This is a genomic window from Chromobacterium sphagni (assembly GCF_001855575.1).
GTDB lineage: Bacteria > Pseudomonadota > Gammaproteobacteria > Burkholderiales > Chromobacteriaceae > Chromobacterium > Chromobacterium sphagni.
This window is the reverse complement of sequence record NZ_MKCS01000004.1, coordinates 1-55,710: the sequence shown is the minus strand read 5'-3', so window position 1 is coordinate 55,710 and position 55,710 is coordinate 1. Positions and strand designations below refer to the sequence as shown.

The window sequence follows — 55,710 nt, the reverse complement described above, 5'->3', positions numbered from 1 at the left end:
TTTTTACCAGCGCATGTTGCTGGCAGCGGAAGTATCCAGCTGGGCGATTTCCATCAAATCGTTTCATGACAACTACACCATGGAAACCTTTCATTGCGGATTCGACTTGAAGGGTCACACTGTAATCGTAGCAATTCAGTACGTCACCATCTGAAAATGAAAAATTTGGCACCTCAGTTTGTGTCCAATATGGAACGGCCACAGAGGGGGATTTTAGGTCAAGTGCCGAATAAAACCACCGACCGAGCAGAAAAGCCCATCCGTTTAAGTATCCGTCTGAATTTTCGAAGGGTGCGGTAACTTCGATGCGTCTCGACTTCCAATAAGGTTCTAGAACTGGCAAGAAACCAGTCTTCAGAAAGTCAATAAATGCGTCTGTGCTTTGTACAATAACAGAACAATCTTCACCTGCCTGATTCTTGTCCTCATGCTTCCGCGCTTTTAGAGCGTTGATTTTTGAGCGATCTGGAGAAATCGAAGGGTGGCAAAAATAATAGCTTAGATTTTTTGTCACCCCTGTGCGCAGTAGAAAACCTGGTTCGCAGTTCTTGCTACTTGGCTTATCTTGGGCTGTATAAACGGCGAATCCTTCATCTCGTACTTTGGCAAGCAATGCATGATATGCCTCAGGATTCTTGTCCTCTGCCAGGCCATCAATCTGAATCTCTATCAAACGCTGCTGCACTGAAGGTAAAGGCGGTGCTGCTACAAAGGGGCTAGACAGCAATTGCTCGCAGCCTCCGAGGAATGTAGCAGCATCCTTGCGGAAGAACAGCTCCTCGCCATCATGTACGCCGGAAAGGTAGTAACCAAACTCATGCCATTGAAGAAGCGAGAAGCGCATCTGGATGTCAGGTGCGATGGGGTAGAGAAATTCGAGGACGTTGCGGGATCGATTCATGGAGCATCACCAGAAAATTTCTGGCAATTTTATGCCCCACTTAGTGAGTCACAAACGAAAATGCATCGCAAAGAGTGGAAAAAATGGCGATACCTGTACTTTATAACAGGTCACTCGACGTGTAGCTTTCAACGAACGCGGCCGCACTCGCCAGCCAAGCACGGCGAGCTTTGTCATCAAGCTGATTGAGGCGAGCCAGTAAGCTACTGTCTTCGTTGGAAAGCGTGGACTCATCCTTGATTCCTGTCACAACGTACAGAATGTCGAATCCAACGGAATGAAGCCTGGCAAGGGCCTCAGCATTGGGGGATCGGTCCTTCTCCCAAGTCTGATATGTGGAAAACCCTACATCGGCGGCCTTTGCAGCATCCGATTGAGTTAGGCCAAGTCTCATGCGCTCATCACGCAAGCGTATCCCGATATTCACAATAGTAGGCTTTTTAGTTGACATTCCTAGAATAGTAGCTATCATGACGCCATGACTCACTATGGTAGGCATAGTAACTCAAATGACACACATTCCGAAGCGTAAACGACGTTCCTCTGGCCCCGCCAGAGTTGCCAGGGGTTCCGCAACGGTGCGAGTGCAGATGTACCTGACCGAAGAAGAAGACCGGGAGCTGAATGACATATGTCGAGAGTTCAACGTTTCCAGAAGCAATCAATCAGGGGCTTTCTTTCGTGTCGGTTTAGACAGTTTCAGATCGCAATTCAATAACCAAACAAAAGATAACCCAAGCGGATTGGGCGCATAACCACCGGAACCACCACTAGCCGGTGGCCGGAAGGAGCAGCAGATGGACAGACTGAGAACCGCATACCAGACGATGTGCAAGGCCATGCCGGGCGGTTGGCCGGCAATGGCCGCTGCCTTGGGCTTTAGCAAGGATGGTCTGGAAAACCGCGTGTACGAACGCAAGGGCCAATCCGTCAGCGTCCATGAAGCCTTGCAGATGCAAGCTTTCAGCGCCAGCAGCAGCTTTGCCGAAGCGGTGGCCGCCGAGTCTCACGGCGTGTTCATCCCGCTGCCGGAAATTGACGTGGTGGACGACAAGGAAATCCAGCGCGTGTACATGGAACTGGTGGACGAGGTAGGCAAGCTGGCCCGCGAGTGGCGCGAAGCCACCCGCGACGGCGAGGTGGACAGGAAAGAGCGCCAGCGCCTGGAAGGCATCCGCGATGCCATCTGCACCAAGGTGACGCAGATGAACCACCTGACCTTTCAAGTGTTCTGCCGGAGCTGATCATGGAAGACACCATCGTTTGCCATCACTGCGGCGGCCCCGTCTGCGAAACGCCTTACCGCCCTGTGCGCGTGGTTCATGGGTTTAGCACCAGCAAAGTCATTATTCGCTGCCAAAGGCAGGAATGCGGCGCGGGGGCAATTTTGACCAAGGTTGTGAGGCCAAGGCTTTTTGTGCGGGAAACCCTGTATCTAGTCCATCTGCCGGAGGGAAAAATGGCCTTCACCTGCCCACACTGCGAACAAGTTTCTTATACCCGGACTAGTCGCTATCTCAGCAATTTGACCCAGGAAGAATACTTCCAGTGTTCCAACCTCACCTGCGGCCACACCTTCACCACCTATCGCTATGTACGCGAAACGCTTTGCCCGCCGGCGCTACCCAAGGCAGGCGTCAGCATACCGATGGCGACCAAGCAGCGGCTGTCGGAATTGCAGCATGAGCTTCGCCGCAAGAAGCTGGAAAACCAGCTTGAGCTGCCCGGCCTGACCGCCTAAGTCTTACCCCCTCCCCCTCTCTCTGAAAATCGCACTTGCGCAGTGCGAGGGGGATTTTTACGCCCAAAAAACGCAGCGCCACCCTGGAGAACGCCATGCATCAGCCCGCTACCGCCCCGCAACAGAACGCCGCGCCACGCATCCGCAAGATGCGCTACGTGCGTTTCGCCAACGGCACCGCCTGCTATTCCACCGCGGGCCGCCGGCCTACCGGCTACCGTCGCGCCGTGGTGGATCTGCTGGCCGGGGGCGTGCTGCTGCTGGTCATCGTCTTGCAATTCATCCCGCTGCACTGATCGAGGTTTCAGCCATGAACGCCATCAACGAACACTTCGCCCGCAACGTCATGCCATTTTTGGGCGAACTCTGCCGATCACCCAGGCCGGAAACCCCGCGCGAGCAAGCCATACGCCTGGTGGGCGCCGCCCTTGATCGTCGCCATGCGGAGCGGCGCGCAAGCGCGGGGTCGGTAGCTCTGTTGCAGGAGCAGTTGCTGAACTTGGCGCAATTGGAGGCGATGAAGGACATTCAAGACGCGCTCAAGACCATGGCGGTGGCGGAGCGCGCCATCAATCAGCTAATCGCCATGCATCGCCTGCCATTGCGGGCCATGGTGCTGACGCAGCCGGGCTGGATGATGCATGAAATGGATATCGCGCTCAGCCACAGCGACCTGGCTGAAGCCAAGCTACTGCGCGGCGGCCTGCCGCTGCATGCCGAGCCGCTGTCCGTTGCGGCTACTGGCCGCGAGGAGCAAGCCGCGTGACAGCCGTTTCCCTCCTCCCGGTACTGGAGCGTTTCCCGCGCCACCTGGGCCGCGCCATTGGCCGCGAGTGGCGCAAGCGCCGCAGCCAGCCGCTGGAGCTGGCGCAGGGTCAAGCCGACCCGCGCCAGGTCGACGCCGACGCTTGGCTGCGCGAGTTGACCCGCTTCATGCCGCGCAACGCGCTGCCGCTGGGCGCCTGCGAGATGGAGCTGGTGGAGTTTGCCAAGCAACGCGCTTTCGAGGCTGACCAGCTGATTGGCCGCGGCGCGGATGTGATCCAGCTTGAACGCTACTGCCGCAGCTTTGGCGTGGAGCCGCCGCGCGGCAAGTCCGACACCGGCCGCGCCGCGCGGGTGGCGTGCAGCCTGTGGTGGCGCCGGGCCTTGCGCCGGACCAATGCGCGCCGCAGCGAGCAACTGGCCATCCAGTTTGGCCTGGTGCATAAGCGCCATGGCCTGTACGCCAGCCATGACGCCATCGCCCGCCGCAGCGAGCAGAAGCGCCGCAACCGCGGCTTGCTGGAGGCGCTGACCGCCATCAACGAGCTGGGCCAGGAATACACGCTGGCGCAGCTGGCCGAACTCAGCACCAGCAACCCCATCATCCGCCGCGCCGAACTGATGGTGCGCATCGCCGGTTTCGAGTACATCGCCGTCGGCCTGGAGATGGCCGGCGAGTTCATCACCATCACCGCGCCCAGCAAGTACCACCCGCGCCATGCCAAGAGCGGCAAGCGCAACGCCAAGTACGCCGGCTTCACCCCTATTGACACCCGCGACTACCTGGGCGGCGTGTGGTCACGCATCAACGCCGCGCTGGCCCGCGCCGGCATCAAGATTTTTGGCTTCCGCGTGGCGGAGCCGCACCACGACGGCACGCCGCACATGCACGGCCTGTTTTTCATGCCGCCGGAGGAGGTGAAGCCCTTCCGCGCCATCGTCGCCCGCTACGCCGTGCGCGAAGACCGCGACGAGCTGGGCCTGCGCTATATGCAGACCAAATCGGAAGCCATGGCCGCCGCCCGCGCGCTACGCGCCGAAGGCGCCAAGGGCAAGCTGGCCGATATCGCCGCCCGCGTCGGCATCGAGGCGGATTTCTGGAGTCAGCCGCCGCGCTGGGTGTGGAAAGGCATCACGGCACGGGTGAAGTTCGAAGCTATCGACTGGAACAAGGGTTCCGCCGCCGGCTACATCGCCAAGTACATCGCCAAGAACGTGGACGGTGCCAAGCATGACGGCAGCAGCATTGGCGAGGACTTCGAAGCGCAGGATTTCACCGGCCTGGCCGGCCAGGACGATGGCGACAGCCGCGACCAGTCCGCCGCCACGGACGCCACCGTAACCGCGCGCCGGGTGGACGCCTGGGCCAGCCATTGGGGTATCCGCCAATTCCAGCAAGTGGGCGGCCCGCCGGTGGGGGTGTGGCGCGAGCTGCGCCGCTGGGAGTGGGCCGGCGCCGAGGATGTGCTGATGCATGCCGCCATTGCCGCCGACACTGGCAATTGGGGCCGCTTCGTCCACCTGATGGGCGGCCATGAAGCCAAGCGCCGAGACATGCCGCTGCAAGTGGCGCGGGATTCGGAACCCGCCATCAACCGCTACGGCGAAGCAGGGCAAAAGCGCGTGTTCGGCGTGGTGGAACAGGCTTCCGGCCAGCTCGCCATGACACGGCCGCACGAATGGCAGATCAGCCGCAAGGCGCCGGGTTTGGATGTTGAGGGAAGCGCAGCTTCCCCTTGGACTCGTGTCAATAACTCTACGGAAATCGCAGTTGCCCCGCTGGGGCCGATTGCCGACGAACACCGCTTCACCCTGGCCGATGCGATGCGAGAGGCCCAGCAGGCCGATGGCGACGACGAGTGGCTAACCGCCGAGCAACTGGCCGCGCGCCAGGAATTCGAGGCTCAGCAGCGCCACCTGGCGGCCTTCCCGGAGTTTGCCCGCCAATGGGCGATGGACGATGTGGAGCGCCACCGCCTGGCCGCCAAGCGCCAGCGCGAAGAAAGCCGCGAGCGCGTGCGCCTGCAACGCGTCAACCGCCGGCTGGCCGCCAGCCTGGGCATACCGGCGGGCCGCGGCCTGGAAGTCATCGCCCAGGTTCGGGCCCAGGCCGACGCCGACCGGCGCCAGGCTGAGCGCCCTGCCCGCCCAGGCCCGCAGCCCTGGAGCGCGTACGGCCCCGGCATCCCCGTTTCCCAGCAGCTCGCCCAGGCCACCGCCCGCGCGCGGCAATGGATCAATCAAACCCAAGCAGGCCGCCTGTGAGCGGCAAAAACCAAAAGGAGCAACCGCGATGAACGCAACCACGACCCATGAGCAAACCAGCCTCTACACCCAGCTGCTGCTGGACGCGCAAAGCGAGTTCCGCGCCACGGTGGACAGGATCAACAGCCAGATGCGGAACATCAACCGCGCCGAGCGCATGGCCCGCCGGCTGCGTGACATCGAGCTGGACGCCAGCACCCAGGCCGGCGCGGGCTTCGTGCCCTACCTCGTGCTGCGCCTGCCCATCGACCTGCTGCCGCTGCAGCGCTACGTGGTGACGCTGGCCGGCAACGCCCTAGAACGCCGGCTTGTCGCCAACGGCCGCGACAGCCAAGGCCGGGACCATTTCCAGATCCTGGCCACCGGCGAAGAACGCACCAGCCTGGAACTGGTGGTGGAAGGCATCTGATCAATCGGCCGCACAGCGGCCATAGGCGAGCGGCCGGCCCATCCCATCAACCTGGGCGCCGTCCTCTTAAAACCGGCAAGGCCGCTCCCCTATGGCCGCCAATCAACAACCGCGAGAATCAACATGACAACAAAGATCGAAATTGCACCGGACGACGAAAAACCCGCTCGCCCCTGGCACGGACAAGGCCCAATCAAAGGCGACCGCTACCTGCGCCGCGATGTGGTGCTGGAGCGCGTAGGCATCACCAAGACCACGCTCTATGACTGGATTGCGGCCGGCAACTTCCCGCCGTCCATTCCCCTGGGCGGTGGGTCCGTGGGTTTCCTGGAGTCGCACCTCGAAATCTGGATAAAGTGGCGCTTCGAGTGCGCGGGTTTAATAAGAGCTGCATGACGGCCCTGCATGGAGACTAGTGAAGAAACCACAACTACCATAAGAATCAAAGCCATCCTGAGGATGGCTTTTTTCATGTGCAACCACCGCGATTTCGTCCCTCGTTACGTGACCAAACTTAGGGGGTATGCTAGGGGGTATAATTAATTTTTTAAAAAATAAACCAATAAATATCAATCAATTAAACAATAAATCACCAAGCTGCTGACGCGCGAAGATTTGGTATCAGCTAAAATCTAAACAGACCGAAAAGCCGCCAAACTAAGACCCGCTAACAAAACCTGTCGATAAATCGCAGACAGATCACTGAGATAGCCAGTTTGAGCAAGGCGTAATGCGTATCCAGCCGCCGTTCAAAGCGGATGCGCAACTTGCCGAAGCCCGCTAGCCAAGAATGGGTACGTTCTACCACCCAGCGGTGGCGACCTAGTCTCTCGCTGCTTTCCACCCCGCGCCGAGCAATTCGCACCAAGATTCCGCGTCGGCTCAGGTGTGCACGGCAACGGCGGTAGTCATAGCCTTTGTCAGCATGCCGCTTGTAAGGCTTTTGTCTGGGCCGTCCTGGCAAGCCAGGAACGGCAGGAATCGCATCGACCAAAGTTTCGAAGACCATGGAGTCGTGCCGATTGGCGCCGGTCATGCTCAGCGCCAGTGGCAAACCTCGGCGATCTACGATGATGTGCCGTTTGCTGCCGCATTTACCTCGATCAGTGGGGTTGGGGCCGGTCTCTTGGCCCCCCGGGGGCTGGCAACGCTAGCCCCATCAATGCTGGCCCGGCTCCAATCAATTTGATGGTGTTGGCGCAGTTGTGTCAGCAGGGCTAGATGTAGGCGATCCCAAATGCCTAGCGCTTGCCAATCCCGCAGCCTTCCCCAGCAGGTCATCCCGCTGCCAAAACCGAGTTCCTGTGGGAGGTCCTCCCAAGGAATACCGGTGGCGAGAACAAACAAGATGCCGTTGAGGGCTGCAAAATCATCGAACCGTGGCCGCCCACCCCGGCGGGAGCGAGGTGGCGGAGGGAGTAGCGGCTGCAATGACTTCCAGAGCTTCTGACTGACGACTTTCCGTTTCATCTTCACTAGATGCGGGCATACGTATCCGGCATCAAGAGGTTTTGTTAGCGGGTCTAAGCAGCGCGAAAGCCAGCAGAAAAAAACGGCTGTATTTAGCAATCATTCAATATCTCCTTGAAGAATTCATTCATACGATAAATATCAAATATTCACTTACCTATTTTCTCGTCTCTGCCTGCATGATTTCCCAAACTGGCTGCAACCAAACCATCAGTCAGTGGCGAGCTATAATTACAATAGCATAATTAATGGATAGCATTATTAACTTTGCACGTTAGCGCTGACTTCAATACTGGTCCATCTTATTTCTTACATAAAATATTGAATGGTTTTGTGCACACAGTGACATTCAATGCAAATACGCTTTGCAAGCTCAGCAAAAAAATCAAACCAAATTGTATTGACATTGATATATAGAAGCATTGAATTACGATGAGCCTTACATTTAGACTCGCCAACAAAACCTATCGATAAATCGCAGACAGATCAATGAGAAAGCCAGCTTGAGCAAAGCGTAATTGTCGCATCCCAGACGATCATTTGAGCAAACGTATCTGGAAACTTACCCTCGCCCGTGAAGGTATGGGTATGCTTCTGCAAGCCCTACAACCGCAACAACGATGATCGTCAAACTGCACAAACAAGCCCGCACGGCGCCGGCTATCCGTGAGGAAATCCGCAACGCCACCGGTAGCCTGGCTGAACTGGCGGCGCGTTTCAACGTCAGCATCCCCACCATCATGAAGTGGAAGAACCGCGACTCCGTTGAAGACCGCTCGCATACCGCCCATCGCCTACAAACCACCCTGACGGCGGCTCAGGAACGTATCGCTGTCGAGTTGTGCAAGGTGCTCAAGCTCGGCCTGGATGACCTGTTGGTCGTCGTTGGCGAGTTTCTGAACCCCAAGGTTTCGCGTTCCGGGCTAGACCGCTGCTTACGCCGTCATGGCGTCGGCAGCCTGCGCGACCTGGAAGCTACACCGGCTAAACGCCCCAGCAAGCCGTGCAAGGCCTACGATCCGGGTGACTTCCATATCGACGTGAAATACTGGCCGCAGTTGCCTGATGAGACATCCCGACGCTATCTCTTTGTCGCCATCGACCGCGCGACGCGCTGGGTCTTTGTACGGATCAAGTCGAACAAGACCGCTGGTGCCGAGCGGGCGTTTCTGACCGCCTTACAGAAGGCAGCACCATGCCATGTGCGGACGATCCTGACCGATAACGGCAGTGAGTTCACCGACCCGCTGTTCAATAAGCAGAAGCAAGCGAGCGGGAACACGAATTCGATCTGCTGTGCGACGCGCTTGGCATCGAGCATCGGTTGACCAAGCCTCGCAGTCCGCAGACAAACGGGATGGTCGAACACTTCAACGGCCGGATCAGTGATGTGCTGGCCACGCACCGCTTCGAGTCAGGCCAGGATTTGGCCGACACGCTGGAGCGCTATGTATTGCTCTATAACCAGCATCTGCCGCAACTGGCGCTCCAACATCGGACGCCGACTCAGGCCATGAAGGACTGGCAAAAACAGCGTCCCGATTTATTCAAAAAGCGCGTGAGCAATCGTACGGGACTGGACACGTAATGCGTATCCAGCCGTCGCTCAAAGCGAATGCGCAACTTGTCGAGGCCCGCTAGCCAAGAATGGGTACGTTCCACCACCCAACGGTGGCGACCTGGGGTAGCCTGATTCCAGCAGACAGTTCTGATTGTTACCATTAACAGTCGGGATTTTGTAATGAAGACCAGAAAGAAATATCCAGTAGAGTTCCGCGCTGAAGCGGTGAAGCTAGTCCTGGAGCAGGGCCTGAAAGAGGCAGCCCAAAGGTTGGTGATCCCCAAAGGCACGCTGTCCAAGGCCAATTGGGTACCGGCGGCGAAGGCCGGTGGCGATAAACCGGCGCCGGGAGCGCGCAGCGTTACCGAGTTGGAGGCAGAGAATGCCAGGCTGCGTAAGGAACTGGCCGAGGCTCGCCTGGACCGCGATTTGATAAAAAAAGCTGCAGCGTACTTTGCTCAGGCGTCACTGCCCGGTACGCGTGGATAGAAGAGCATCGAAACCTATTTCCGGTGGCAGTCGTGTGCCGGATACTGGCTGTGTCTCGCGCCGGGCATTACGACTGGCGTGGACGCTCTCCCTTCGAGCGAGAACAAGAGGATGAGCGGTTGAAAGTGGCGATTCGGGCGGCGCATGCCAAGACGCGGGAGACCTACGGAGCGCATCGCTTGCAGCCGGAACTGGCCGCGATGGGCTTTGAGGCCGGGCGCGACCGCATCGACCGGTTACGACGCGAGATGGGGCTCCGGTGTCGGCAAAAGCGCAAGTTCAAGGCGACGACCCACTCGGCGCATAGTCTGCCGATTGCAGAGAACGTGCTGGGCCAAGTGTTCGAACCGACCCGCCCGAATCAGGTCTGGACGGGTGATATCACGTATATCCCGACGGACGAGGGCTGATTGTACCTGGCAGGGCTGAAGGATGTGTTCAGCTGCGAGATCGTTGGCTATGCGATGGGCGCGCGGATGACGGCTGAACTGGTCAGCAAGGCGCTGTTTCGGGCCGCTCAGCACCATCGACCGCCGGCCGGCTTGATCCAGGCAGCCAATACTGCGCCAGGGCTTATGGCGATTTGCTGACGCAGTTTCATATGCAGAGCTCGATGTCACGCAAGGACAATTGCTTCGACAACGCGCCGATAGAAAGCTTCTGGGGATCGCTGAAAAATGAGCTAGTTCATCATCGCCGTTACGCGACGCGGGCGGAAGCAGAGGCGTCGATCAGGGAGTACATCGAAATCTTCTATAACTGCCAGCGCCGTCACTCGCGGCTTGGCTACTTGGCCGCGGCTGAATTTTCCCGGAGATACTGGAGTGCAGCCAAGGCCGCTTGAAACGAAGCTGTCCGCTCTTGCCAGGACACCCCAAACATAGAGTACACCTCCACGTCACATAAACCCAAGCCGAAGCAAATCCCCCCGCACGCCCCATCTTGCGCTACCCTAAGCGCCGTGAACCAAAACGCGCGGGCCGAGGCACTTGGACCGCACACTGACAGCAACCGTATCCAGAACAACGCATGCGCATCCAGGAACTCCACCAATCCCTTGCCGACATCGGCGCCCGCCCCTGCCATATCGGCCGCATCAACCGCGCCTGGCTGCAGGGCCTGCCGCTGGATGCCGGCACTCGCCACCAGAAGAGTGAAGATTATTTCCCGCTGTCGGTGCGCAACGGTTTGCCGCCTATCGCGGCCAGGCTGGATAGCCTGGCGCGGATTCATTCGCGGCACCCGGCGGCGGATGGCTCGCTGCGGCTGCTGGTGGAGCTGGCCGATGGCCAGATGGTGGAGAGCGTGCTGCTGCCTAGCGACGGGCTATGCGTGTCCAGCCAGGTGGGGTGCGCGGTGGGCTGTACTTTCTGCATGACAGGCAAGACTGGCCTGCTGCGCCAAGTGAGCAGCGCCGAAATCGCAGCTCAGGTCGTGCTGGCGCGGCGGATCCGCCAAGTGAAGAAGGTGGTGTTCATGGGCATGGGCGAGCCGGCGCACAATCTGGACAATGTGCTGGAGGCGATCAACTGGCTGGGCACCGATGGCGGCATCGGCCACAAGAATCTGGTGTTTTCCACGGTGGGAGATCCGCGCGTGTTCGAACGGCTGCCGCAGCAACGCGTCAAGCCGGCGCTGGCCCTGTCGCTGCACACCACCCGCGCCGACCTGCGCGAGCAACTGCTGCCACGCGCGCCACGCATGAGCCCGGCCGAGCTGGTGGAGCTGGGAGAAGCATACGCTCGCGGCATCGGCTATCCAATCCAGTACCAATGGACGCTGCTGGCCGGCATCAACGACGGCCAGGATGAAATGGACGCCATCGTGCGCCTGCTCAAGGGCAAGCTCGGTGTGCTCAACCTGATTCCCTACAACAGCCTGGAGGCGGACAGCTTCCAGCGCCCCGCCGGCGAACGAATCGACGCGATGAAGCGCTATCTGCACAACAACGGCGTGCTGACCAAGGTGCGCGACTCGGCGGGACAGGACATTGAAGGCGGCTGCGGCCAACTGCGCGCGCGGGCGGCGCACATGATAGACGCCAGCCGCTTGCAAAAACGGAACAATGGAAGATTGCCGGGTTCGCAAGCCTGAAAGTTTCGTCGACTGCCCGCCAACCGCCACCCTGCGTGCGTTTCCGCTTGAACGACTGTGTCATGCGATGACTCGGTCGTGTCGCCTGCTCTAATTGAACGCAAGCAGCCAAGGCGGCTTTGCCCATCGCTTGGCTCCCCCTGCGCGTGCCCACCGCCCTGGCATGGCAAATGATGCAAGTACGGCACATCAAATTTAAACAACCATCCAAAAGGCCAGTAAAACATTGTCATCAATCGACTAAGCTGCAAGCGCTGGAGCCAATCCAGTTAATTCACTCTTAACAAGGAAATATGACATGCCTTACGTAGTGAATATCACCGCAGCTGCGATCGACAACGACGACTGGCGTTCCAAGCTTCCTCCGGGCGAGGGCTGGACCGTGGTGACCAACAAGAATGGCAGCGCTCAGGACTTCAATCAGGGTGCCAAGGGAAAGTTCATCTACATCTACTACCAAACTGCCCAGACCGGCAAAGGCGTCTCGGCCATCCGTTTCATTACCGGCAAAGACGCCACTCCGCCTGCCGGTTGGCAAAAGGTCAACGTAGACCTGAATGATGGCGCGGGCGGCCTTTTCATTTACCTGTGCTTCCAGAACAGCGCCGAAACCAACTACATCGGCCGGATACAATCCGGCTACGGCGATACGGTTCAAAGCGCATTTGGCGACTTTGACGAGTATGCGGTTGTGATGGCGCAAGACATCAATCAGGGCGCGGGCGGGAAGTTCATCTATCTGGGCTACAACTTCAACGGTTAAGCCCCGCATCGGCCGGACGCGCGCCGCGCCCGGCCGACGCTTCATCGGGACCGGCGCCCTGCAAGTAAAATCTGCCTGCTGGCACTCCGGCGGACCACCAACAGCCTCCTCCCCTAACGGCAAGAAACCGCGCGACCGCAGCCTGCATGCAGCTCGCCCGCCTGAGATCGCAGCGCTAAGTCAGGAAACCATTGTCGAAAAACGGCGTGTCGTCAAAGCGCAAACGGCCGTCGGAAAAAATCAGGTCCAGATGATGGCTGCCCAGCACGCCGCCGCCCAAGCCCAGGTGCAGGCCCGGATGGCGCTCTTCGAAACCAGCGTTCAATCCATACAAGCCCTTCACCCCGCAGTTGGTGCCGATGCCGAACTCCTCCACCACGCGGTTGCCGGCATTGGCCGCCAGGTATTTGTCGAAATCCGCGGCAAAACGCGCGTTGTCGCAGGAGAAATCCACCACCCGGCTCTCACGTATCCTGATCGACACGAAATCGCGCACCACGCCGTACTTGACGGCAAATGGTATCGTGCTGAGAAAAGCGCCGCTGAAACGCACCTCGCCGTTAAGATCGCGGATCGTGGTGGCGATCTCGCCGGGAGTCAGGTCGACATTGCCGTCGCCGTCTATCGAGGTCCAGACCTGTCCGGGGCCGATGGAGCCGCTCAGCCAGCCGCCGCCTGGCTGTTCGAACACCACCTGCCGCGCCTCTCCCGCCAAGGCCATCAGGCGGAGGTTGTGCGCCGCGATACTCTCGCGCGGCTCGGCAAACGCCTCGTAAAAGTGCTGGCCGTAGTCCTTGAACAAAATGGATTTTTTCCAGTGTTCCTGCATCACCTTCTTGATGGGCTGCAAAAACACCGGCCCCAGGTGGCCGACAGTTTGCAGCGTGGATGAACGGTACAGAAAGATGAACACATCACAGCGCGCGATCGCGTCGGCGATGTCGTCGGACGGCTCGGTCTCCAACGATAGCAGTTGCGCATCGCCCGGAAACTCCGCAGCGGCGCCGGCGGCTATGGCGCTGGCGATGCCTTGGTGAAATCCGTCGAATCCCAGCAGCAAACGCACATCGGCGCCGGCAACCGTCTTTTCCCTGACCGCCGGATGCAAGGCCAGACATGCATACATGTTTCGAATGCTTTGCGCATGATCATCGCTAACGTACATGAAACCCTCCCAAAAAACGGGGCCACACAGGCCCCGTTCGACAATCGGCAAAGAGACAACCCGGTATCAGACCGGCCACAGCGCGGTGCCAAACGGCACCACCGCCTTGTCCTGCATCATTTCAACCGCCTCCGCGAAGGTTTCTTCCTGGAACCAGGCATCCAGCTCAATATCCGCGTTTTGGATGTGTTCGATCATTTTGCATCTCCTGTGTAGTTATCAAGAAAACGTAACCGTGCCAGAGCAAAAGCTCCAACATAATTACAGATGCATACCATCTGACAAAGTTCACGCTGCAATAGTATTAATTATGCTATTGGAGTTTCAATTGATCCGCAAATGGCATTACGCCATCCAAACAGGCACGATCATTAAGAGGCCAGATCCGTCCCATATGCAATGCAAACGCCCGGCTTGCCGGGCGTTTGGCCTGATCGCAGTGCGGGCAGGGCGGCTCAACCCGCCTTGGCCGGCGCAGCTTTTCCATCTTTGACATTGCCATCCTGCTCCGCCGCCAGGTTTGCCTCGGCGCGCTGGCCGCTCCAGTAGGCGGCGTTGGCTATTCCAAGCTTTTCCGGATGGAACACCGGATCCAGCCCTCGCGCTTTCTGCGCCTCGTAATCACGCAGGCAAGCCAGCGCCGGTTTCTGCAACAGGATGATGGCGATAATGTTGAGCCAGGCCATCAGCCCCACCCCGATATCGCCCAATCCCCAGGCCATATCGGCCGTCTTGACCGTGCCGTAGACAGTGGCCGCCATCAGGCCGATTTTCAGCGCAAATGTCAGCCAGGGACGCTGCACCTTGCGGTTGATATAGGCGACATTGGTTTCCGCGATGTAGTAGTAGGCGATGATGGTGGTGAAGGCGAAGAAGAACAACGCCAGCGCTACGAATACCGATCCGAACCCCGGCAAGATGCTTTCCATCGCAGTCTGCACATAGCCAGGGCCGGCAGCCACCCCGGCGATGCCGATGAAGATGGCCTGTCCATCCGGGCCCTGCACATTGTATTGGCCGGTGATCAACAGCATGAAGGCCGTGGCGGAACAGACAAACAAGGTGTCGATGTAAACCGAAAACGCCTGCACCAACCCCTGCTTGGCAGGGTGGCTGACAACCGCCGCGCTGGCGGCATGCGGACCGGTGCCCTGGCCGGCCTCGTTGGAATAGATGCCGCGCTTCACGCCCCACTGGATGGCGAAGCCCAGGATCGCCCCCATGCCCGCCTCCATGCCAAAGGCGCTCTTGAAGATCAGCGCGATCACACCCGGCAACTGTTCGATATTCAGCGCGATCACCACGCAAGCGACAATGATGTAACCCAACGCCATGAACGGCACCACTGCCCCGGCGAACATCGCAATCCGCTTGACGCCGCCAAAGATGATGAAGCCCAGCATAATGGCCAACACGGCAGCGGTGACGGTGGGCGCGATGCCGAAGGCCGATTGCATAGAGTTGGCGATGGAGTTGGACTGGATGCCCGGCAACAGCACCCCGGTGGCGATCACCGTGGTGATGGCAAACAACCAGGCGTACCACTTCTGCCCCAGGCCCTTTTCAATGTAAAACGCCGGCCCGCCGCGGTACTGGCCATCGATTTTTTCTTTGTACACCTGGCCCAGCGTCGACTCGACAAAAGCCGAGCTGGCGCCCAGAAACGCCACCATCCACATCCAAAACATGGCGCCCGGCCCGCCAAAAGTGATGGCGGTGGCCACTCCGGCGATATTGCCGGTACCCACCCGCCCCGCCAGCGTCATCGCCAGCGCCTGAAACGACGACACGCCGGAGCTGCTGCTCTGGCGGTTGAACATCAGCCGCAGCATCTCGCTGAAGTGGCGCATCTGCAAAAAGCGAGTACGCACAGAAAAATACAAGCCCACGCCCAGGCACAGGTAAATCAGTGCCGGGCTCCAAACCACGCCGTTGATGGCGATGACCAAATCATCCATGGGTTCTCCTCTGTAAACGAAGGCAGGCAGCCAGCTGTTCTTATGATTTCCTCGCGCCGACTGTCTGCACCGAACCGACAAGATAATGACCAAACCACCGCCAGCTCCAGTAAATGGATTGTAAAAATCATCAATTACAACAACTTACCCACATCGTCATTGCTGCAAGCGGAAAATCGTGACGGCATATAGAGCAAACGCTCTGCGCCGCCGGCGGCATGTCCACCCGCAATTACGGCGCCAGTTCGGACCATGGTATAGTGGCGGCCAAATCGTTTGACACAGAAAGACCAAACCGATGTCCACCCTCGCCCGCCCGGCGGCCTGCCTGCTGCTGGCCGCGCTTTGCGGTTGCCAACCGCAACAAAGAATCCAGGCCAGCTACCATTGCGAAGACCAAGTCAAATTCCGCTACGACAAGCAAAGCCAAACCGTGGAGCTGAACCGCGACGGCCAGCGCTATCAGGGCATCATGGATGAAAAGGGCCTGCTGACCTGGCCCAAAAGCAGCGCCGGGCAGGCCATGCCCGACAGCTTCTTCATCTCGCGCAAAACGCCAAACCAGATGAAGCTGTACGGCGGCTTTGCCGACACTGGCAAGGTTTGCCAGCTGGATCCGGGCTGAGCGCTGCCACCTCCGGCCTCGCCGCTCGAAACAGAATATGAAAATGCCGCCCGATTCGAGCGGGCGGCATTGCGGAAAAGAAAACCGGCGTTGCGCTATGGCGCGGAGCGGACTAAGTCGGCAACTGGTTCCAGTTTTTGCTCACCGTCTGGTTGCTCTGGCCATAGAAGGTGACAGTCTGCTTGGTGGCGTCGGAGGTAATCTTCCACAAATACCTGGCCCCCGGCAGCTCCTGCTGCGCCACCACCTTGCCCGACGCGTCATAGGCGACCAGGTTCAGCGAGACCCTATTATCGATATAGGAATAGGCCCAGTAAGTGAGGCCGTTGTAACTGATCACATTGCACGTGGCGCTTTCGCCATCCGGCGTGGGCGAGTTGGGCCCGGTCATGAACGCGGCCTGAAGCCCGGCAGGAATCGTCGGGTGAGAGCTGACGTTCACGGTTGAAATCTGCGGGCCGGCGGGCTGGACGGTAATCGGAATGCCGGCGCCTTGGGAGCCCGCGCCTTCGGTAAACCACACCACGCCATTACCCGAAGCGCCACTGCCGGCCTTTTGCGCTCCGCCGTTCACGTTGAGGGCAAAGCTCCACGGCCCGCCCCAGTTGACGCCCATCGCGACAATCTCATAGTCGCCGTTCGGCAGGTTGACAGCATAGGTGCTGTTCAGCGCCCCGTTCACCCCATTGAGCACCGCAGGCTCGGTGTAAGCCCCGGAGTTGATGTTGACCGTGACATTGACGGCATTGCCATTGCCGCTCTGAATGTGCGCAAGCTGGTAACTTGCGCCCCACTGATAGGCAATCACATACAACTCGTTGTCGCTTGCTGTGATATGGATAGTATTGGATGACATGGCATGCTCCTGATGGATTAAGGGTGAGACATGACAGCGTGAATCCACGGGCGGCTGCCGATACCCCCGAACCAGCAGGCAGCATCAGCGGCACCGATTGCTGCTGACGGAAGAAACCGGCCGCCTCACGGCGGGCAGGCTCGTCCAGCCAGCATGCACGCCACTTTGAGCGCGCGCACCGACAAGTACAAGCTAGTACGAATACCTAAGCCACTCCGGGAACGCGCCAACTGTCGCAAGCGGACAAGCGCGCCATCCCCAAGAAAAAGGCCGCCTCCCGGCAGCCTTGCCCCCGCCGCGCCATTACTGCCGGCGGTATACCATGCTGCCGCGGTCATCATCCACCACCAGGCTACCGTCACCGCGCGCTTTGAATAGCATGCTCTTAAACGGCGCGCGGCGCAGATAAGCGGCGTCATCCACCGAAAAAGCAGCCAGACGCTGTTCCGCTCCATCGGCAGGGATGGCAAACCATTGCGGCTCCGCTCCAACGCCATCGCGGCGCAAACCAGCGCGCACCCATGTCTCGGATGGATGCCGGCATGCCGACAATCGCCACCCAATGGCCAGCCTCCGCCGGTTTCCGCACGCGCATTTCCTCGTCGCGGAGCGGTCTGTAAACCGGCTCCCTCTCCGGCCCCGCCGCCTGCAGCTCCACCCGGCCGGATACCAATGTCCAGCGCTCCTGGGCATATTGATCCTAGACTGTCCCGGACTACAGTGCACGGCGTCGGCATCAGCTGACGCTGCAGGTCAAGATTCCCTATCAGAAACGCTCAGGCGCGCTGCATCTGCTGGTCGATAGCACTGGCATCAAAATGCCGGGCAAAGGCGAATGGAAAACGAAAAAGCATGGTGCCGGATACCGCCGGCAATCGCGCAAGGTTCATCTGGGCATCGATGCGGAAACCCTGCCAATCCGGGCCATTAAAGGTGACAGACAATCGCCAGGTCGATGCGCCAATGTCGCCTTCGTTGTTGGCGGAGATCCCACCAGATGAGTCGATAGCCTGAGCGGACAAGGAGGCTCACTGGGCGCGCCGGCTCGAAACGAGATTCTGCGCGCCACCAAGCGACTTGGCCGGTTGGCCGGGCGACCTGGAAACGCTGAAGCGGCTACCATCGCCGCAGCTTGGTGGAGACCAAGATGCACGGCTTCAAACTGTTAGGCGAAAGGGTGATGGCCTGACGCTTCGATGGCCAGGTGACTGCGTGCGGCCATCTTGAACCGCTTCAACATGCTGGGCCTTCCATGCACGGTGGCGGAGGCATAGGCCTGCTGGTGGAAAGGGGAAACTCACTCTGCTCCGGACTTATGCAACAGAGCCCCTTCATAAATGCAAATTTCATGAAAAAACTTACTGACCGCCTATCGTGCAAACCATGCTGGACGGCGCACATCAATAGGCATAAAGCCAAATCCTTGCCGATGGCGCCGCGAAGCGGCCCAAGATGACCATCTGCCAAGACTCGATTGCAACCATGCGCCCCGCAGCAAAAGACATTCATCATCAACAGGCTCCGGCACAAGCCAATACTCAGGCGTTGCTGGCCTTTATATCAGCCGCCACGCCAACCATGGCACGCTCCCCACTTGAATGCACAAGCCGTTGATGCTGCCAAGTTCCAATTGACTGATCGTTCGAACAGTCAGCAACCGCCACACGCCATCTACGATCATCAAAGGCATGGCACAGGCTGGCCGGCACGCACCTCTCTCAAATCAGCTTCATCAGGAAACAACTCGCCTTCCCTACTCTCACAAGGAGCACGCATGGCAATCCTGAACAAGGCATGGATCAGGCATCTGTTGCATGGCGCAACGCTGCTGGCGATATTGCAGGCGCTGGCCCCGCTGCCCGCGCAGGCGGATGCCAACCGCCTCACCACGGCCAGCGCCAATCGACCGGCCGACGTCCCGGCCAATTATGTCGTCACGCCTTTCGGCTTCTTCCACCCCTCCTGCGTGCAAGAAATAAAGCGCCAGGAGAAACTGCTGGCCGATGGCCGGATACAGGCGGCAGATGGCAACATCCGCGCAGGCGCGAGCTGCGGCCACGTGCGCTACGGCGCGCATGGCGAAGCGATAGCCGCGCATGACGCTCAAGCCGGCCCGCGGCCGGCGGCATCGACACAGGACACGGCAAATGGCTGGGTGGAGGATACCGACCTGGTCACCAGTTCGGCCTATGGCGGCATCAACGCCAGCTGGGCCGTGCCGGCAGCGCCTGTCGGCAGCGATGGTCAGGTGGTGTATTTCTTCCCCGGTCTGCAGGACCGCGACAATGTGCAAAGCATTCTGCAACCGGTGCTGGGCTGGAACGCATTCAACGATAACGCCTGGACCATAGCCAGCTGGAACTGCTGCCAAAACGGCGCGGTGAACTACAGCACGCCGCAGACAGTGAACAGCGGCGACCAGATTGTCGGCACCGTGCAGAACAACTGCGCCGCCGGCACCGCCACCTGCGCGTCCTGGAGCATCAATACCCTGGATATCACTCTGAACGTCTCCAGCGCGCTGAACCGCACCAGCAATTACGGCCAGACCTTCAACTGGGCGTTCGGCGGCGTGCTGGAAGTTTACGGAGTGGCAGGCTGCCAAGACTATCCGCAGGATGGCACCATCAGCTTCAACAATATCCAGCTGTTCGACATCAACAAGAAGCAGATCACCAAACCCGCCAGCCTGGCCTGGAGCCCCAACGTATTGCAGCAGAGCGGCTGCAATCTCAACTCCAGCGCCACGACATCGGTCAGCACGCTGAGCTATTGAGCCGCCGGTTTTGACCGCCATGGTGTTGCAGCCCCCTGTTGCCATGGCGGTTTTTTTTCAGCCGGCCTCAGCGCCCCTTCAGCCAGCTGCTTCTGACTTCATGATAATAATCCCGCATGCCGTAACGGCTCCACACCGGCAAGGTTGCCTCGGCAAACACGCCCTCCTTCAGGGCCAGTCGCATTCTGGCCTGCACCGCCGGCGGCAGGCCGGCATTGCAGGCCAGCCATCTCTCCACCTGCGCCAGCATGAACAGCCGCACCGGTTTTTCCTTGCCGACATCCATAGAGGGAGGGATGTCGCTGATCAGCGCGTCGAACCTGCCGGCATTCAGCATCAGAAAACCGGTGGAGGAATTTTTCACCGGAGTGAACGGCATGCCGGCCGAACCGAGAAAATCGCGGATCTCCGCGATATCCACCGCGCCCACCCGGCGCTTGCGCAACGCGTCCAGATTGCCGATCGCCGCCTTGTCGCCGCCTCGCTTGTAAACCGTAAGGGTGATTGGGGCGATGACGCCGACAAAATTGACGGTTTCACTCTCGCCCTGATCAAAGTTGACCGCCAGCGCGCAGGTATCGCCCTGGGTGGAGACATCGAGAAAAGCGCGCTTGGCCGGCACCGCCTGATACTGCACCTCCACCCCGGCCTGATGCATCAACAGGCGGAACGCATCCGCATACGGCCCGCTCAAGCCGCCGGCCAAACGCACCATGAAGGGCGGGTACTCGTCTCCCACCACCTTCAACCGGACCGGCTGCGGCTGTGCGGAAAGCGGCAGACAAAACCATGCCGGCCACAAGGAAAGGCCCCCTCTCAACCATGCTCTGCCCATCATGTCAGTGTCTTTTTACCAACTCCACCGGAGTCTGCACTATGGTCTGGATATTCCCCTGCCCAGTATGGTTTCTCAACGCCTGCAAGGCTAGGTCGATGGCGTATTGTATCTGCAAGGCCGGATGCTGATCGGCGGTGGCGACGATGCGGCCGTCCGCGATATAAGGCGCGACATCGGTAATGTTGTCGTAACCGCCTATCAGCACCTTGCCGCGGCGGTGCCGCTCCGCCACCGCCGCGACGGCGCCTATGGCCATATTGTCGTTGCCGCACAGTAAAACCGCCAGATCCGGCACTGCGTCCAACAGCTCCAGCGCGGCAAGGCGGCCCTTGTCGCTCACCCAATAGCCCCAGCGCATGCCGGCCAGCGCCATGCCGGCGCTGCGTATCGCCTCGCGAAAGCCGTCGCTGCGCGCCTTGGCGTTGATGGACTGGGGCAGTCCCTCGACGATGGCCACCTTGCTGCCCGGCTTCAGTCCATGCAGCACGTAGTCTCCCACGCTGCGGGCGCCGGTGAAATTGCTGGGGCCGACAAAGGGAATATTCACATTGGCCCTCACCAGCGCCCTTTCGTCCAGCTTGTTGTCCACATTGATCACCAGCGTATGGCTGGCGATGGTCTTCAGCAAGATGGGGATCATGGCGCTGGAGTCGGTGGGCGCGATGATCAGAACATCATCATGCCGATCCAGGCAGCGCTGGACGATGGCTTCCTGCCCCTTGACGTCGGTCTCGTCCTGCACACCTTCAATGGTGAGCTGGTATTCGCCATGATGAGTCAGCCGGTGCTGGTCCGCCCCCGCGATCATCATGGTGAAGAACTGGTTGCGCAGCGACTTCAACGCTATCGTGATGGCCGGCTTGCGAGCGGCCCCTGCGGCAAAGGGCACAGCCAGCAAACCACCCAGTGCCGTAGCCAAGAATTGGCGACGCCTCATCATGTCCCCCGCTCAGCGGATTTGTTAACTGAAACTATAGCCAAGTTCGGTCCGCCGGACAGCGGCATGCCCGGCCAGCGCGCTATCATGTCGCATCGCCAAGGAAAACCCGCATGGCGCAAGCCACCCCTCCCAAGCTGAATCTGCCCGCCAGCCGCGGCCGCTCGCTGGTCAAGCACTATCCCCGCGGCCTGCGCATAGACCCGCACGCCCACCCGTGGGCCCAGGTGCTGCATGCCGTGACCGGCGTGATGTGGGTGGAGGTCGGCCGCGAGGCTTTGGTGGTGCCGCCGCAGCGCGCCGTCTGGCTGCCGCCCGGCGCAGTGCACTCCATCCAGATGATGAGCGCGGTGGAGATGCGCAATCTCTACCTCCCCGCCCAGGACATCGCCCAGCTCAGCCGGGAAAGCCATGTCTTTGAAGTCAACGGCCTGCTGCGCGAACTGATCGCCGCCATTGCCGAGCGCGAACACGCTCGACAGCGCGACGACGCCTACCTCGACGCCGCCTACAAACTGGTGGCGTTGGAGCTGCCCCATGCCGCGCGCCACACCCAGCGCATCCCGCTGCCGGACGGGTCGGACCGCCGACTGGCCGGGCTGTGCCGCGCGGTGATCGCCAACCCGTCTCAGGCCATCAGTTTCGAGCAGCACGCCGCCGGAGCCGGCGCCAGCGTGCGCACTCTGTCCCGGCTGTTTGTCCGCCATATGGGACTGGGCTTTGCCGAATGGCGCCGCCAGGTGCAGCTGGCCATCGCCCTCTCCCGCCTGGCGGACGGCCAGAGCGTCGGCGCAGTGGCGCACGCGCTGGGCTACCGCGCCAGCAGTTTCAGCGAGATGTTCCGCCGCGAACTGGGCCTGCCGCCCAGCGGCTTCCATCCGCAGGAAACCCTGGCCGACGCCGTCCGCCCCGTCGCCGACAGCTGAGACGGTTGTCCGATATTCGAAAGCAACTGGCAGGAACCGCCTCCCATCTGCCAATACACTCCAATCATCAACCACCTGGAGTCAAACAGATGAAAGCCCTGCAATTCAAAGCCTTCGGCAGCCCTGACGTGCTGGAATGCCTGGAGCTGCCCACGCCGCAAGCGGATGACGACCATGCCGTGGTGCGGGTGTTCAGCGCATCGGTCAATCCCAGCGATGTCAAAAACCTGTCCGGCCATTTCCGCCACACCTTGCCGCCACGCATCCCCGGCCGCGATTTCAGCGGCGTGGTGGTCGAAGGACCGGCCGAATGGCTGGGGATGGACGTCTGGGGCACCGGCGGCGACATCGGCTTCACTCGCGATGGCAGCCATGCCGAATTCATCCGTCTGCCCATTGCTGCGCTGGCGCGCAAACCGGCCGCCCTCAGCCATGAACAGGCGGCGGCCATCGGCGTGAACTTCGTCGTCGCCTGGCTGGGCACTGTGGATTACGCGCAATTGGCCCAGGGCGAAACCGTAGCCGTGATCGGCGTGGGCGGCGGCGTGGGCGGCGCAGTGGCGCAAATCGCCAAATCGCTCGGCGCCCGCGTCATCGGCCTGGACCGCCAAGCGCCGCAGAACGGCTCCCCCGCCGCCGCGTGGATAGACCACTATCTGCCGTTTGACGAACACGCGGCCGAAGGCATGCGCGCGCTGGGCGGCGCGGACGTGGTGTACGACACCGTGGGCGGCGTGGCCTTTGAAACCGCGCTGGGACTGGTCAAGCGCCGGGGCCGGGTGGTGGAGATCAGCGCCACCGGCAAGCGCCGGGTGGAATTTGACCTGATCGACTTCTATCACAACGAAACCCGCCTGCTGGGCGCGGACAGCGCCAAACTGGGCGTGGCCGAATCCGCGCGCCTGATGCGCGAGCTGGCGCAAGGCTTTGACAGCGGCCGGCTGGTCCCGCCGGTCATCGCCCACCGTTTCGGCCTGGAGCAAGGCCGGGATGCCTATCGGGCGGTAGCCGCCGGCACCCGGGGCCGGGTGGTGATCAATATGGCTTGAGCCGGGAGAGCGCGATGAGCAATTACCTGATATCCCTGGCGCTGGGTTTCGCCGTCGGCATCGTCTACGCGCTGCTGCATGTGCGCTCCCCCGCTCCGCCGCCAATCGCGCTGATAGGCTTGCTTGGCATGGTGCTGGGCGAATGGCTGTGGCCCTACCTCCGTGGCCTGTGAGGCTCTAGCACAATCGATCCTCGCCGCGGCCTCACGCGCGGATCGGGCAAGGGAGCCGCGCGGCAAACGCCACGCCCGCGGCATGAGCGTGGCGCATTTGGACCAGCCCTCGCCGGAAATGACAAAGGCAAAAGTATTACTACGAATAGTTGCCGATAGACTTAAGCGGTATGATAACCGTCGGCTGCTCCCCGTGAATTGCCACTTCATCATGAAGACCCAACCCGCCTTGCCTGATTCAAGCCGGTGACACCACAGTTCACCATCGAGCGCGCCATCGATGCATCCGTCGCAAGTCCTTCTTGAGGAGAAGAAAATGGCAACGGTATCCGAAAGCCATGCGGCAGTGTCCGAAAGCTATACTTGGACACTCACCGCATTCCAGCAGCAAGGCACCCTATGGCTGCAATGGCACAGCACCGCGCCATTCCGCGCCCAGCAGGGCCAGATCCATGTGTATGCCGGAACGCAGTTTCCCAGCAACCCGCAGGATCAGACCAAGGCTTGGAAATGGGATGACGCCAGCAACGATCCCTGGAACACCGACCTGCCCTGGGGCTCGAAATGGTTTTGCGCCTGGATTGCGCAAGAGCCGCCAAACGGGCCGTACAAATATGTGGTCCAAGTAGTCACGCCTGTCGCGCAGTAAGCTTCAGCCGCCACCGCAAGCATCGCATCGATGCCGGTTGTGGCGGCCGCCCCTGCCGGCTCTCACCCCATCCACTCGATGCCCCGCCGGTCGCGCCCGGTCAAAAACAGCGGCGCAGCCGTAAAAAACCCGCCGCAAATGGGCGGGCAGTTTGGCGAAGAGACCCGCAAGCCGCTGTCAGACGACAAGCTTTGCCTGCAGTTCGCGCAGATAAGGTTTGACCTTGGCAGCCGTCACCTTCTGCAGCTTGCACAACAAAGCATGGTCGATATCCGCCAGCTGGAACTGCCGTTGCAGCGTGCCTTCCAGGTGCGACAGCAGATTGGCCGCCATTTCGGCGTCCGCCAGCGCGCGGTGGGCGCGGCCGGCGGCCGGCAATCCGGCCCAGCGCGTCAGCGTGCCCAGCTTGTGATCCGGGGCCTGCGGCAGCAGCCGGCGCGACAACAACAGCGTGCAGGCGAAATCCTGCCGCCGCGCCAGGCCCAGCTGCGCCAGTTCATAATCCCAGAACTTGCGGTCGAAGCTGGCGTTGTGCGCCGCCAGCGGCGTCTCGCCGACAAAGGCTGCGGCGTCTCGCATCACCCGGTGCGCCGGCGGCGCGCTCTTCAGCATCGCATTGCTGATGCCGGTGAGCTGCTCTATCATCGGCGGCACCCAGACGCCTGCGTTCATCAGGCTCTGGAAGCGGTCCACGACCCTGCCATCCTCCACCATCGCCACGCCTATCTCGGTGGCGCGGCAATCCCGCCCCGGCGTGATGCCGCTGGTTTCGAAGTCGATGACAGCGACGCGCTGCCTCATGCCAATGCGGCCTTGGCTGCCTCTTCCGGCGTCAAGCCGTCAAAAAACTGGTCGGTATACCATTCGGCCTGCTCTTCGATGTGCTCCTGGGCTTCGGCCTCGCTTGCGCCTGCGGCCACCAGATGGACCTCCACCTCTGCACACCACGCCAGCAGCGCCATGGTTTCCTCATCCAGTTTTTCTTGCGGCTTCTTCGACATCGGGTTTTCCTTGCAATTCAGTACATTATCGAGCCGGGCATTGTACCCGGCTTTGGCCGGCATGCAAGCGCCAAAACGCGCTTGCCGCACCGTCAATCGTCCACGCGGCCGCGCAGCGACTTGATGGAGGCGCGCTGCGACTAGCCGGCCAGCCGCCGCTGCTGCGAACCATAAGTGGGTTTGGTGGTGCGGCGCGTCTTGGGGGTGTGGCTGGCGCTGTCCACCAGCGCCTGCAGCCTCAGTAGCGCGTCGGCGCGGTTTTGTTCCTGGGTGCGGTACTGCTGCGCCTTGATCACCAGCACGCCCTCCTTGCTGATGCGCGTGTCGTTCAGGCCCAGCAGCCTTTCGCGCAGCCACTCCGGCAGCGACGAGGCGGCAATGTCGAAACGCAGGTGGATGGCGGACGAAACCTTGTTGACGTTCTGGCCGCCCGCGCCCTGGGCTCGCATCGCGGTGAACGTCACCTCATCCTCTTTGACGAGATAGCGGGAAACGGACATGGAGGAGAAAACGTTTCTTAAAACCGCATTATAAGCCGCGCGGGCCTCCAGGTCCGCGCGGCTTGCCGCTTACGCGCCCAGGCGGATGCCGCCGTCGCAGATCAGCACTTGGCCGGTGATGAAGCTGTTGCCGATTAAGAACGCCACCGCATCGGCAATATCCTCCACCAGGCCGATGCGCCCCGCCGGCGTGGCGGCGGCGAAACCGGCAAACAGGTCGGCGCGGGCGTCGGTCGGCAAAAAATCCCACCAATGGGTATCCACCACGCCCGGCGACACCGCGTTCACCCGCAGCGGCCGCAGTTCGGACGCCAATACCGGCGCCAGCGCGGCCACGGCGGCGTTGGCCGCGGCCAGGCCAGCGGTGCCGCGCAGCGCCGCCTGCGCCGATACCGCGGACAAAAAGGTGATGCTGCCGTTTTTGGCTAGATGCGGCAGCGCCGCCTGGGCGCAGGCGAAATGGGGATAGACCTTCTCTTCGAAACCCTGCCGCACCTGCTCCAAATTGGCCTGCGCAAACATGCCCCCGCCCTTGTTGCTGCCCAGCGCCAGCACCAGGTGGTCGATGGGGCCGCAGCGGCGGAAAGCATCCGGCAGCGCCGCGGTGTCGGCCGCGTCCATGGCCAGCGCGGCGGCGCCGTCCAGCGTCTTTCTCGCTGCCTCCAGCCGGCCGGCGTCGCGCCCGGCGATGGTGACCCGGTAGTCGCGGCTGAGCAGCAGTCTGGCGCTGGCCAGCCCGATGCCGGCGGAACCGCCTATGATCAATACATGTTGCGTCATGATGCGCTCCTTGATGATGGGCCGGGCAAACGGTTGTCCGCCCCTGGCCTCGAATGCATCATCGGCCACGCCAAACATGACAAACAGTTGCAGGATTATCCTGGTATCGTGGCTACCATGAACCACACCGACGCATCCGAAACCATCCGCCTGGCGGAGCTAGGCGCTTTCCTGCGCTCCCGCCGCGAAAACCTGAACCCCACCGCGGTGGGCCTGCCATCCGGCATGCGCCGCCGCACGCCCGGGCTGCGCCGCGAAGAAGTGGCGATGCTGGCCGACATCGGCACCGCCTGGTACACCTGGCTGGAGCAAGGCCGCGACGTGCAGGCCTCAGCCGGCGTGCTGGCATCGCTGGCCGGCGCGCTGCGGCTGAGCGAGGCCGAACGCCGCCACCTGTTCGCGCTGGCCGGCCGCCCGGCCCCCAACGCGGCCGCGCCGGGCAACCACATCGAGCCCTCGCTGTTGCGCATGCTGGACAATCTGCGCGACCAGCCGGCCTACATCACCGGCCGGCGCTGGGACATCCTGGCCTGGAACCGCCCCGCGGCGGCGCTGTTCGGCGACTACGCCAGCCTGCCGCCCGAAGAGCGCAACCTGCTGCGCATGGTATTCGCCAACCCGGCGCACCGCGCGCTGCTGACGGAATGGGATAGCTTGGCGCGCGCCGCGATGGCGATGTTCCGCGCCGACTACGGCCGCCATGCCGGCGACCCGGTTTTTGAGCAACTGGTGGAGTCGCTGCTGCGCGACAGCGCAGACTTCCGCGCCTGGTGGCCCCGGCGCGAGGTGCTGGAGCCCTTGTCCGGCATCAAGCTGCTGAGCCATCCGCGCCAAGGGAGGATGAGCTTCGAATACAGCAGCTTCGCGCTGCTGGATGGGTCCGAGCGGCGGCTCACGCTGTACACGCCGCTGCCGGAGGACGACAGCGCCGCCAAGCTGGCCGCGCTGCTGGCGGATTGACGCAAAAAAACCGCCGCGCCGATCAGGCGGGCGGGTCTTCGCCGGGACTGGCGGATCAGGATTTGATGGTTTTCACCAGGCCGTCGCACACCGGCTTTTGCGCGTCTCCGGCCGGCAGTTTTTCGCACACGCCGCTCAGCTGGCCGGCCAGGCGGCCGATTTCGCCAGCGTGCTTCTGGTCCTGGTTCCAGGCCTTCAGGCGGCTGGCGATTTTCTCCAGCGAACGGCGGCTGCGCTCGTAAAAGGCGCTGCTGGAGCGGCCGGCGTCGGCGAAGACTTCGCTGGCGGCCTTTTCGATGCGGCCGGCGTCCTGCGGCGCCAGTTCCACCGCGTTGCTGACATAGCTGGCGCCCCATTGCAGCCGGGTGGCCTGCCCCTCCGACGCCCGGTAGGCTTGCTCATACCAGCCCAGCGCCGCCGCCTTGTCGCCGCGCTCCTTGGCGTTGGAGGCCAGGATCAGCATGTGGTAGTACGGCGCGTGCGAGGTTTTCAGTTCGGCCAACAGCAACTTGTCGGATTCGTCCAGCAAGCCGGCGTCGGCCAACAATTCGCCGGCGGCGGTGATCACCGCCTGGCGCTGGTAAGGATTGGCGCTGGCCTTGTCGGCGGCGGCCACCTGACTGCGGACATCCGCCAGCAGCAAGGCCGGCAGCGGCTGTTTGGCGTGCTCCTGCTTGTAAAGCGCCAATAAGGCGGCGGTGGCGCCCAGACGGTCACCCCAGGACAAGGTGGCGTCGGACTCCAGCACCGACAACCGCTTGTTCCACGCCGTCCACAGCGCCCGATGCTCGGCCTTGTCGTCGCCCAGCAGTTTGATCGCATCGCCGGCGGCGTAGATGACAATATCGGCATTGGCGCGGCTGAGCTTGTCGTCGGCCAGCACCTTCAGCAATTGCGCGCGGGCCTGTCCGCGGTCAAACGTCGGCGCATCCTTTTCGCCAGCCAGAGCCGCAATCGCCTTCAGCTGCAAACGGGTGGCGGTTGCGGTCTGGGCTGCCGGCACCTGCCGCGCCAGCTTAGCCAGCGTGGCGGTGACGTCCTTCTCAGGGATGATCTGGCCCTGGTCGACATCCCAGGCGTAATCGGCCAGCAGCTGCCAGTCGTCCGCCGCCAGCGGCTTGCCCGCCAGCGCGTCGGCCAGCAGCGACTTCACCGGTTTCACCGTCACCAGCCCCAACTGCAGCGTGCGCAGGTAACGCTCCGGGTCCACCTCGCCTGGCAGACGGGTGATTTCGGTGCCGTCCGGGCGGAACAGGATCATCGTCGGATAGCCGCGCACCTTGAACTGCTCGCCCAGTTGCTGGGCATTGGCGCTGTCGCCATCCAGATACACCGGCACGAACTGGCGGGTGGCGGCAATGAAATCGGGGCGGTTGAAGATGGTGGCCTTCACCTGGTTGCACGGTGGGCACCACACCGCGCCCCAGTACAGGAACACCGGCCTGTTCTCGCTGCGCGCCTTGGCAAAAGCCGCCGGCACGTCGCCCTTTTGCCAGCCGATGCCAGGCGGCAAAGCATGGCCGTCGGCGACATCGGCGTGGGACAACGGGGCCAGGCCGGCCAGCACCAGGGACAACATCAGCAGGGTACGCTTCATGATCTAGCCTCATTCGAATGGGCAAAAGCCCATGCTAAACCAAATATTCACAAAGCATATAGCACAACTGGCGATTTGCTTAGCAAAAGCGCGGCAAAGCGGACTCCTCAGGCCTCGCGCAATTCGAAATCGTGGCTGATGTCCGCGGTCTTTCCCAGCATGATCGACGCCGAACAGTATTTCTCCGCCGACAGCTTGATCGCCCGCTCCACCGCGTCCGGCTTCAGATCCTTGCCGGTCACCACGAAATGGAAATGGATCTTGGTGAACACCTTGGGCTCGGCGTCGGCGCGCTCGGCCTGGATGTCCACCCAGCAATCCGCGACCTGCTGGCGCGACTTCTTCAGGATGGTGATCACGTCGTAGCTGGTGCAGCCGGCGGTGCCCAGCAGCACCAGCTCCATCGGCCGCGGCCCCAGATTGCGGCCGCCCCCCTCCGGAGCGCCGTCCATCACCACCGCGTGGCCGCTGCCGCTTTCGCCCATGAAACACACGCCGTCCACCCATTTCAGCCTCGCCTGCATCGCTTGCCCCCCGCTTTTTCAATGAAAACGGCCATCAGACTATCATTGCCGATTTGGGACGACAAAGAATCACCTGTAGAATGGAAAGATTCTCCCGTTATATCTGAGCTGCACCATGCTGGTACTTGGTATTGAATCTTCCTGCGACGAAACCGGCGTCGCCCTTTACGACACCGAACAGGGCTTGCTGGCGCATCAACTGCACACGCAGATGGCGATGCATGCCGAATACGGCGGCGTGGTGCCGGAGCTGGCCAGCCGCGACCACATCCGCCGCGCCATCCCGCTGACCGAGGCCTGCCTGGCCGAAGCCGGCAAAAAGCTGGCCGACCTGGACGCCATCGCCTACACCCAGGGACCCGGCCTCGGCGGCGCGCTGCTGGTGGGCGCCAGCATCGCCAACGCACTGGCCTTCGGCCTGAACATCCCGGTGATTCCGGTGCACCACCTGGAAGGCCATCTGCTATCTCCGCTGCTGGCCGAACCCAAGCCTGAGTTTCCTTTCCTCGCGCTGCTGGTTTCCGGCGGCCACACCCAGTTGATGGCGGTGCGCGGCGTGGGCAGTTACGAAATTCTGGGCGAGACTGTGGACGACGCCGCCGGCGAAGCCTTCGACAAAACCGCCAAGCTGCTGGGCCTGCCCTACCCCGGCGGCCCGCTGCTGTCCAAACTGGCCGAATCCGGCAGCCCCGGCCGCTTCGCGCTGCCGCGCCCGATGCTGCACTCCGGCAACCTGGACATGAGCTTCTCCGGCCTGAAAACCGCGGTGCTGACGCTGACGAAGCAAGTGGAGGCCGAGCACGGCGAAATCGACGAACAAGCGAGGATGGATATCTGCCGCGCCTTCCAGGAGGCCATCGTCGAGGTGTTGGTGAAAAAGTCGCTCGCCGCGATGAAGCAGGCAGGCATGAAGCGGCTGGTGGTGGCCGGCGGCGTCGGCGCCAACAAGCAGCTGCGCGCGGCGCTGGACCAGGCCGCGGCGCGCCGCAAGTTCGAGGTGTTCTACCCGCCCTTGGCGCTGTGCACCGACAACGGCGCGATGATCGCCTTCGCCGGCGCGATGCGGCTGAAATTCGCCGAAGCGGCCGGCGGCTACAGCATCAAGCCGCGCTGGGACCTGTCCAGCCTGCCGGCGGTATAAACCCACTCATTCCGCCGCGCCGCATCCCCCTGCCGGCGCGGCCAAGCAAAGCGCCATGATCCAACTGAAAAACCTCAACCTGCGCCGCGGCCTGAAAGAACTGCTGGTAGGCGCCAACCTGACGCTGAACCCCGGCTACAAGGCCGGCCTCACCGGCGCCAACGGCGTCGGCAAGTCCAGCCTGTTCGCCATGCTGCTTGGCGAGTTGCACGCCGACGGCGGCGACGCGCTGATCCCGCCCAACTGGACCCTGGCCCACGTGGCGCAGGAAACCCCGGCGCTGGAGCGCAGCGCGCTCGATTACGTGCTGGACGGCGACAAGGAGCTGCGCTCGCTGGAAGCCCGGCTGGCCGACGCCGAGGAACGCCACGACGGCAACGCCATCGGCCACCTGCACGCCGAGCTGGCCAATATCGAGGCCTACTCCGCGCCCTCGCGCGCCAGCAAGCTGTTGACCGGCCTGGGCTTCGACGAGCCGTCCCAGCAGCGGCCGGTGGCCAGCTTCTCCGGCGGCTGGCGCATGCGCCTCAATCTGGCGCAGGCGCTGATGTGCCGCTCCGACCTGCTGCTGCTGGACGAGCCCACCAACCACCTGGACTTGGAAACGGTGCTGTGGCTGGAGGACTGGCTGAAGGGCTATCCCGGCACGCTCTTGATGATCTCGCACGACCGCGACTTCCTCGACAGCGTCTGCAGCCACATCGTGGAAGTGGCCAACCAGGCGCTGACGCTGTACACCGGCAACTACAGCCAGTTCGAGACCATGCGCGCCGAAAAGCTAGCGCGCCAGCAGGGCGAATTCGAAAAGCAGCAGCGCCAGATCGCCCATTTGGAATCGTTCATCAACCGCTTCAAGGCCAAAGCCAGCAAGGCCAGCCAGGCGCAAAGCCGGATCAAGGCGCTGGAGAAGCTGGAACGCATCGCCCCGGCGCACGTGTCCTCGCCGTTCGACTTTCATTTCGACAGCCCGGACAACCTGCCCAACCCGCTGCTGAAGCTGGAATCGGCCAACGCCGGCTACGGCGACAGGATCATCCTGTCCAAGATCAGCCTGTCGGTGGAGTCGGGCGCGCGCATCGGCCTGTTGGGCGTCAACGGCGCCGGCAAGTCCACGCTGGTGAAGCTGCTGTCCGGCGACCTGGACCCGCTGTCCGGCGAACGCGTCAACGCGCAGACGCTGAAGATAGGCTACTTCGCCCAGCACACGCTGGAAACGCTGCGGCCGGACGAGTCGCCGCTGCAGCACATGCAGCGCCTGGCCCCGACCGCGCGCGAACTGGAGCTGCGCAGCTTCCTCGGCGGCTTCAACTTCCGCGGCGACAACGCCACCGACCCCACCGGCCCGATGTCAGGCGGCGAAAAGGCGCGGCTGGCGCTGGCGATGATAGTCTGGCAAAAACCCAATCTGCTGCTGCTGGACGAGCCGACCAACCACCTGGACCTGGAAATGCGCCACGCGCTGACGCTGGCGCTGCAGGACTTCAGCGGCGCACTGATCGTCGTCTCGCACGACCGCAGCCTGCTGGAATCCACCACCGACGTGTTCTGGCTGGTCAGCGGCGGCAAGGTGCAGCCGTTCGACGGCGACCTGGAAGACTACCGCCAATGGCGCATCGCCCAGTTGGCCGAAGACAGCCGGTCGTCCAGCGGCGACGTCCAGAGCGTCAACCGCAAGGAGCAGAAACGCCAGGAAGCCGAGGCCAGGCAGCAGATGGCCCGCCAGCGCAAACCGCTGCAGAACCGCCTGAACAAGCTGGAACAGGAAATGAACAAGCTGAGCGACGAGAAAGCGCAGCTGGAGGCGTTTCTATCGTCCAGCGAGGCCTATGACGACGCCAACCGGCAGAAGCTGACCGAAAGCGTCAAGCGCCAGGGCGAGATGGCAAGCCGGCTGGAGACGGTGGAAGAGGAGTGGATGGAACTGCAGGAACAGCTGGAAGCAATGGAGTAAGCCCGCCGTTCCAGCCCCTTATCACCCGGCACCCTTTTTACAAGGGTGCTTTCGCATTGGCGATCAGGTCTTCGGGTTTCTGGTAGTCGGCTAGCAGGTCGACCTGTAGGACTGCCAAGACTTCGGCATCTGCCGCAGCAGATGCCGATTCGCAAGCCGTTTACGGTTTGTTCAGCCTCAATATGATGCGCTCAATGACGCAGGCGGCGGCGTTATATGAATCGGGGCTGGGGTGGGCGGCAAGCCATTGCTTCCGCACGAATAATTTCATCAGATCGTCCAGCGTCATGTCTTGGCCCTCGAAGCGGACCATCGTGCCTTTTTCGGACTCGAAAAGCGCCCCCAGAGTTTCAACCCGCGCCTTGTTCCAATAGGCATTGGGTTGGTCCGCCGGGCCTTTCAGCTCTTTCTTGACAATCCTGCCCTTGAGTATGGCGGTGTTCTTGCCGTCTTTGGCCAGGCCCAGTCGCAAGCCCATGAGCATATCCTCGCCGCCGGCCACCATGTGCGCCGGATAAATGCCGTCGCCCTGGCGCTCCCGGAATGGCGCCTGGATGGACACAAACTGCTGGGCGGGGGAGTTGAAGTCTTGCGCATCCGGTTTGGCAGTGGCGGCGAACGGTTTGGGGACATCCTGCCGGGTCGGGTAGCCGACGCCGTAGCCGATGATGGGTTTGCCGGTCGAGCCGTGCTTATCGATGACCGCCTGCTGGACATCGGGCCGGCTATGCCGGGTTCCTTCGGTTTGCACAACGTCCTGGTCCATCATCAGGATTCTTTCCGGCCGGTACGGCAGAGAGTCGGCAAGGGTGGTGGCCGCGGCTCTGGCCGCGCCGAAGCCGGTCAGTTGGCCGCCGTCCCAGCCGACAAGCCGCAGATTGGGATATTGATCAAGCGCTTCTTTCAGCGCGGCGGCGTAGGTCTGGTAATCCATCTTGTGAACCAGCAAATAGACGGGCTCGTTGCGCATGTTCATCGGATGCCATGCGAGGCTGAAATCTTTTCCCAGCTCCTGCGCGATCTTGTTTGCGCTGCCGCCGCTGATGACGATGGCGGGCACATTGTCGGGACCGAAACGCAGGTCGCTGGCCTGATCATGCCTGATGAAGGAAATCCAACCGCATCGATCTGATGAGCGATGGGTCATGGCCAACTGCCTGCATGTCTCGATACGGTTTTCCTCCACCGAGCGCATGCTTTTCATCGCCTCTTCGCCCTGGCCCTTGCTGATGACAACGGGAGCGTATTTGCATGCCGGGCGCGTCTGCTTGTCGATCCACCTCGAATTGACTTCCATTTCGATCGGATACCTATGGGACCCGGGGCCGGCGGAGGGGGCGGAGACGCCGGCGTTGCCATTGAGCGGAGCGACGCCTTCGCGCTGGCCGGCATGGCTGAAATTGAAAATGCCCGTTTGCATTGGCGAGCGGTGGCCGACTTCCCCGCGGAGGCGGATCCCGGCTGGCTGCGCTTGGCTTTGTGTGACGTTCTCCAGCGAATGGGCCAGATTGGAGGATGAGGAAGACGGGGTGTTGTCACTACGCTCTTGCCACATGGCGATCTGGGGTAAGGATTGACTTCTGATAAGCATGATGCAGTCCGGTAATGTAAGCTAATTGACAAGCTATCACCGAGTGTTTTTTCTGACTTTAATAAAACGATTATTTACGAATAGCATCCGCTGGCAAAAAACGTAGGCCGGAAGCGGGTATTCCGCTGCGGCCCCTTCACAGGCGGGCGGAACGGCCCAGCTAACACGCTTGATGACGTTGATGTTCCCGCCGCTGCACGCCACTACTCTGCAGGCGAAATCGGCGAGCCCGGCACTCTTTGTCGGCGAGCCTTGCCTGACTGATTTATTGTGGAAATCCAGATGGTGCCGGATCCACCGCGACGGTTGATAACCCTGTGAGCAACCGGCTACAAGGCAATGAAAAATCGCCTCTTAGCTGAAGGCGCTTAACTTTTGGGCGCGCGGGTTTATTGTGGTGGCGACGGCACAACGGCGCGCCTATCCGCCAACGCGCTATTTCTCCAAGTCCTGATTTGCCACGTACGCCATTGTGCAAAATGCAGGTTTTGTTAGCGGGTCTAAATTTGTGACCGGCGCAAGCGCGGGTAAAATTAATTCACTCAAATTCAATTGTTTAAATTACATACAAGCCATCGCGTTGCCGACGCACGGAGAGCTAGCGGCCGGACTGACCGCCGATCAGTCCGCATGAGCCGATGGCTGGAAAACAAAACGGCGGCATCCACGCAATGCAGGCGCCGCCCTTTTCCACTCACGGATAGAGCTATGCTTACACGCGCTCCTCTTCCGCCTCAACCAACAGCAGCTCCAGGAACTGGCCGGCGTCTTCGCTACCTAGGATATATCCGACCTGCTGGTCCATTTCATCCATCGCGCCATCCCCCCGCTCCGCAGCGGCCAGCATGGCAAGCAGCGCGGCATCGACGCGCATGGCCTGCTCAAGCAGACCATGCTCGACCGCGAGCGCCTCGCACTCCAGCAACACCTCGCCCAAGTAAGGATCGGAGCCGGACTCGTCCCCCTGCAGTTCCGGCTGCGCCTCGCTTGGGGCGCCGAAGAAATCTGCCAGCTCGGCCAGATCCAGACTCTCGGCCGGCGGCTCCTGTGGCGCATCGCCGGTATCGGTGGCATTGAAAAAGGCGGCGGCGGAAAAGCCGGTGAGCGGCAAAGAGGCGCTCGGCGCCTCGTCGCGCCCCCCCGCCTCGACATGGAGAGGCTCGCCCCCCTCCAGCATCGCCTGCTCCAACAAGCTGCCGGCATACTCGGCCATCTCCTCCGGCAGAAGCCTCGCAGCCAGCCCGGCCTCCTCGCGCTCGGCCATCCGATCCGCCATCGGCACATCCGCCAGCATGCCGTCAGCCAGCCCGGCCACTACCGCGGCGCGCATCAGGAGGCCGTGCTCGGCCTGCAGATCGCAGATGCGCACGAACACATCCTCCTCCAACGCCCCGGCCGCCTGCGCGGCCTGCGGCCTGGCTGATGCCGAATCGGCGGGGATCTCGCGTTGCTCCGCCATCCGGAACAACTGCTCCACGTCATCAAAAATGCGGCGTTTGAAACGCATCATGGCATCGCCGGATTTGCCCGGCTCGGCCACGCCCATCACATCCTGCATGATCTTGTCCGCCGCCAGCGCCTTGGACATGTCATTACCCAGCGGGAACAGGGTATTGTGCTTGGCGTCCTTGGTCACCGCGCCATCCAGCTGCACGTAGAAGGTGTTCATCTTGATCAGGTGGTTGCGGTTCATGAACCAGGCCTGGCCCTCCGCCATGTCCACCAGATCCAGATAGGTCAGCCGGTTTTCCTCGCGATAACTGGCATCGCCGGTGTCGACCAGCCTATCGGAACCCTCCGACTGCCGCTTGCCTCCGGCCCAGGCATACACCCCCTGGCCGGCGCGCTTGATGGCGATGTCGGCGGTTTCCTGGTCTTCCGTCTTCAAGAAGATCTTCATGCCGGTGTTGGCCAGAATGCGCGACGCCTCGATCTCGGAGCCTTTCTTGAACGACGGGTAATCCTGGCCGGCGAAGATCACGCTGACGCCCAGCGAACGCGCCTGCGCCGCCACGTCGCCGAAGCCCTCCACCGCGTAGGAACCGTATTCGTCCATGATGGCCAACAGCGCGGTATCGGAGTTGGTGGGGCGGGAATCGACGATTTCCTGCTTGCTGCCGGTCAGTTGCGCCTTCAGCGATACCGACAGCGCGTTCTTGATGCCCGCCACGGTGAGGCGGCCCAGGTTGGCCAGCGAGGATGGCGCCTTTTCCAGCGCGGGCAACATCACGTACAGGATCCGCCGGTTGTAGACCACGTCCTGGAAATCGACATCGCCCCATTCCACATTGCAAATGTGGCCGTAAGTGCCGGATAGCAGACCCAGCAGTTCGGTGAACTGCATGGTGAGGAAGCCGTGCTGCTTGCTCGCCTGTTCCCAGTAGGTATCGAAAGCGGCCGGATCGTTATTCTTGGCGTTGATCGCCTCGCGAAAGCCCGGCAGCTCGTCCAGATAGCCGGTCAGCTGCTCGCGGGCATAGCCCGGGATGCTTTCGTCGCTTTCCAGCTCGCCCAGCTTGTCCAGCCGCATGTAGTCGCGCAGCGCCTGCACCGACAGGGTGATCTTGCCGGCATCGCGCATCGCCACCAGGCCACGCATCAGCGCGCGTATCATCGCCTCGGCCCGGCCTCGCCACATCGCGCCGTCGCCGCCGCCGTCCGGTCGCATCAGCCCGGTCACCAGTTCGGTCAGGGTGTCAGCCGAGCCATAGGTGAAGGGGTTGAAGGTATTGGAATGGATCTGCCCCAAGAGATCCATCTTATCCTTGGCGCCGTCGGCGTCATCCTCGTCCAGGATGGCCAATTTCTCGTAACCGGTGGACGAGATGAAGTTCAGCACCAGGAGATCGTCCTCGCGCCCATACATTTTGGCCATGGTGACGATGTCAAACCAGGTTTTCGGGTCGGACTTGCCATCCACCATGATCACCCCGGAGCCATGGCCTATCGCCTGGCAGATCAGTCCCTCCAGCGCCACGGTCTTACCGCCGCCAGTGGTGCCGAACAAGGTGGCGTGCACGCGCATGGTGTCGTCGCTGACCCAGATCTCCTCCTTGGTGTCCATTGCGTTGCCCATGCACCACACGCCTTTTCCGCCACGGTCCGGCGGCCCCTCCATCCGGGTCCAGGCCAACTTCTTGTCGCCGCCGGGGACAGGCTTCCAGAACGGCCCCTTGGGGTGGTCTATCACCCTGTTGCGCGACATCAACAACGCCGCGCCGGCGAATGCCAGCGTGAGCAGCGGAAAAATCGGACACAGCAGGTAAACCACTCCCAAGCCCGTAAGGAAACCCGGCTCCTGTCGGCGCAGCCAGCCCAGCACTTTGTGCGACAGTGGAACGACATCCCGCTCCACCTGACTTCGACGCATCGCGGTTGCCATCAGATCTCCCCATCCAAATATATGATTCGCATTGCCAGACTTGATCCTGTTTCCTTATTGGCCGGTTTCGCCGGTCTGGCCAGCCACTTGCCGCACGGCATTCTGCATGCGCAACTTGAGGCCGGGCTCCGCCGCCTGGTACAGCCGATCATAGGCGCTGGACTTGATCGCACTGCCTTGCGCCTCCCGCGCCTGGACCTGCAGCTGCCTGATTTTGCCCTCCTGCGCATACCACGCGCCAGCCGCCACCGGCACGACGATCAGCGCGGAGCAGATCATCACGCACATGCCGAACTGCGGCAGGAAGCGCTGCACGGTCATTTCGCTGAACGACAGCGCCTTCTGGTGCTGCTCGCCCAAATTGATCAGCCTGGCCAGCGAGTCTTCCACTCCCATGAAGCGGTCATCCATCATCGCGATCAGATCGCTTTCCAGTTTTTTGAGTTCCTCTTCCATTACGGCACCAGTCGGATTGAACAAAACATTGCGGGAACCACGCCGCTAGAAGCACAGCGAAGCATCGTCCAAAGCTGGCCTTGCGGCCTTGGACGATGGCGCGGCGGCGGGATGGCCGATGAAGTCTCCCTCGATGACCGCTTCGATGAAATCGTAGAATCTGCCGCTGCTCAGCGCCCTCTGCTTGCTGGCATCGTCGAAGCTGACAACCCAGCCGCCACTGCTGGATTTGCTGCTGATGCTGGCTACGCCCTCCACCAGCTTGAGCTTGTCGCCGATCTTGGGCATATAACCCACCAAGGGCGCGAAAAAGCTGGCATAGCTGCGTATTTGCGAGTCCCGGGATTCGACATAGGGCAGGAATTGGATTTTCCAGCCCGCCGCCGCCACAGCATCCATCAGCCGCTGAGCGTCGCAAAGCGGGGCATTCTCCCTAAAAGCCAGATAAACGGCGCTGGGCGTCATCCGCGAATCCTCGTCGGAAAGTTGCGGCACCAAGCCCAATTCGATCACGTCCTGGTGCCCCACCTTCAGCCATCCGCCCTTGTCGTCGCGGAAAGGCTGGATGGCTATCTCGCGCGCCGCCGTGGCCGGAGGCTGGCCCGCATCTGGCGCGACCATTTTCATGCTCGGTCCGCTAGCGACGGCGGAAAGCGCATCCAGCGCCCCGGCCATCCGCGCCTGCCGCTGCAATTCGCCCCCCTTTCCCAACAAGCCCAGCACATCGCTCTCGCGTTCTTGCAAAAATGCGCCAAACAGCTCGCTGGCCTTGAGTTGCAGACCATCAAACTCTCCCCCCAGGATGGCGCCTTGCGCCCAATTCTGGAACCGGTCGTGGATGGCGGCATCGATCTCGGCCAGCACCTCTTGCACTCCGAAATGGCCGGCCAATTGATGCGCCAGCTCCGGCGCCGTCAACAGGGCAACGTCCATCAGCAAGGCATGGCGCCCGGCCTCGCGGGCCATTTCCCGCGCGGACTCGGCATCATCGGAAGAAGGATTGCCCGCAGGCTGTTCATCCGGCGCCGCCGCGGCGGGTTGCGGCGTGAAAACTGGGGGGGCGTCGCCAGCGGACAGCAGGTTGCCATGGATGAGCTGCTGCTCGATCTCCAGCAGGCGAGACAAGGTCGGAGACAGCTGGGCCAGCCAGTCCAGCACTTGCTCCACCTGGTGCGCGCCATGGAACCACTCCATGAAGCCGATTTCCCGAATTCCCTGCAGCAATGGAATCGATGCGCCTAACTGGCGTGAGTCTGGCGAGATGTCTGCGCCAAAACCGATCATTCCCATCAAGATGGCGGAGACGATATGCGCCCATAACTCCTCCAGCGGATCCTCGGGCGCATGCGGCCGCCGCCTCTGAGACCGCGGCCTATCCTCGCTGTGCGCCGCCCATTGCGCAGCCTTGCGCAACCTGGCCGCATGGTACTCCCGCATATTGCGAAAATAGCCGGCTTGCGGAACCCGGATGATCTCGCCTATGGGATCGTAGATCGCAGCGGTCCCGCCCGTTTCCTCGCGTACGCCCAATTCGCCAAGGATGGCGCCTACCAGGTGCGACAGCTGCCCGCCGCCGGCTTGCGCCAGGCGCTGCGGCTGCATCAGCGGCGGCAGCCCCAGAATCTGCGCGGCATTGAATACCGAACATCCCTTCAGGGTAAAAGCCGGCTGCCCGCCTGCCGGCTCCGGCAATGGCCGGGCAAAAACCAGCAAGCCGGCGCGGGCGCCCGGCGCCAGTCTCAACCCCAACCTCTGTATCTGCTTGTAGCTTAACCAGCGCGGGTCGCCAGAACCAACCGGAAGAGCAGCCTGCAGCAGCAAATGATTGATGCCGCGGTAAACCGTTCCGGTGTGTGGATTAAAGTGGCGCGAGCAAGCCGGCAGACTGGCAAATAACTGTTCTGGGCCGACGCTTTCCAGCTGTTGCTGGATCCTCCGGGCCGCCTCCTGCGCATAGGCGCGCCGGCTGGTCGGGTGAATAGCCATCATCGCCCTCCCCTCCGATACAAACCGGCAATCGAGCGGTGCAGCTCGCCTTCATCGCGCCCGCTCATCGAACCCAGCGTCGCCAAAGCCGCCAGATAGTCCTCCGCCGCACGGGAAAATACTGGATCAGCCGCCTTGCGCCGCATCTGCGGCAGCGCTTCGCCATCCAGCGGCGAGAAATCCACTTCATGATCCTCGGCCAGCAGCGCCATCACGCACATGCGTTCGACGGCCAGTTGCAGAAAAGGCAGGCAGGCCCAGCGGGCGTCTTCTTCCTCGTCCCGCGCTTCCGGCGGCAGCTCGCCGGCCAGCCCCATTTCCAACAGGTCCGGCTGCAGCAGCACATCCTGCGGGATTCGCGGGGCAAACCCCTCGCTGCGGCAGGCAGTCAGCTCAACACTCTTCATGATCATCTCAAAAATTATATTTAAATTACTATTAAAATATAACTATTTAAAATTGAATTCAAAAAACCACAGCGGCTCACGCAACCACACTCATGCGCTGGCCGCCACCGCGCGGGCACCGGAATGATTGTCACGCCCCACATCCAATCCCCGGTAAAGGCTTTCGATTTCCGTCGTATCCTGCGGCACAGCGACAGGCACCGCCCTCACCAGAGGGGCAAGCACGCCATCGGACTCCACCGGCAAAACCGGGATGGCATCCATCCTGGCCGCTGCGGTATGCTCCAAAGCCGCCCGCGCCGCCTCTCCCGGCAGCGGCGGCTGGTCCAGCAGCGCGATAGCGTCCACCCGCCTCACCATGCCGGACAGCGCCGAACCGATATCCTGGCGCAAAGTATGGCGGTAGCTGACCGTGCCATTCACCTTGGCTGTCGGCATCAACAACACATGGTCGGCATGAATGTCGCCGTCCAGATTGCCCGCCACCACCACCACCCGCGCATGCAGGTCGCCGCAAACATCTCCACCCTGACTGACTATGACGATTGGATCGCAATCATCGATGGAGCCATTCGGAATCAGGTTGCCCATCACCCGGCCGGAAATCTTGACCCCGCGGCCGATGAAGATATCGCCGTGGATCTCCATGTCGATCTCGATCAGCGAACGAATCTGTTCGCGCGTGATCGTGGGAGAACTGACCCTGGAAGGCGCCAGGCCGGCGTCTTCGGATTTCTTGCCCGCCTCCTCATCCAGCGCTTCGGACTGGCGGATGGAATGAAGCTTGTTGAGCGTATCGCTGCCCAACAGCATTTTCGCGAAGAATTTACGCATGATTTGATCCTCTGAATGTCAGGCGGCGAACAACCTTTTCCCGCCGCGCGCTCTTGGCCTAGAAACTGACCTTGTAGCGGCCCCGGTCCGTTTCCACCACCTGCGACTGCTGGTCTATGCTCTGGATCACTTCCCCATTGCGGAAATGATCCCCCACGCGCAGTTCCGCGGTGCCGCCGTTTGCCTTCTTCACCCACACCGAGGTGGACGACATCCCCAACACTTTGCTGCCGCCGCTTCCGCCATCGGCACGCGCTTTCTGCGCATGGCCGGATCCACTCCCCTTCGCCTGCGCGAACTGGCGGTTGCGCGCCCGCAGCGTTTTCACTTCCTTTTCCAGCCGCGCCACTTTGGCCTCCAGGGTTTCTTCGGGCGCTGCCGCCTTCGGCTGCGAGGCATCGGCGTCGCCGGACACCGCCGGCTGTTCGCGGCTCAACGCGGTTTTCTTGGCCGAAGGCGCCAGCAATGCCGGCTCCGGCGATTCCGCCGCCGCGTCCGCCTGCGGCGCGATCAATGGCGACGGCGCCGCGCTGCCGCCAGAGGTCAGCAGGGTTGGCTGCGACTGGGCGGGCGCGGCAGGCTGAGAAGCTGCGCCAGCGCCAAACGATGCCACTGAAACCGGATGGGCGGGCTGCGCCGGAGTTGTCATGGCCGCAGGCTTGATGGGCTCGATCGATCGCATGGCGGGCGATTGCGCGGACTCTTCTATCGGTTGCGGACTGAGCGCTTTTTGCCACAACGGCTTGGTCAGCATCACAAGCACCACGCCGCCGATCAAAACCAGCAACGCAATGCGCTTGGTGTCGCGCTTGGGCGGCGCGGGCTGCGGCGAGTCCATGGGCTCGTCGTCAAACTTGAGATCCTGATGCGCCGAGGCCGCCGCAACCCGGCTGGCATTGCGCGCAACCGGCGGCTCATCCTCGAAACTCAGCCTATCCTCGTCCAGAGCCAGGCTTTCCGCATCGCCAAAATCATGTGCTCCACTCATTCCGCCACCTCACCATTGGGAATTGGTTAATCCGATTTCTCAAAACTATGTTATATTGAAGTACCTATTAAATCAAACTTTATAGCGAGAAGAGATGCCGCTTTTCGACGCTCCGGCGATTCCGGCCACCAATCCGATGACCATTCCCTACCGCGCGCAAGCGCCGCGCAACTACGCCGAGGCCCGCGACATTCTGGTGAAAGCCAGCCTGCGCGCGGTGGACATGGCCAAGATCAACCTGCGGAAAAAGCTTGAGGACCAGCCCCAGCGCGCCAGGCGCGCCAACTTCATCACCAGCCAGGGACGGATACAGGCTGGCCTGGGCTTCGCCAAACTGGCCTTGCTGGCCGACGGCACGGCAAAGGCCCCGGTAACCCTGTACTGGAAGGTCGGCGAAAAAGCGGTGTTCCAGGCGCGAGGCATTCCCACCCCGGACGTTTGCGACGGCGTGCGCCGCATCTGGATGTCAGCCATCTGGTACGACATCTGGGAAAAGGGCATCGCCAAGGGACAAGCCAGTCTCGACAACCTGCCGGCCATCATGTTCCAGTCCGGCTCGGCATTGTTCAATGACCGCCGCCTGGGCATGGAACAATCCAGCCAGCAAATGCGGGAGACGCTGGGCAGCGGCGGCGAGCTGATGTTCGCCAACCGCAGCCAGAAACCGTTTTACCAGTTTGCCTTGGACAATACGCTGCTCAAGACCTGCCTGAACGGCAACATGACCTACACCGACACCGGCGCCGCGCTGCCCCTGTACAGCGCGCCCTACCCCGGCCTGTTCCGCCCTTGAGGACAATTGATGCGAATCGACAAACGCAGCGCGCTCGCGCTGGGAGGCGCGGCGCTCATCCTGCTGCTCGTCTTCAGCTGGCTGGGGTTGCAAGGCACGGCCGCAGCCCAGGCCGCCGGCAGCCTGCTCGTCATCGGCCTGCTGCTGGGCAGTTTTCTGAACGTGCTGGCGTTCCGCCTGCCCAGGATGATGGAACAAGCCTGGCGGCAGGAATGCGCCGACGCCATGGACCTGCCCGCTCGCGACGAACCCGCGCTCAGCCTGTCCCACCCTCACTCCCACTGCCCCGAATGCCAAAACACGCTCAGGGCCTGGCAGCTTGTTCCCATCTTCAGCTATCTGCTGCTGCGCGGACGCTGCGCTTTTTGCGGCAGCGCGATCAGTCTCCGTTACCCGCTGGTGGAGTTAACCGTCGGACTGATCTTCGCAGCCGTCGGCTGGCGCACGGGGTTTCATGCCACCACCCTGGCGCACCTGATCCTGCTCTACTTGTTGCTGGCGCTGGCGCTGATAGACCTGGACAGCCAGCTGCTGCCCGACTGCCTGACGCAGCCGCTACTGTGGCTGGGTTTGCTAGCCAATCTGTTCCAGTTGCTGACTCCGCTTGCCGATGCGGTAATCGGCGCGATGGCCGGATATCTGGCAATGTGGCTGATCGCAGCGGTCTTTCAGTTATGCACAGGCAAGAAAGGCTTGGGTCGCGGGGATTTCAAACTGGTGGCGGCAATGGGGGCCTGGCTTGGGTGGACGGCACTGCCGCTGATCATCACGCTGGGCTCTATCAGCAGCGCCGTGATCGGCATCGCCCTGATCCGCTCCGGACGGATAGGCCGGGAGCAGGTACAGCCTTTCGGCCCCTATCTGATCGCAGGCGGCGTGGCAGGCTTGCTATGGGGAAAAGAAATTACAAACTGGTATCTGGCGCTGGCGTAAACCCATCGGCCGCAGCGCCCTCATAAATAACAAATAATTATAAATACAATTTGCAAATGACATTTAAATTTAAATACCGGTTTAAGTATATCTACGCATGCCAATGCGTTTAAAATATCAGTAACATCTGTTAGGTGTAAACAGTAAATTCACAACAAAAACAAATGACCTGGCATATCGAAGACGATGTAGGCGTAGTACTCAAAGGCACGGAAGCAAGCTGCATTGGCAAGATGCAGCAACTGCGCCGGCAATCGATGGAGGGCTTGCCGGTGCATACTCGCGGCGCGGTGCGCGTGGTGAATGGCAATGGCATCATCGTGGCCACGCTGCTGCCTCACTTCCCACAGCGCTCCGCCATGCCGGACATGGGGAAGCAATCCACGCTCAGCTCCGACAAGATCGAGCACCTGGGACCAACGTCCCGCTAAGAAGCCACAAGCAGCGGAATGCCTCAGAAATCAAAGTCCGGGGCGTCCAGCAGGCTCCGGAACTCGGAACCAGGCAAAGCCGGCGAAAACAGGAAACCCTGCCAGTAGTCCGCGCCCATATCCTTGACCGCTTCCAACTGGGCCATGGTTTCCACGCCCTCGCACACGCTTTCCATTCCCAGATCGCGCACCATCCGGATCAGGTTGCGCATGATGATGTGATCGCGCTCGATCTCCAGCATCTGGCGGGTGAAGCTGCAGTCAATCTTGATGGTGGTGGCCGGAATGTGGCGCAGATGCTCCAGCACCGAAAAACCCGTGCCGAAGTCGTCAATTGCCACTCGCACTCCAAGCCTTCTCAATTGCCGGGTAACCGCCACCATCGCCGGCAAGTCATGAAACAGGTAGGACTCGGTGATTTCCAGCTCGATGCAGGCTGGCTCCAGTCCGGCCTCAAGAATCAGCTTTTCCACCTTGCCCGGCAACTCGGGAACAATCTGCCTCCCGGATAAATTGATCGCCAGACGGAAATCAGCCGGCAAACCCGTCCCCACCCGCCACGCGGCCATTGTCCGGACGACGCTGGCCATGCTCCAATCGCCCAGCTCGACAATAAATCCGCTCTGCTCCGCCAGCGGAATGAAGCTGGCCGGACTGACCGCCCCTCCGCCGCCCACACCATCCCAGCGCATCAATGCCTCGGCCCCCGCAATCCGGGAGGTCCGGCAACTGAGCTGCGGCTGGTAATGCATGCTGAACTCGCGGTTGCGCAAGGCAACAACCAGGTTCTCCTGCGTGAGGACGCTGTGCGCTTGATCATGCATGCTCATGAATCTCCGGCAATATCATCGGCAATCCGCCTTACAGTCTCGAAACAGTTCCAACAAGTACAGCCATGCAATCCAAGATGACGCCGGCCACGCATCCTGTGGCACATGAGGCCGGAAAATCGACAGCGACGGCTCCGCGGCAAGCGCCGCAAGCCGCCGTGGCCAAAGCCGGTTCTACTTGCCAGACTTCACACCCTTGCCCAACCCGCCCTTCCAGACGCTGCCTCCCACACCGGCAGCGCCGCCGGACATGTCGGTCAGCTTGGGCGCATTGACCACTCCCAGCTGGCTCTTGCCCTCCTGCAAGCTGTCCGATTGCGGATTGATGTTCAGCCAGTTGGCGATTCGGTGCGGCAGCGAGATCATCAAGCCCATGGTCAGGAAGGTCACGCCGATCACCACTGCCGCCATCAACAAGGGCTTGATCAGGAAATCCATTCCACTGCCGATTGCCGTCGATCCGGTAATCGACATCATCATTTCAAAAGCGAAGGGCACCGCCACATTGAACAGCGTCATCGAAGCGCAAAATCCCAACACCACCAACAAGGGAAACAAGGTGATGTAGGCCAGCAGGCCCCAACCGGTTTCCGCCCGGCTGTGCACCAGCGAGTCGCCGTCCGGCAGCATGTGAAAGATCATCCACAGCGGCGACGCCAGCGCCGCCACCACCAGCCAGATCACCCACTCCAGCGTCATCAGCACAAAGTAGATGGTCGGCACCGAAGGCAACAGCATGGTCAGCACCATGCCCGCCATGATCGAGGTCTTGGCCATCATGGTGGCGACATCCGCCATTCCGCCGCCGGCTATCGATTTGACCGCATTGGAAACCATCCCGCTCTGGGCGCTTTCGTTGGCGGTGCTCTTGTCGCACTGGCTGCCGTCGCCGCTGCCGCGCTTCTCGCAGACCAGCATGTTCAGCGTGGTGGTGCCGAACATGTTCAACATCCCGCCCAGCCGCTGAACCGCATCAAACGCGCCCACGTCGTAGGCGCTGTTGCCCACGCCGAAAAGCAGGCTGCGCAGTATCCGGTTTTCAACACTCACCTGCAGTTCGCCCAATACGGACACGGTGCCGGCGTTGGCCGCCTGCATCAAGCCGCCGATGCCGGACAAAACCCCCTGCACCGAAAAATTGAACGCCTTGAACGCGCGCTTGAAAGCCATCCGCGTCTGATCGTTCAACGCCATGCCGGCGCGGGTTTCATCGCCGATGTCCTTGAAGTCGAAACTCGGCTCGCCGGAATAATAGATGTAGTTGTCGATTTCGCCGCTGACCGACGAATATTTCTGATAGAAATTGCCCAGCCCCGGCCAGCCCAACTTCTGCACCGCCTTGGTGTTTTCCTTGATCACATCGGTCATGTCCATGTCGATGGCGCTGTTCATCTGCGTCAGATACGTCCCCGCCAGAAGCGCCAGCGTGCGCTCGTCCAGCACTCCGCCCAACCTGCTCAAGGTGGCGGACAACGTGGCTTTCAGGGTGTTATTGGCAGCCTCAATCTTCTTGCATGGGCCAACAAGGGTGCCGGAATTGCAATCCGCCTGGCCCGCGGAGTAACCATCCGTCGTGCTGCTCGAACTCGGAGTGGCATTCGAATTCACCGACTTGGGGTTTTGCGCGCCGCCGCAAAGGTCGGACAGGGAGATCCCCGTCCCCGTACTCGCAGCAGCCCCGGTGGCGACTCCCCATAGTTGCATGGCCACGCCGACAGCCCCCCCCGTCACGCCGGAACCGGTGTCAGGACTGGCTTTGGCCGGGCTGCCGTTTGCCCCCAGATTGCTGGCGGTATTCATGCAGACCGCCGCCGCGGTAATGGTGGCGAACGCGGTCGCCGCCGCTTCGGTATTATTCAAAAGCGACGCCGGCTTGGTATGGACATAGCCGCTGCTGGGCAGAAAGATTTTCTCCGCCAGCACATTGGCCGCCTCGTTGCCGATATAGTTGCCGAGCAAGGCCAGCCCCACCACCATCACCTGGATGGCGGACAAGCCGCCCGGCACCACCGGCGCGGAAAACATCAGGCCACCCACACCGCGCAGCGGCACGATCACCGCCGACCAACGCTTGCCCAGCACCACCCCCTCCTGGGAGGAGTAGATCAAGCCCATGCCCAGGATGTAGAACGTGATCAAGGGGGTGAACCACAGCGCGACATCGGCCGCCAGCGCCATGCCGGTGGTCATCGGGACCGAATTCACGCCGGTGGTGTGGATGCCGTAATAGGACAAGGCATCGCTGCCCAGCACCCGTTCCAGAAATACGAAGCCGATGCCCTTGGCTCCTTCAGTCAATACACTCATACCCCCTCCTAGCGACCGTTAATCGCACCTATCGGTGCCCCCTGGCTCAAACCCGCCAGTTGTTGCTTGCGTTCGATATTGCCCAGCATTCCGGATGACGCGGCGAACAGCCGCTCGAACCGCAGCTGGGACTGGAATGTCTGCATCTGCACCTCGGTCGACAGCTGCTTCAACATCACCCGGCAACCGTTGGCCTGCCCCGTGCTGAGCCCGTTAATCACCGCCGGCGTGAACATCTGGATGGTGCTGGCCAGCTGGGTGATACGGTCCTGCGCCATCCAGCCTTCCATATAACTGCCATAACTCTGGCTCATTACCGAGGCCAACTGCGCCCGCACCGCCACCTCCTCCTGATAAGCGGACGTACCCGGCTTGGCCGTGAACGGCGTATTCGGCTCAAGACCCAGCGTGAGCCAGGCATTGCGGCGGGTGTTTTCCCGCTCCGCAGCGCCCACAGGCTGCAGCCTGCCGTCCGGCCCCAGCCGCGGACCCACCACGTAAGGCTGCATTACCGCCGCACGCCTCTCCGCCGGGTAACTACCCACCCAGCCGTAAAAAGCCGTCGGCTGGTCGCCGCCGTAAGACCACTCCGCCAAGCCGCCGCGCTCCTGCCGGGCATACTGTTCGATGACCTGCTGATTGGCGCGCACACCCCCAGAAGTGCCAAACTCGGACGAACCATCGCTATTGGGATAAGCCGGCAGATTTTGCTTGCCCCAGGTCAGGTCCTCCTGTTGGCGCTGCATGGCGTTGTCGAAACCCAGCTTCTTGAGATACAGCTCGGCCTCTTTCTTGATCTGGTCGATGCGGTGCTTGATGTTGTCCAGTTTCTGCTTCTGGGTTTGGTACCAGCTGATGTAGGGGCCGATATAGGGGTAGTTCTTGACGATTTCGGAAGTGATCCTGGTGATGATGTTTTCCTGGATGATCTTCTTGATCCACTTCTTGAAGTAGTCAATGGCCTGCTGCTTCGCATAGTCCACCACGCTGTTGACCATGGACTGCACAAACGAGTCCCGGTCCAGATTGCCCAGGTATTGCACGATGGGGTTCTTCGACCCCCAGACCACGGCGTCCGCCGCCCGACCGGCCACCACGGGAAACATCTTGCTCATTTCTTGCGAGATCGCCTGGTTGGGCATGTTGGTCAACACCTGCGGCGGATACTTGCCCAGAATTTGCTGCACTAACCCGGCATTTGCCTGAGCCACCAGCTCATTCGCTAGCGCATCCGGCATGCCGTAATAATCCAGGCTGACGGCATCCTCCAGTTGCGGCCGCATCCAGGAAAAATCGCCCACCGCCTCGCGATAGGCTTGGTTTGCCTCGGTGTCCGGCAAACTACTGGCATCCTGCCGCAACTTGGCTAGCTGCCGCTGCACATACGCCTCGCGCAGCATCGGGTAATTGGCCATCACCTGGCTTTGCGCCAGCGCCTGCAGCCGCTGCGCCAGTTCAGCTTGCGTCTGGCCGGCCGACGGCCCGTAAGACGATGCCGAAGCCTCTGCCCTGGCCATTGCGATGAAACCGGGCAAGCCCGGCGCCATCTGCATGCCCAGCAGGCAGGCCAGCGCCGTTCCCGACACCCCCTGCACCCACTTGCATCCGGCCACGGACACCACGCCCTCCTTACTTGGCATAGCTCTGGACCGCCTGGCTCTGGCTCAGCCTGCGCAGTCGGTCGCTCATGGCCAATCGGGCATTGTTGGCGGCCATCACAGCCAGCAGGCGCTCCTGCCGCAGCGACGATTGATACTGGCTGAGCAAGAGGCCGGACTGCACGGCCAGCAATTGCACCTGGGCCTTCATCGCAGTGCCCGGGTTCATGTTTTCAATGGTTTGCTGCGACATGGACAGCAACACATCGGACACGGTCTTCACCTCCTCCGCCGACAAATCGTACTGGCGGTAGCTGTCGTAGGCCACCAACTGGGCGGAGTTGTAGCCAATGCGGCGCGCTTCATACTCCTGCGCCGCCGGATTGCTCTTGATCTGCCCGGCGGCAACCGGCGGCACCGGCTCCAGACCGATGGTGAGTTTGGCGTTGTAGTCGGCCAGCTTGCGATCCTCCGCCGAGGGGACATCTCCAGGCGCAAACGACAAGGGCTGCTGCACCTGCTGCTTCTGCTGCGGCGTGGCACTCTGGAACCATGCCGCCAGCGCGCCGTAATAGCCCTGGATCGCCGTGTTCTGGTCCATATTGCCGGCCATATTGCCGGTAACCGCCTGCAACTGGGCCGTCATGCCGCGCCGCGCCGACATCGCGGCGCCGGGCGAGCCGGTGTTGTTGGCGTCGGCAGGCACCTCGCCGGGAGTCGGCAGCGACTTGCCGCACCAGATGTCGCACTGCTGCTGGCGGTTCTTGTCGGACTCTTGCCCCATCTTGTCGCGCATCGCCTCCCCCTGTTGCCTCATCACGTCCATCTGCTGAATCATCGCGGCGAACTGCTGATACTGCTGCTGCAGGATCTGGGTCACCTGGTTCAGTATCTTGCCCAGGATGTCGTTGGACAAATCCGCCAGCGCCAGCGTCGGAGCCAGCGCCAGGCCGCCCCCCAATAGCAGGACCAAGACTTTCCTCTTTAATGGCAGTGAATTTAATTTTTGTTTGATAGTCATCACATCAAACCTTTTATCAATAGGGTTTAGACGTACGGCCAGGTTCGTCCAGGCGCCAGCCCTGGCTCGTCACCGGCGGCGGCTGTATCGGGCAGGCATCCCATACCGGATCGGGCGCATCGCTGTCCTTGGGCCATTCCACCGTGTTGTTCTCATCACCGGTACTCTTGGCTTCGCTCTGTTCCGGCATCGACACGTCGCCGCCGCACAGCATGCCGGTGGGCCCTCTTGGCGGGAACGGATTCTTGTAAACCAGGTAATGCGCCTCCCAATGCAGATTGGGGCCGGTATTGTTGCCGCCGGTCATGCCGGAATACCCCAGCAGATCGCCGGTATGCACCCGCTGCCCGCTTTTCACCGCGATCGAGTTCAAATGCAGGTAGCGGGTCAGGTAGCCGTTGGGATGCTTCAGATTGATGAAGTTGCCGGCGCTGTTGACGTTGAACGCCACCCGCTCCACCACGCCGTCGGCCGGCGCATAAATCGGCGTATTCGACGGCAGGCCGATATCGTCGCCGTAATGCGGCCGCGTGGTACCTAGCGCGGGATGCTTGCGCGCGGCCGAAGCGGGACTGGTCACCCGCACCGAACCCTGAAACGGTTTGGCGAAACAGAATCCGGCAGCGCCGCCTCCGCCCTGCGGCAAGTTGATGCCATCCGCGCCCGCGCTGCCGGAAGACAGGATCACCGCCGTGCTGCCAGCGGCAATTGCCGTCAGCGCGGCAAAAAAGCAAAGCAGGAATGTCTTCATTTTTCCAAAGCATCCATCTTGCGCCAAACCTCGCGGGCGGCGCCTATCGCCTGGCGGTGCCTGAGATAATAGGCATCGTCGGATGCGTCATGCCGCAGTCGGCTGAACAGCGCCTTGCTCAAATCGTCGGCCAGAATGGCACAGGCCGGGCTGTCCGGCCTCTGCATGGCCGGGTCGTATAAATCCAGACTTGGCGATGTGACAGCCGCCACATAATCAAAGCGGTTGAAGCGAATCGAGGACAAGTAGGCGTTGCGGCGCGCGCGCGCCTGCTCCGCCTGCCGCTCCAGCCTATCCCAAAGCGCTTGCTTCTCCTTGGCCATTACAGACGGTTTCCGACAACGCGGCGCCGCCGGCCAATCGTCGCTGCCCAGCTCCACGCACCACTCGGACGCCGAGCCGGCCAACTGATCGAACTTGGCGCGCACCATCGCCGGCTCCGCATTCCCCAGTGCTGAAAACTGGTAGTTGTAGCGAAAATATTCTCCCGCCATCTTCCGGCACCCCGCCTCGTACATGGCGCCGCTCAACACCATCACCGCCTTGTCCCGACGGCCGCGCATCTCCTGCATGACGCCTGCCGCGCCGTTGCGGTCCAGGAAACCGGAAAACGCCTTGTGCGGCCGGATGCGCGCCACCGTGCCGCTTGCGGTCGACTCAAGCGCCCGCGTCGCAATCGCATCGGCTTGCGGATCGCCAACCGCCTCGGCCCATACCGGCGCCGACGACAGCACCAACGTCAGCAGCACAAGCAAGTCAGCTTTCATACCGTCCCTATAAAAGTTTATTATGGTGAATACTACATCAAACTTTATATGAATGGCAGCAAAAAAATTTTGCCACCTACAACTTAGAATACGAAACCTCCGGCAACACGCCGGCCGAGCCGGCCGGCGCGCCCTGCCATCACTCTCCGGCGATTGGCAGCTTCTTTTGCCGCACACCCTTGCGCCGAGGCGGCGGCGCCGGAATCAGTGATGAATTCAGCGCCGCGATGTCCATGAACTCATGCAACATATCCAGGCTGCGAGTGGTGGCCTCCTGCTTGACCGCGATATTCTTCTCTTCCATCAGCAACGTTTCGCGGATGGCCGCCAGAATCTCGCTTTTGCCGCGCAGACTCTTGTCCTCATCGATATCGTCCAGCTTGCTCAACAGCCGCTGCAGCACCACCAACGATCCATCGCGCTCCTGTTCGGCCTGATGTTCGTACGACTTAAGCAAATCATCCATCTCGCGCGCAATGATCTGAACCTGCGGCTCCGGCTTGACCTGCTTGCGCTCCCAGTGCGACACCGCCACCTTGCGCCGGCCAAACAGCTGGGCAAACGAGTCCTGATTGATCGACAACCTCAGCCTGAGCGTGGGCATGTCGACCTGACCGAACGGAAAACGCTCCGGATGCGCGGCATACCAGCGCACCAGATTGGCGATGGCGCCATCCACCGGCATATCGGCATTTTTCTTGACGATGGTAGACCACCGCCCATGCGTCTGGATGCCCAGCGCCGCCAGCGCCTGCGCCACGGTCGCGCCGAAGTAGTCCTTGAAAGCGTCCAGATCCCGTCCGATGATCGGCCTGTCCTCCGGAAAGGTCAGCACCACCGGAAGCCTGGACTCAGCCGGCTCCTGGCCTTCTTCATGGCGCTCAACCGGAAGAAGCGATTCTTGTTGATTCATCTTTACCCCAATACATTCATGCAATACACACAAGCCCGGAATGGATGCAGTATACCTCACCCCCTCCGGAACCACTTCCCGGCAGCCATAGGGTCTTTTCCACCATCACCGCCCCTTGTATCACCGCGGCCGCCGCACCGTTCCAGGAAAACCTAACCCCAGCCAGGGTATTCCTGCTTGAGAGCCGCCCAAATTTTCAACACATGCAATGCATAAGGCCTGGCGCGCGACGGATTCGGACTATGGTAAGCGCCAATGCCCGCCTCCCAGCTGCCGCGCCGACGAACCTCGGTCGACAACAACCAGGCTGCCACATGCGCATTGACGCAGGGATCATACAGGCGCGCGCGGTCTATCCCATAGCGCGCCAGCTTGGGCAGCCAGAAGTCATTGATCTGCCAATAGCTGATGTCCACGCTGCCATTGCTGTTGCGCCCGGTTACATAAGGATTGCTGAACTGCACTCCGGATTCCTTGACTTTCAACGCCATCAATAGCAGATAGGGCACACCGAAGCGACCCGATGCATCCAGCGCGCAGTTGGCGGTGCGCCGCACGTCGAAATGCTCCGGCGGCGCCTCGGCCCGGACAGCGGGGGCCAAGGCTAGCAGCATCAGCAACTGGAGGATTCGCTTAACCATTTGCTCATTTTTTATGTTTAACATCATAATCATTATATTAAACTTTTTAAAAAACAGGAAATGACCTCAAGCAAACCGACGCTCCAACGCATGCATCTTGCGCTTCCCCACCTCATCGCCATTTTCCATGCATGCCACACCCTCCATAGGCTCCCACAGCATCACGCCCCCGCATCCAGCATGCTTGGCAGACATTTACCGCCAAGAATTCCAACTATAATTGGAGGACGCCAAACATACCCCCCTCGACAATTTCGTCCTAATTCGAAAGGCCGGGATGAACAGCCAGAATATCTACAATATCGCCTTCGGAATGGTTTTACGCGACCTCAGAAAACAAAAAGGCTACTCTCAAGAAACCTTGGGCTTTGAAGCCAATCTCGCGAGAAACTATATATCCCTGATGGAGCTGGGTCAGCGCTCTCCGACACTGGACACACTGATCGCCCTTTGCTCCGCGCTGGACATTCCCTTCCCGGCCCTCGCCATGCTGATCCAAGCGAAGACAACCGAGACACATGGAACCAGACCAAAAACTTAAAGAAACGCTTTCCATCTACCGTGACCGGATTTCCATCCTCAAAAAGGGATATGCGCAAGAGCGCTACCGCATTGACCAAATCAGCCGCTCCTTTCTAGGCGACATCATTACCCGGGAAATCACCAGCGTAGACATCGCCACTTACCGCGACCAACGCCTGGCGCAGGTCAATCCCAAAACGCAAAAACCACTGTCCACGGCCACCGTGCGGCTGGAAATGTCCCTGCTCAGCAACTGCTTTGACATTGCGCGCATCGAATGGGGCCTGTGCGATATCAACCCCGTGTCCAATGTCAGAAAACCGAAAATTCCGCCGGGCCGCGACCGCAGAATGACTCCGCGCGAGGAAAGACTGATCCTGCGTTACGCGCATGCTCACTCCAACCCCGAGTTGTACTCCATCATCGTCATCGCCCTGCAGACTGCGATGCGCCAAGGGGAGATCCTGGGCATGCGCTGGGAGTACATCAACCTCAAAACCCGGGTGGTGCACCTGCCGGAAACCAAAAACGGCAGCAAACGCGACGTGCCGCTCAGCCTGAAAGCGCGCGATGCGCTGATCAGGCTGGGAGTGAAAAGCAAGGGCAAGGTGTTTTCCTACAGCGCGGCAGGCCTGAAATCCACTTGGCGGCTGATGAACCAGTCGCTGGACATCAAAGACCTGCACTTCCACGACGCTCGCCACGAGGCGATTTCGCGGCTGTTTGAACTGAACAGCCTCGACATGATGGAGATTTCCGCCATCTCCGGCCATAAATCGCTGAGCATGCTCAAGCGCTATACCCACCTGAAAGCGCATAAGCTGGTGAGAAAGTTGGAAGGCAACAAAAACAAAGGCAAGCAGGTAGTTCTAGACCACATGGTCCCCTACCCCGCCCTCATTCTGCGGCGCAAGGATGCCGTCACCATCCGCCTGCTGGATTTCGACGATCTGCAGGAAACTGCAGCGGATGAACATCTGGCAGTGCGGCTGGCGCAAGATGCGCTGTTAAGAAGACTAATGACCAATATGCGCGACGCCATCCCCATCCCGCCAGCCGACCAATACCTGGACAGCGTGGATGAGCGGCACATCATCATGATCGACCCCCTAGCTTGCCACAGTACGCTTTAAGACAAATTTACCGAGAAAGTATTAATCAAATGGCATTTAAAAATTCAAAAAAAGATAATTAATTCAATTAAAACAATGGGGTTTTAGGGTCACTGCACTACAATCTGGGACGATCTTGCCAATCCGGTCGCTGGAAAAAACTCACGCAAGACTATTCAATTCCTTGCCTAAATTACTATGATCATTCCAAGGTTTACAATGCATGGTTGCAAACATTCGGAGAGAAATGGGGGCACAGGATGACCTACACTTGTGGTGTGGTAGCCAAGGAACCGTAGAGTATGTCATAGGAATTGGAACTGGTTGGACACCATGATTCTGATCAAACAGGCACTAATCTATGTTCCAGCTCACAAGCTCCTCAGCGAACGTATACTTTGAATCTTCCTAAACGATCATTGGTCTTTATGTCGCTAATTGCTGGACGGGCGAATGGTTCTTCCTGGGTTGGCATCGGACGAAACGGGCATTTATGTGGATTTAACTATAATCCAGCCGGGAGCTTCTCCACAGCCTCAAGCAGCTGCTCCTTCAGCCTGCTTTCTGGAGTGCACCAGTTCAG

Annotated in this window: 53 protein-coding genes and 3 pseudogenes (1 of these 56 only partly in view); 26 read left to right on the top strand and 30 right to left on the bottom strand. The window is 61.1% G+C overall.

The window, feature by feature from the left end:
- Positions 1-901, bottom strand: partial view of a BRCT domain-containing protein gene (locus BI347_RS23740; protein ID WP_139167278.1) — the 5' portion only. Its footprint begins 623 nt before the window's first position; 901 of the gene's 1,524 nt are visible here — the first part of the coding sequence; the start codon lies at positions 899-901; the stop codon falls past the left edge of the window.
- A 100-nt stretch (positions 902-1,001) separates the two neighbouring features.
- Positions 1,002-1,373 carry a helix-turn-helix domain-containing protein gene (locus tag BI347_RS20675; protein ID WP_158020831.1) on the bottom strand — a complete coding sequence of 124 codons (372 nt, stop codon included), beginning with the start codon at positions 1,371-1,373 and terminating at the stop codon, positions 1,002-1,004.
- Between the two features lie 325 nt (positions 1,374-1,698).
- On the opposite strand from BI347_RS20675, the gene BI347_RS20670 reads away from it, so the two are divergent.
- The 7 genes from BI347_RS20670 to BI347_RS20640 all read left to right on the top strand — a co-directional run bounded on the left by BI347_RS20670 (position 1,699) and on the right by BI347_RS20640 (position 6,477).
- Complete coding sequence (locus tag BI347_RS20670) at positions 1,699-2,145, top strand: YmfL family putative regulatory protein (protein ID WP_083339092.1); 447 nt, start codon at positions 1,699-1,701, stop codon at positions 2,143-2,145.
- Positions 2,146-2,147: 2 nt separating this feature from the next.
- The gene (locus tag BI347_RS24435; RefSeq protein ID WP_083339091.1) at positions 2,148-2,642 is read left to right on the top strand and encodes an ogr/Delta-like zinc finger family protein; all 495 of its coding nucleotides are present in this window, start codon (positions 2,148-2,150) and stop codon (positions 2,640-2,642) included.
- Between the two features lie 95 nt (positions 2,643-2,737).
- Complete coding sequence (locus BI347_RS20660) at positions 2,738-2,938, top strand: hypothetical protein (protein WP_071116956.1); 201 nt, start codon at positions 2,738-2,740, stop codon at positions 2,936-2,938.
- 14 nt (positions 2,939-2,952) lie between these two features.
- Entirely contained in the window at positions 2,953-3,408 is a 456-nt protein-coding gene (locus BI347_RS20655; RefSeq protein ID WP_071116955.1) for a hypothetical protein, read from the top strand.
- Positions 3,405-5,672: a replication endonuclease gene (locus BI347_RS20650; protein WP_071116954.1), complete on the top strand. Its 2,268-nt coding sequence runs from the start codon at positions 3,405-3,407 to the stop codon at positions 5,670-5,672. Before BI347_RS20655 ends, BI347_RS20650 begins: the two co-directional genes overlap by 4 nt.
- Before the next feature lie 28 nt (positions 5,673-5,700).
- Positions 5,701-6,081, top strand: a complete 381-nt coding sequence (locus BI347_RS20645) for a hypothetical protein (RefSeq protein WP_071116953.1) — start codon at positions 5,701-5,703, stop codon at positions 6,079-6,081.
- A 123-nt stretch (positions 6,082-6,204) separates the two neighbouring features.
- Complete coding sequence (locus BI347_RS20640) at positions 6,205-6,477, top strand: helix-turn-helix transcriptional regulator (RefSeq protein ID WP_083339090.1); 273 nt, start codon at positions 6,205-6,207, stop codon at positions 6,475-6,477.
- Positions 6,478-6,748: 271 nt separating this feature from the next.
- On the opposite strand, the gene BI347_RS23090 is transcribed toward BI347_RS20640, so the two are convergent.
- Positions 6,749-7,551 (bottom strand): IS5 family transposase gene (locus BI347_RS23090; RefSeq protein WP_101686167.1). Its coding sequence is split into 2 segments (ribosomal slippage): positions 6,749-7,224 and positions 7,224-7,551, totalling 804 coding nucleotides; the frame shifts between segments, so codons are not numbered across the junction.
- A gap of 620 nt (positions 7,552-8,171) precedes the next feature.
- Between BI347_RS23090 and BI347_RS20635 the strand changes: the two are divergent.
- From BI347_RS20635 to BI347_RS20615, 4 genes and pseudogenes are all read left to right on the top strand, one after another.
- Positions 8,172-9,139, top strand: a pseudogene (locus tag BI347_RS20635) (IS481 family transposase).
- 153 nt (positions 9,140-9,292) lie between these two features.
- A pseudogene (locus BI347_RS23085) lies at positions 9,293-10,445 on the top strand (IS3 family transposase).
- A gap of 185 nt (positions 10,446-10,630) precedes the next feature.
- The gene (locus BI347_RS20620; protein WP_071116951.1) at positions 10,631-11,695 is read left to right on the top strand and encodes an RNA methyltransferase; all 1,065 of its coding nucleotides are present in this window, start codon (positions 10,631-10,633) and stop codon (positions 11,693-11,695) included.
- Between the two features lie 298 nt (positions 11,696-11,993).
- Positions 11,994-12,458: a hypothetical protein gene (locus BI347_RS20615; RefSeq protein ID WP_071114104.1), complete on the top strand. Its 465-nt coding sequence runs from the start codon at positions 11,994-11,996 to the stop codon at positions 12,456-12,458.
- A 175-nt stretch (positions 12,459-12,633) separates the two neighbouring features.
- Here the strand turns inward: BI347_RS20615 and BI347_RS20610 are convergent, their stop codons facing one another.
- The 3 genes from BI347_RS20610 to BI347_RS20605 form a co-directional block, all read right to left on the bottom strand.
- Positions 12,634-13,584 (bottom strand): CgnE/CgnB domain-containing protein, encoded by a 951-nt coding sequence (locus BI347_RS20610; protein WP_204378123.1) that lies wholly within the window; start codon positions 13,582-13,584, stop codon positions 12,634-12,636.
- Positions 13,585-13,689: 105 nt separating this feature from the next.
- On the bottom strand, positions 13,690-13,821 hold the full coding sequence (locus tag BI347_RS24870; protein ID WP_275638838.1) for a hypothetical protein: 132 nt from the start codon (positions 13,819-13,821) through the stop codon (positions 13,690-13,692).
- 257 nt (positions 13,822-14,078) lie between these two features.
- The gene (locus BI347_RS20605; protein WP_071114105.1) at positions 14,079-15,581 is read right to left on the bottom strand and encodes an alanine/glycine:cation symporter family protein; all 1,503 of its coding nucleotides are present in this window, start codon (positions 15,579-15,581) and stop codon (positions 14,079-14,081) included.
- A gap of 298 nt (positions 15,582-15,879) precedes the next feature.
- Here BI347_RS20605 and BI347_RS20600 point away from each other — a divergent pair, with 298 nt between their 5' ends.
- Complete coding sequence (locus BI347_RS20600) at positions 15,880-16,206, top strand: hypothetical protein (RefSeq protein ID WP_071114106.1); 327 nt, start codon at positions 15,880-15,882, stop codon at positions 16,204-16,206.
- 112 nt (positions 16,207-16,318) lie between these two features.
- Here BI347_RS20600 and BI347_RS20595 read toward each other — a convergent pair whose 3' ends face one another.
- Complete coding sequence (locus BI347_RS20595) at positions 16,319-17,062, bottom strand: hypothetical protein (RefSeq protein WP_071114107.1); 744 nt, start codon at positions 17,060-17,062, stop codon at positions 16,319-16,321.
- A 707-nt stretch (positions 17,063-17,769) separates the two neighbouring features.
- Here BI347_RS20595 and BI347_RS23080 point away from each other — a divergent pair.
- Positions 17,770-18,336 (top strand): annotated as a pseudogene (locus BI347_RS23080) (transposase); the annotation flags it as partial.
- Between the two features lie 500 nt (positions 18,337-18,836).
- Positions 18,837-19,838, top strand: coding sequence for a hypothetical protein (locus BI347_RS20585; RefSeq protein ID WP_071116949.1), 1,002 nt, complete (start codon positions 18,837-18,839; stop codon positions 19,836-19,838).
- Between the two features lie 67 nt (positions 19,839-19,905).
- Here BI347_RS20585 and BI347_RS20580 read toward each other — a convergent pair whose 3' ends face one another.
- Both BI347_RS20580 and BI347_RS20575 read right to left on the bottom strand, forming a co-directional pair.
- Complete coding sequence (locus BI347_RS20580; protein ID WP_158020830.1) at positions 19,906-20,586, bottom strand: substrate-binding periplasmic protein; 681 nt, start codon at positions 20,584-20,586, stop codon at positions 19,906-19,908.
- 91 nt (positions 20,587-20,677) lie between these two features.
- Positions 20,678-21,595, bottom strand: coding sequence for a substrate-binding domain-containing protein (locus BI347_RS20575; RefSeq protein WP_204378122.1), 918 nt, complete (start codon positions 21,593-21,595; stop codon positions 20,678-20,680).
- Positions 21,596-21,726: 131 nt separating this feature from the next.
- On the opposite strand from BI347_RS20575, the gene BI347_RS20570 reads away from it, so the two are divergent.
- The 4 genes from BI347_RS20570 (at position 21,727) to BI347_RS20560 (ending at position 24,410) form a co-directional block, all read left to right on the top strand.
- Positions 21,727-22,539 carry an AraC family transcriptional regulator gene (locus BI347_RS20570; RefSeq protein WP_071116946.1) on the top strand — a complete coding sequence of 271 codons (813 nt, stop codon included), beginning with the start codon at positions 21,727-21,729 and terminating at the stop codon, positions 22,537-22,539.
- A gap of 89 nt (positions 22,540-22,628) precedes the next feature.
- On the top strand, positions 22,629-23,588 hold the full coding sequence (locus BI347_RS20565; protein WP_071116945.1) for a quinone oxidoreductase family protein: 960 nt from the start codon (positions 22,629-22,631) through the stop codon (positions 23,586-23,588).
- A 14-nt stretch (positions 23,589-23,602) separates the two neighbouring features.
- Positions 23,603-23,761, top strand: coding sequence for a DUF1427 family protein (locus BI347_RS23075; RefSeq protein WP_083339089.1), 159 nt, complete (start codon positions 23,603-23,605; stop codon positions 23,759-23,761).
- 280 nt (positions 23,762-24,041) lie between these two features.
- Positions 24,042-24,410: a hypothetical protein gene (locus tag BI347_RS20560; RefSeq protein WP_239690972.1), complete on the top strand. Its 369-nt coding sequence runs from the start codon at positions 24,042-24,044 to the stop codon at positions 24,408-24,410.
- Between the two features lie 177 nt (positions 24,411-24,587).
- Here BI347_RS20560 and BI347_RS20555 read toward each other — a convergent pair whose 3' ends face one another.
- From BI347_RS20555 to BI347_RS20540, 4 genes are all read right to left on the bottom strand, one after another.
- Positions 24,588-25,211 carry a 3'-5' exonuclease gene (locus BI347_RS20555; RefSeq protein WP_071116944.1) on the bottom strand — a complete coding sequence of 208 codons (624 nt, stop codon included), beginning with the start codon at positions 25,209-25,211 and terminating at the stop codon, positions 24,588-24,590.
- Positions 25,208-25,474, bottom strand: a complete 267-nt coding sequence (locus BI347_RS20550) for a hypothetical protein (RefSeq protein WP_239690971.1) — start codon at positions 25,472-25,474, stop codon at positions 25,208-25,210. The genes BI347_RS20555 and BI347_RS20550 overlap by 4 nt, the downstream gene beginning before the upstream one ends.
- Before the next feature lie 77 nt (positions 25,475-25,551).
- Complete coding sequence (gene arfB / locus BI347_RS20545) at positions 25,552-25,911, bottom strand: alternative ribosome rescue aminoacyl-tRNA hydrolase ArfB (protein ID WP_071116943.1); 360 nt, start codon at positions 25,909-25,911, stop codon at positions 25,552-25,554.
- Positions 25,912-25,980: 69 nt separating this feature from the next.
- On the bottom strand, positions 25,981-26,691 hold the full coding sequence (locus tag BI347_RS20540) for an SDR family oxidoreductase (RefSeq protein WP_071113920.1): 711 nt from the start codon (positions 26,689-26,691) through the stop codon (positions 25,981-25,983).
- A 117-nt stretch (positions 26,692-26,808) separates the two neighbouring features.
- Between BI347_RS20540 and BI347_RS20535 the strand changes: the two genes are divergently transcribed.
- Positions 26,809-27,651 carry a helix-turn-helix transcriptional regulator gene (locus BI347_RS20535; protein ID WP_071116942.1) on the top strand — a complete coding sequence of 281 codons (843 nt, stop codon included), beginning with the start codon at positions 26,809-26,811 and terminating at the stop codon, positions 27,649-27,651.
- Positions 27,652-27,706: 55 nt separating this feature from the next.
- Here the strand turns inward: BI347_RS20535 and BI347_RS20530 are convergent, their stop codons facing one another.
- Together BI347_RS20530 and BI347_RS20525 are read right to left on the bottom strand one after the other, a co-directional pair.
- Positions 27,707-29,248: a thioredoxin family protein gene (locus BI347_RS20530; RefSeq protein ID WP_071116941.1), complete on the bottom strand. Its 1,542-nt coding sequence runs from the start codon at positions 29,246-29,248 to the stop codon at positions 27,707-27,709.
- Between the two features lie 107 nt (positions 29,249-29,355).
- Entirely contained in the window at positions 29,356-29,772 is a 417-nt protein-coding gene (locus tag BI347_RS20525; protein WP_071113915.1) for an OsmC family protein, read from the bottom strand.
- A gap of 115 nt (positions 29,773-29,887) precedes the next feature.
- Between BI347_RS20525 and tsaD the strand changes: the two genes are divergently transcribed.
- Both tsaD and BI347_RS20515 read left to right on the top strand, forming a co-directional pair.
- Complete coding sequence (gene tsaD / locus BI347_RS20520; RefSeq protein WP_071116940.1) at positions 29,888-30,913, top strand: tRNA (adenosine(37)-N6)-threonylcarbamoyltransferase complex transferase subunit TsaD; 1,026 nt, start codon at positions 29,888-29,890, stop codon at positions 30,911-30,913.
- Positions 30,914-30,968: 55 nt separating this feature from the next.
- Positions 30,969-32,864 (top strand): ATP-binding cassette domain-containing protein, encoded by a 1,896-nt coding sequence (locus tag BI347_RS20515; protein WP_071116939.1) that lies wholly within the window; start codon positions 30,969-30,971, stop codon positions 32,862-32,864.
- A 160-nt stretch (positions 32,865-33,024) separates the two neighbouring features.
- Here the strand turns inward: BI347_RS20515 and BI347_RS20510 are convergent, their stop codons facing one another.
- The 7 genes from BI347_RS20510 to BI347_RS20480 form a co-directional block, all read right to left on the bottom strand.
- A complete protein-coding gene (locus BI347_RS20510) occupies positions 33,025-34,455 on the bottom strand; it encodes a hypothetical protein (protein WP_139167276.1) in 1,431 nt (476 codons plus the stop codon).
- A gap of 712 nt (positions 34,456-35,167) precedes the next feature.
- Positions 35,168-37,837, bottom strand: a complete 2,670-nt coding sequence (locus tag BI347_RS20505; RefSeq protein WP_083339088.1) for a TraM recognition domain-containing protein — start codon at positions 37,835-37,837, stop codon at positions 35,168-35,170.
- Between the two features lie 54 nt (positions 37,838-37,891).
- Positions 37,892-38,293, bottom strand: coding sequence for a hypothetical protein (locus tag BI347_RS20500; protein WP_071116937.1), 402 nt, complete (start codon positions 38,291-38,293; stop codon positions 37,892-37,894).
- 45 nt (positions 38,294-38,338) lie between these two features.
- Positions 38,339-40,282, bottom strand: a complete 1,944-nt coding sequence (locus BI347_RS20495; RefSeq protein ID WP_083339087.1) for an ArdC-like ssDNA-binding domain-containing protein — start codon at positions 40,280-40,282, stop codon at positions 38,339-38,341.
- Positions 40,279-40,686, bottom strand: coding sequence for a hypothetical protein (locus BI347_RS20490; RefSeq protein ID WP_071116935.1), 408 nt, complete (start codon positions 40,684-40,686; stop codon positions 40,279-40,281). The genes BI347_RS20495 and BI347_RS20490 overlap by 4 nt, the downstream gene beginning before the upstream one ends.
- 90 nt (positions 40,687-40,776) lie before the next feature.
- On the bottom strand, positions 40,777-41,520 hold the full coding sequence (locus tag BI347_RS20485; protein WP_083339086.1) for a bactofilin family protein: 744 nt from the start codon (positions 41,518-41,520) through the stop codon (positions 40,777-40,779).
- A gap of 58 nt (positions 41,521-41,578) precedes the next feature.
- A complete protein-coding gene (locus BI347_RS20480) occupies positions 41,579-42,508 on the bottom strand; it encodes a hypothetical protein (RefSeq protein WP_071116933.1) in 930 nt (309 codons plus the stop codon).
- A 94-nt stretch (positions 42,509-42,602) separates the two neighbouring features.
- Between BI347_RS20480 and BI347_RS20475 the strand changes: the two genes are divergently transcribed.
- From BI347_RS20475 to BI347_RS20465, 3 genes are all read left to right on the top strand, one after another.
- A complete protein-coding gene (locus BI347_RS20475) occupies positions 42,603-43,301 on the top strand; it encodes a hypothetical protein (protein ID WP_071116932.1) in 699 nt (232 codons plus the stop codon).
- A 9-nt stretch (positions 43,302-43,310) separates the two neighbouring features.
- On the top strand, positions 43,311-44,234 hold the full coding sequence (locus BI347_RS20470; RefSeq protein ID WP_083339085.1) for a prepilin peptidase: 924 nt from the start codon (positions 43,311-43,313) through the stop codon (positions 44,232-44,234).
- A gap of 164 nt (positions 44,235-44,398) precedes the next feature.
- A complete protein-coding gene (locus BI347_RS20465) occupies positions 44,399-44,665 on the top strand; it encodes a hypothetical protein (RefSeq protein WP_071116931.1) in 267 nt (88 codons plus the stop codon).
- A gap of 23 nt (positions 44,666-44,688) precedes the next feature.
- Here the strand turns inward: BI347_RS20465 and BI347_RS20460 are convergent, their stop codons facing one another.
- From BI347_RS20460 to BI347_RS20425, 8 genes are all read right to left on the bottom strand, one after another.
- On the bottom strand, positions 44,689-45,495 hold the full coding sequence (locus tag BI347_RS20460; protein ID WP_071116930.1) for an EAL domain-containing protein: 807 nt from the start codon (positions 45,493-45,495) through the stop codon (positions 44,689-44,691).
- A 174-nt stretch (positions 45,496-45,669) separates the two neighbouring features.
- Positions 45,670-47,802 (bottom strand): DotA/TraY family protein, encoded by a 2,133-nt coding sequence (locus BI347_RS20455; protein ID WP_071116929.1) that lies wholly within the window; start codon positions 47,800-47,802, stop codon positions 45,670-45,672.
- 8 nt (positions 47,803-47,810) lie between these two features.
- Complete coding sequence (locus tag BI347_RS20450; protein ID WP_158020829.1) at positions 47,811-49,442, bottom strand: hypothetical protein; 1,632 nt, start codon at positions 49,440-49,442, stop codon at positions 47,811-47,813.
- Positions 49,432-50,373 (bottom strand): hypothetical protein, encoded by a 942-nt coding sequence (locus BI347_RS20445; RefSeq protein WP_071114737.1) that lies wholly within the window; start codon positions 50,371-50,373, stop codon positions 49,432-49,434. Before BI347_RS20445 ends, BI347_RS20450 begins: the two co-directional genes overlap by 11 nt.
- A 64-nt stretch (positions 50,374-50,437) precedes the next feature.
- Positions 50,438-51,172 carry a M23 family metallopeptidase gene (locus BI347_RS20440; RefSeq protein WP_071116927.1) on the bottom strand — a complete coding sequence of 245 codons (735 nt, stop codon included), beginning with the start codon at positions 51,170-51,172 and terminating at the stop codon, positions 50,438-50,440.
- On the bottom strand, positions 51,169-51,939 hold the full coding sequence (locus BI347_RS20435) for a hypothetical protein (protein WP_139167275.1): 771 nt from the start codon (positions 51,937-51,939) through the stop codon (positions 51,169-51,171). The genes BI347_RS20440 and BI347_RS20435 overlap by 4 nt, the downstream gene beginning before the upstream one ends.
- Before the next feature lie 139 nt (positions 51,940-52,078).
- A complete protein-coding gene (locus tag BI347_RS20430) occupies positions 52,079-52,852 on the bottom strand; it encodes a hypothetical protein (protein ID WP_071116925.1) in 774 nt (257 codons plus the stop codon).
- 152 nt (positions 52,853-53,004) lie between these two features.
- A complete protein-coding gene (locus BI347_RS20425; protein WP_158020828.1) occupies positions 53,005-53,493 on the bottom strand; it encodes a lytic transglycosylase domain-containing protein in 489 nt (162 codons plus the stop codon).
- 277 nt (positions 53,494-53,770) lie between these two features.
- On the opposite strand from BI347_RS20425, the gene BI347_RS20420 reads away from it, so the two are divergent.
- Both BI347_RS20420 and BI347_RS20415 read left to right on the top strand, forming a co-directional pair.
- Positions 53,771-54,034, top strand: a complete 264-nt coding sequence (locus tag BI347_RS20420) for a helix-turn-helix domain-containing protein (protein WP_071114740.1) — start codon at positions 53,771-53,773, stop codon at positions 54,032-54,034.
- A complete protein-coding gene (locus BI347_RS20415; RefSeq protein WP_071114731.1) occupies positions 54,012-55,148 on the top strand; it encodes a site-specific integrase in 1,137 nt (378 codons plus the stop codon). Before BI347_RS20420 ends, BI347_RS20415 begins: the two co-directional genes overlap by 23 nt.
- Positions 55,149-55,710: the final 562 nt, after the last annotated feature.

What these genes read in the sequence shown, in the direction of transcription:
- BI347_RS20420 (WP_071114740.1), top strand. Translation starts at nt 53,771, where the DNA reads ATGAACAGCCAGAATATCTACAATATCGCCTTCGGAATGGTTTTACGC.
- BI347_RS20595 (WP_071114107.1), bottom strand. Translation starts at nt 17,062, where the DNA reads ATGTCATCCAATACTATCCATATCACAGCAAGCGACAACGAGTTGTAT.
- BI347_RS20555 (WP_071116944.1), bottom strand. Translation starts at nt 25,211, where the DNA reads ATGAGGCAGCGCGTCGCTGTCATCGACTTCGAAACCAGCGGCATCACG.
- BI347_RS20610 (WP_204378123.1), bottom strand. Translation starts at nt 13,584, where the DNA reads ATGTATGCATGTCTGGCCTTGCATCCGGCGGTCAGGGAAAAGACGGTT.
- BI347_RS20640 (WP_083339090.1), top strand. Translation starts at nt 6,205, where the DNA reads ATGACAACAAAGATCGAAATTGCACCGGACGACGAAAAACCCGCTCGC.
- BI347_RS20655 (WP_071116955.1), top strand. Translation starts at nt 2,953, where the DNA reads ATGAACGCCATCAACGAACACTTCGCCCGCAACGTCATGCCATTTTTG.
- BI347_RS20515 (WP_071116939.1), top strand. Translation starts at nt 30,969, where the DNA reads ATGATCCAACTGAAAAACCTCAACCTGCGCCGCGGCCTGAAAGAACTG.
- BI347_RS20440 (WP_071116927.1), bottom strand. Translation starts at nt 51,172, where the DNA reads ATGAAGACATTCCTGCTTTGCTTTTTTGCCGCGCTGACGGCAATTGCC.
- BI347_RS20495 (WP_083339087.1), bottom strand. Translation starts at nt 40,282, where the DNA reads ATGATGGCTATTCACCCGACCAGCCGGCGCGCCTATGCGCAGGAGGCG.
- BI347_RS20660 (WP_071116956.1), top strand. Translation starts at nt 2,738, where the DNA reads ATGCATCAGCCCGCTACCGCCCCGCAACAGAACGCCGCGCCACGCATC.
- BI347_RS20675 (WP_158020831.1), bottom strand. Translation starts at nt 1,373, where the DNA reads ATGATAGCTACTATTCTAGGAATGTCAACTAAAAAGCCTACTATTGTG.
- BI347_RS20620 (WP_071116951.1), top strand. Translation starts at nt 10,631, where the DNA reads ATGCGCATCCAGGAACTCCACCAATCCCTTGCCGACATCGGCGCCCGC.
- BI347_RS20670 (WP_083339092.1), top strand. Translation starts at nt 1,699, where the DNA reads ATGGACAGACTGAGAACCGCATACCAGACGATGTGCAAGGCCATGCCG.
- BI347_RS20605 (WP_071114105.1), bottom strand. Translation starts at nt 15,581, where the DNA reads ATGGATGATTTGGTCATCGCCATCAACGGCGTGGTTTGGAGCCCGGCA.
- BI347_RS20560 (WP_239690972.1), top strand. Translation starts at nt 24,042, where the DNA reads ATGCATCCGTCGCAAGTCCTTCTTGAGGAGAAGAAAATGGCAACGGTA.
- BI347_RS20550 (WP_239690971.1), bottom strand. Translation starts at nt 25,474, where the DNA reads ATGCCGGCCAAAGCCGGGTACAATGCCCGGCTCGATAATGTACTGAAT.
- BI347_RS23075 (WP_083339089.1), top strand. Translation starts at nt 23,603, where the DNA reads ATGAGCAATTACCTGATATCCCTGGCGCTGGGTTTCGCCGTCGGCATC.
- BI347_RS20475 (WP_071116932.1), top strand. Translation starts at nt 42,603, where the DNA reads ATGCCGCTTTTCGACGCTCCGGCGATTCCGGCCACCAATCCGATGACC.
- BI347_RS20510 (WP_139167276.1), bottom strand. Translation starts at nt 34,455, where the DNA reads ATGCTTATCAGAAGTCAATCCTTACCCCAGATCGCCATGTGGCAAGAG.
- BI347_RS20600 (WP_071114106.1), top strand. Translation starts at nt 15,880, where the DNA reads ATGTCCACCCTCGCCCGCCCGGCGGCCTGCCTGCTGCTGGCCGCGCTT.
- BI347_RS20485 (WP_083339086.1), bottom strand. Translation starts at nt 41,520, where the DNA reads ATGCGTAAATTCTTCGCGAAAATGCTGTTGGGCAGCGATACGCTCAAC.
- arfB (WP_071116943.1), bottom strand. Translation starts at nt 25,911, where the DNA reads ATGTCCGTTTCCCGCTATCTCGTCAAAGAGGATGAGGTGACGTTCACC.
- BI347_RS20415 (WP_071114731.1), top strand. Translation starts at nt 54,012, where the DNA reads ATGGAACCAGACCAAAAACTTAAAGAAACGCTTTCCATCTACCGTGAC.
- BI347_RS20615 (WP_071114104.1), top strand. Translation starts at nt 11,994, where the DNA reads ATGCCTTACGTAGTGAATATCACCGCAGCTGCGATCGACAACGACGAC.
- BI347_RS20565 (WP_071116945.1), top strand. Translation starts at nt 22,629, where the DNA reads ATGAAAGCCCTGCAATTCAAAGCCTTCGGCAGCCCTGACGTGCTGGAA.
- BI347_RS20425 (WP_158020828.1), bottom strand. Translation starts at nt 53,493, where the DNA reads ATGGTTAAGCGAATCCTCCAGTTGCTGATGCTGCTAGCCTTGGCCCCC.
- BI347_RS20500 (WP_071116937.1), bottom strand. Translation starts at nt 38,293, where the DNA reads ATGGAAGAGGAACTCAAAAAACTGGAAAGCGATCTGATCGCGATGATG.
- tsaD (WP_071116940.1), top strand. Translation starts at nt 29,888, where the DNA reads ATGCTGGTACTTGGTATTGAATCTTCCTGCGACGAAACCGGCGTCGCC.
- BI347_RS20490 (WP_071116935.1), bottom strand. Translation starts at nt 40,686, where the DNA reads ATGAAGAGTGTTGAGCTGACTGCCTGCCGCAGCGAGGGGTTTGCCCCG.
- BI347_RS20465 (WP_071116931.1), top strand. Translation starts at nt 44,399, where the DNA reads ATGACCTGGCATATCGAAGACGATGTAGGCGTAGTACTCAAAGGCACG.
- BI347_RS20525 (WP_071113915.1), bottom strand. Translation starts at nt 29,772, where the DNA reads ATGCAGGCGAGGCTGAAATGGGTGGACGGCGTGTGTTTCATGGGCGAA.
- BI347_RS20585 (WP_071116949.1), top strand. Translation starts at nt 18,837, where the DNA reads ATGGCAATCCTGAACAAGGCATGGATCAGGCATCTGTTGCATGGCGCA.
- BI347_RS20535 (WP_071116942.1), top strand. Translation starts at nt 26,809, where the DNA reads ATGAACCACACCGACGCATCCGAAACCATCCGCCTGGCGGAGCTAGGC.
- BI347_RS20645 (WP_071116953.1), top strand. Translation starts at nt 5,701, where the DNA reads ATGAACGCAACCACGACCCATGAGCAAACCAGCCTCTACACCCAGCTG.
- BI347_RS20455 (WP_071116929.1), bottom strand. Translation starts at nt 47,802, where the DNA reads ATGAGTGTATTGACTGAAGGAGCCAAGGGCATCGGCTTCGTATTTCTG.
- BI347_RS20470 (WP_083339085.1), top strand. Translation starts at nt 43,311, where the DNA reads ATGCGAATCGACAAACGCAGCGCGCTCGCGCTGGGAGGCGCGGCGCTC.
- BI347_RS24435 (WP_083339091.1), top strand. Translation starts at nt 2,148, where the DNA reads ATGGAAGACACCATCGTTTGCCATCACTGCGGCGGCCCCGTCTGCGAA.
- BI347_RS20505 (WP_083339088.1), bottom strand. Translation starts at nt 37,837, where the DNA reads ATGGCAACCGCGATGCGTCGAAGTCAGGTGGAGCGGGATGTCGTTCCA.
- BI347_RS20570 (WP_071116946.1), top strand. Translation starts at nt 21,727, where the DNA reads ATGGCGCAAGCCACCCCTCCCAAGCTGAATCTGCCCGCCAGCCGCGGC.
- BI347_RS20435 (WP_139167275.1), bottom strand. Translation starts at nt 51,939, where the DNA reads ATGAAAGCTGACTTGCTTGTGCTGCTGACGTTGGTGCTGTCGTCGGCG.
- BI347_RS20540 (WP_071113920.1), bottom strand. Translation starts at nt 26,691, where the DNA reads ATGACGCAACATGTATTGATCATAGGCGGTTCCGCCGGCATCGGGCTG.
- BI347_RS24870 (WP_275638838.1), bottom strand. Translation starts at nt 13,821, where the DNA reads ATGATCGAACACATCCAAAACGCGGATATTGAGCTGGATGCCTGGTTC.
- BI347_RS20430 (WP_071116925.1), bottom strand. Translation starts at nt 52,852, where the DNA reads ATGAATCAACAAGAATCGCTTCTTCCGGTTGAGCGCCATGAAGAAGGC.
- BI347_RS20530 (WP_071116941.1), bottom strand. Translation starts at nt 29,248, where the DNA reads ATGAAGCGTACCCTGCTGATGTTGTCCCTGGTGCTGGCCGGCCTGGCC.
- BI347_RS20450 (WP_158020829.1), bottom strand. Translation starts at nt 49,442, where the DNA reads ATGCCAAGTAAGGAGGGCGTGGTGTCCGTGGCCGGATGCAAGTGGGTG.
- BI347_RS20480 (WP_071116933.1), bottom strand. Translation starts at nt 42,508, where the DNA reads ATGAGTGGAGCACATGATTTTGGCGATGCGGAAAGCCTGGCTCTGGAC.
- BI347_RS20460 (WP_071116930.1), bottom strand. Translation starts at nt 45,495, where the DNA reads ATGAGCATGCATGATCAAGCGCACAGCGTCCTCACGCAGGAGAACCTG.